Consider the following 55392-nt stretch of genomic DNA (forward strand, 5'->3'; position numbering starts at 1 on the left):
GCAACAGATGCCGCAATTGCCTCAACTGCCTGGACTGTTCCCCGGGATGCCTGGCGGACAAGAGCAGGGGGGCCAGACCCAGCAAGGCGGACATGGACAGCCAAGCCAGCAGGTATTCTATCCATATTACGGCTATCCAGGAATGTTTTGATTTATCTAACGACACAAAAACAAAGGATGGACGTCACCATAAAGTTAGGTGGCATCCATCCTTTTATGCTTATTTTTCAGTTTCAGCCTTGTTTTTGCGGTGATCCGGCCACTGTTGCACCCCGTCGTCCTCATCGAATTCAATCGTAACGTCCGCTACACCTTTTTCTGATAAGATTTTCTCTTCCAGACGGTCCTTGATGTCGTCTGCCTGGGCAACCGTGAGAGAAGGATCGACTTCCACTTCCAGCTCAACATGAAGATCTTCACCTTCTTTAATCACCGTTACGTCGACGACATCCTTAACATCAGGATCACTCAAAACCAAATCGCCTATTTTGTCTTCCATTTCCTCATCTGCTTCCCCAAGGGCTCCTGCTGCGTTATCAAGAAATACCTTTCCGACAACAAAGAACATCATGAGCCCAATGAGAATGGAGGCGATGCCTTCTGCCTGATGAAACGTGGTGTAATGGGAAATGATGATGGCGATGATGGCGAGCAGTCCGCCGGCGGTCGCGACCATGTCTTCCATAAAAACAAGCTTTGTAGCAGGTTTTGCTTTTGGCAAATACCCAAAACTTTTAACAAGTACAGCAGCACCGCTCGATGTATCCCCCGCTTCGTGCATGATTTCTTTCATGGCTTTAAATAGTACAAAACCTTCGAGGATCACGGCTGCGCCCAGTACGACCAGATTAATGACAAATCCCGTGGATTCGGCCGGATGAAGAATATGGGTGAAGCCTTCTTTAATCGTTTCAAACGACATGATTCCTACAATAAGTACGGCACCCAGCAGAACAAGGTTCACCAGCCTGCCAAATCCGTTTGGAAAACGTCCGGTTGCTCCTCTTTTGCTTAACGCTGATCCGATAAAAACGAAGAATTGGTTGGCTGCGTCACCAAGACTGTGCATGGTCTCTGCGAACATAGCGACGTTCCCCGTCATAAAATACGCGCCGCCTTTGATGATCGCAATGATCGTGTTTACGATCGCCGCTAAAAAAGCGGACTTGTTTCCGGTTTTTAATAGTTTAAATAACTGCCCCATTTCGTCCTCACTCTCAATCTTTTTTATCTGTTATGTATAAGTTCACCTTCATTCTTCCCGGTTAGAATGCTTGTTACACCTTATATTCCCCATCATACCAATGAAACCTGAAAATCCTCCTCCCTTACCATTTTATAGATGAACGAGCGGTAAGGAAAGAGGATTTATTAGTGTACGAATGGGTTATGCTCCTGTCCTGGTGTTTTTTAGAAGGATCCCCCTCATCAAGCATGCTGGGTGAAAGACAGCGAAGGTTCCATTAAGGACTGAATAAATTTAGTCATCTGATCAGGCGAGAGCATTTCCCTCCCTTTTTCATACGCTTTTTTAGCTGCGTGCCACTTTATCAGTTCAGGTTTATTGCCCAGCACTTTTTGCAGCTGCTCTTCAATCGATAGAGATCTTTCAAGCCGAAACACCAAATTCTTTTTTTCCAAATATTGAAGATTGATCTCTTCCTGTCCAGGAAGTACGGCATGAACGAAGATCGGCAGGTTTTTCTGAAGCGCTTCACTGACTGTGATCCCCCCTGGCTTCGTTACGACAGCATCCACACGGTCGTACCATTCGTTCATCTCTTTTCTGGAAGAGATATAGGGAAGAGGGAGAATATGATCCGAATCTAGCTGCTTGATTTTTTCATACAGCTTGCGGTTGTTCCCGCATAACACAAAATAATCAAAGGCACCGGCGAGTCTGGAAGCAGTTATGAATTCATAAATATCTCCTAATCCACTGCTCCCGCCAGATATCAAAATTTTCCTGCGGCCGTTGTCTTTTTTACGCTGGGTTGTTTTTATAAACTGCTCATGCACTGGTATGCCTGATACGATAATGCTTTCTTGGCTAATATGATGTTCTGTCATTAATTTTAATTTCATATCCCGGTTAGGAACGAAATGATAATCAATTTCTCCCTTGCCCCATACGTCGTTGATGAAAAAGTCCGTGTACACGTTCATGACTGGAACTACGCACTTGCCTTTCCGCTTCAGAGCACTCACAAGATACGATGGAATGCTGTGTGTACAAATGATCACGTCCGGCTGTTCATCCTCCAGAAGCTTTTCCATTTTTTTCAGAAACAAGATTTCATAGCCTTTGAAAGAATGAACCTTTCGCATCGTGGAATAGGTACAATTTTTATAAACGAGATCATAGGTTCCGGGCATCAGCTTAATCCACTTGAGATAAGTTCCTGTCACCATCTTTTCAAGTGAGACGTTCATATAGCTTAGTAAATCTACTTTCTTTAAAACCATATCTTTTTTTCTGATCTTCAACATATCGATCAAAGTCTCGGCAGCCTGATGATGTCCCGAAGGCATTTGCAAAAACGGTAAAAATAATATTTTCTTCATTCTTTATCACCTGTTTTTATAATAATGAATTAGGAATAAAAGTCCTTACATCAGTAAAAGACGAGAAAGATCTGAAAAAGTTCATTTAAAATAAAAAATCCTTAATCTTCATTAAGAGTTGAGTTCCCAATGAGGTTAAGGATTAAGTTCTTAACGTCAGTTAAAACCTCCCGTTATATTTTTTTCGCCGCAATCTGCTGAACAGCCATTGGATAGACATTCCTAGGGAAAAACAATAGAGAATAAAAAAGACGAGACCGCCGATGACAGGAAAATTGAAAACCGATACGATCAGAAAAGCACCGGTTAAATAGACGATCCATGAAGGTTTATGGTTCAGGCCGGCTATCCTGCTTGCCGTCTCTTTGCTTAACAATGCCATCCCGGCTATGAACGAGATCAGAGGAACCAAGAGAAGAATAATGGAAATGGGGATTCCGACGACGGTAATTCCCAGTAACAGGCTTAGAATAAGAATCGCCAAGGTTGTAATGGCCCCCGACAAAACAAAACGAGCCGCTTTTCCTTTCGTCATTTCTTCGTAGTTCTTAAACCTCTTATTTAAAGCAAGGCCCGCGAAAGTCGTTAACAGAACGAGAACGATGCTTCCCAGGAACCGCAAAAGCCAGCCGCTGATCAGTACCATTCCCCCAAGAAAAAGGCTGTTCTGAGATGGGCTGTTCAGATTAATGGACAGAATATTCTGCGTCACGCTGGAACCGGGCTCCTGTTTAACACGTCCGCCAACGACAAGAACGAGCTCTCTTACGTTGGCATTCGGTTTTATTTCTACATCGCCATTAATAACGATAACTGCAGTTTTTACTTTCCCTTTAATAATCGCATCATGTCCGAATACAATGACATTTTCGACACTTTGTTTAACGGGAACGACCACTTCTCTTGATTTCATAATGTTCCTTTGTGCAGCAAAAGCAGTTGGACTTGCCAATGACAAACTGGTGAAGAACAAGATGATCAGTGATAATACCAATGCGAGCTTTTTCATTTCCGATCTCCCTACCCTGAAGTTTTTGTGCTTAATAATCTCCGTACGGACCATCCTGAAGCGGCTAAAATAATCAGAGTAAGCACCAGGATCACTTCAAGCAGGTTAGGAAGCCCTCCTGCAACGGCAAACACAGAATGGACCAGACTATATGAAATGGAAGTTAAAGTCATTCCCACCTGAATGCTTTTTAACAGGACAGGTGTCAAGGTCCATAGGATATTGATGATCAATAAAGCACTCAATCCTGCAGCAGCAATCCATTTCCAGCAGAGAAGCCGTCCAGGTGAGCTTTCCCCTTGTATCTGCTCTAGAACCGCCTGTTCAATCTGCCATTCTTCCGGCACTGGAACCTCATACGCGGTGTATAATTGTTCTTTTAACTCGATCAGTTCTTGCACTTCATCCCTGCATTCATCGCAGATCCTGCAATGCACCTCAATCTTTAAGCGTTCGTCCCTGCTTAATTCATCATCCACATAGGCAGAAAGAAGCTCTTTTATTTCGTCATGCATCCCGATCCCCCCTCGTGAGTTCTCTCCTTAATTCTGTTCTTGCCACATTTATTCTGGATTTAACAGTTCCCTCCGGTATTTCCAAAATCTCTGCAATCTCCTGATACGAGAATCCTTGAATATCCCGTAAAACGACCACTGTCCGATGTTCTGGCGAAAGCTTTTTCATCGCATACTGAAGATTCATTCTCAGATGAGCGTTTTCAACCTCAGAACGATTGCTGGCCAGTTCCTCCGTTTTTGCCGGATCTGCATGAAGAACCGGCGTTTTTTCAGCCCTTTTTATCCGGTCATAACAAAGATTCGTTACGATCCTCGTTAACCAAGAGGCAAAGGCGTACTCCTGTTTTAATTGATCAAGCGAAAAATATGCTTTTACAAAAGCTTCCTGAGTTATATCTTCCGCTTCCATTTGATCATGGACCATCGCAAAGGCATGCCGGTAAACTTTCCTCTTATATTTCTGAACGATTTTTGTAAAGGAATCCTGATCTCCCTTTTTCGCGTCTGTGATTAGATGCTGTAGTTCGTGGTCCACACTTTATTCACCCGCTTCTAGACAAACTTCCCCAACGAATTGTCTTCAAATTAAATGACGTTAAAAAAGAAAATAAGTTCATTTTTAATTTTAAAATTTATGTACTGTATATTTTTTGTCTGCCAAAAACGATTCATCCTTATAAAATGAAAAGTGGAATCTAAAAAGCCCCACTAAGCTTTTACTTAGCAGAGGCTTACTTACGGTTTTTCACTCATCCACCCGTGGTTTAGTGGGGTCGCAAACTGGCTGGGGCATCTTTGCAGCTTGGGCAACCTTGGTCAGATAATAGCACTCCTCCCTTGCCATGTGATCTGCCATCAAAGCTGAAAAAGTACCGAGGACTTCGTTTGAAAGCTCCATTTCTTCTATTTCCTTAAGAAATCTCCGAAACAGTTCAATTTCTATCCTCACCTCTTGGTTCATACGATTTAAAGCCGGGAATTCTTTCAGGTTCGTACGCAGATAGCCAGCAAGTTCAACGGCTTTAATATAAAACTGTTCAAAGTGGACACTATATTCCCTGCTTCTTGCCTTTAATTCTTTTTCCACAGCATCAAGGGTGTCTGAAATTGCGCCTGCATGCCCTGAAGCATCCGGCAGCCAGACCATGTGGTAATGAAGTTCATGGTATAAGGGCGGCATTTGTTCGGATTTCAGGAAGTTAAGAATTCCAATATACTCTTCTACCTCATTTACCATATGATTAATAAAGGTTGGTGAGAGATGGATGGCAATCTTGCCATCCATCTGCCTCTTTAGAATATGGAGCTTGAATTCTCTAATAGATGACGCCATTTCCGCCGCATTGGCCGTAAGTATTTTGAGATCTGTGTTTCCTTTTGACTGCTCAAGCAGCTGGTCAAAAGCCTTCTTGTATTGTCTGGCCGTTTCCACTTCTTTACTTTCTTTTGGAGCTAAAGAATCCATTAAAAAGCGGGCATGATCACCCAGTATCTGAAGCCAAAATCCATGCTCAAACCTTGCGCTGTCTTCCCATGTCTGCCTGTCCATTTCATCCCCCCTTTATTCTCTACATTAAACATATCGAGAGAAAAGAAAGGTTATGACAAACTGTCCCAATAAAAAGTTCTTTACTGGTTATGCTTCAGCCTTTTCCACACTTTCCGCATGATTAAGGCTGCGGCACCAATGATGACTACGAGGAGCAGGCTCACATATAAACCGGGCCGGATGGTCTTTTCAGCCAGTGTTCCACTGATACTCACCAGGAGAAGCACGATTCCTAAATAGGAGAATACTTTGCCCCACACCTTTTGCTGAAGAACCTTTAAGGACGAAAAAATAATGAACAGCCAGTTATAAAGGAGCAATATCCCTGCAGCCGTTGTAATATATTCATAAATCTTTCCCGGCAGCAGCAAAGCAGTGATGATCGATGCAAGCAGACCAGCCGCTCCGAGCCCCAAGGATGCCAAGGGCAGGTCCTTCAGTTTTTTCACTTTTTTGCTGAATAAATGAGGCGCATCCCCATCTTCAGACATCGTGCATAAAAGATTTGTTACTCCAAACAGCGAAGCCGTCATCGTTGAAAATCCTGCAATGATAATGGCACCATTAAAAACATGGGGAAAAAAAGGAAGATGATAATCACTTAAGGCGGTAACAAAAGGACTTTCTTTATCATCAAATCCATGCTGAAAAACCATCGTTACGGCAAGACCCATGGATAACACATAGATCCCGGTCAGCAGAATCATCATCGCTTTCCCTGCTTTTGGGCCATCCTCTTTCTTTTTCAGCTGCATAGCCATTAAACCGATCACTTCGATTCCTCCAAATGCATAGAACGCGTATATGAGTGAGGACCAAAACCCTCTGAATCCATCGTGAAAGAGCGCCTGCGAACTGTCCGGAAGCCCCGGCTTCTTCACATCGCCGTCAATCCATCCAAACAGGGTTGCTGCCGCTATAATAATAAACATTAAGATTGCCGCTACCTTTACGATCGCGAGAATATCCTCCATTTTGTCGAATCCTTTTGTCCCTGTGAGCACAACAGCGATTGCCAATACGGCATAACCTGCAGCAAACACCCATAACGGCACATTGTGAAACCAAAAGCGGGAAAGGATGGAAAGTGCGGTCAACTGGCTCCCCATCACAAGAATATTGGATATCCAATAGTTCCATCCGCAGCTGAATCCAGCCCAGCGCCCAAACGCTTTTTTTGCATACGCGCAAAAAGACCCTTTTTGCGGATCTTCTGCTGTCATTTGTGCGAGAACATTAAAGACAATATAGGTACCGATTGCTGCAAGGATAAAAGAGATAACAATCGAAGGTCCCGTCATCATAATGCCAATGGAAGACCCTAAGAAATAACCTGTACCGATCGTGCAGCCCACTCCCATTAAAGAGAGCTGCCACCATTTTAAGTCACCGCTTTTGCTTTTTTTGCCGGCAGAAGAATTGCAGCTTGTTTCACTCATCACATCACCCCTGGTCTATTACTATTGTTTGTAGGACCAGGGTGTATCTATACTAAAATACATAAAAAGGAGAGGGTTATCCATCCCTGGCTTCTCCCGTCCAGGTTTGATGGTTTTCAGCTGATTTCCATCATTAACCATGTTGCAGCTGAAAACAAAGGCAGGCTGTATACTAGCCAAAATGGAGTCAGACATTTCCTGTGGCAGACTGGCAAACGGCAGATCAGGAACAATGGCATCAGCATATGGGATATCGTTTATCCTCATATAATGATTCAAATTCTCAGCCGAACCATTTATAGTATGGAGATTCTTCTCACCCTTGTATTTTTCTGCTAATCGCTTATAAAATTCCTGATTATATTCTATAATCAGAATTGTAGTTTTCGGCATCGCTTTTTCAAGTATTCTGTCCGTAAAAACCCCTGTTCCCGGTCAAGTTCAATAATATAGGTTGCCGAATACAAATCAATATCTTTGATTATTTTAGCTGCCAGGAATTTACAACTGGGCAAAATAGCCCCGGCTGTTCATGGCTTTCCGATGTAATGGAGAAATAAAAGATAGGTACACTTCTACACACTCCGCTAGTTTGACTTTTTACTATAACCATAGCGCTCAAACCTTAAGATGCGTATGCAAAAATGATTAAGATTTATTAAGATTAGGAGTTGATCGTATGAAAAGGTTTATTTGCAGCACATGCGGTGTTCAGTACCCGCAATCTGAGCAGCCTCCTTCCGAATGCATGATCTGCAGCGAAGAGAGACAATATGTGAACCCTGCCGGACAACATTGGACAACACTCGAAGATATGAGGGACGGGGACTATTTCAACAACATTAAGGAAGATGAGCCAAACCTGTACAGCATACATACAGAGCCGGACTTTGCCATCTCTCAGACCGCTTATCTCGTTAAAGGCAAAGGTTTTAACCTATTATGGGATTGCCTGACTTATTTGGACGACGAAACGATTGAAGCGGTTCAACGGCTTGGTGGTATCGATGCGATTGCCCTTTCCCATCCCCATTATTATTCTACTATGGTGGAATGGGCAGAAGCGTTCAATGCACCGATCTACATTCATGAAGACGATAAAAAATGGGTCACCCGTCCAAGCAATTGGATTCGATTTTGGACCGGAGAACGGATGGAGGTTAGCGAGGGATTGACTCTGCATCGATTGGGCGGTCATTTTAAAGGGGGTGCTGTCCTGCACTGGGCAGAAGGCAGTAATCGAAAAGGTGTCCTCTTAACTGGAGATGTCATTCAGGTGGCGGCTGACCGCAGCTGGGTCAGCTTTATGTACAGTTATCCTAACCTCATCCCTTTGCCGGCTTCCATTGTCAGCCGGATCGCCGAGGATGTTAAAGATCTTCCATTTCATCGTTTGTACAATGCGTTTCACAGAGTCGTACAGGAAAAAGCATCCGAGTCGGTCCAAAAATCAGCAGAACGTTATATTCAAGCTTTAAAAGGAGAACTTTTTAATACATAAGATAAGCAGGAAGAGGAAAGCTTTTTCCTCGTATAAAATTCTACACGCGAAGGCAGCATCTGTGCCTTCGCGTTTTTTTTACTAAAAACTAAGTGCAAGTTCTTTCGCTCTTGCAACGGCATTTTGTTTAATTTCTTCCGCGCGGTCAGGGAACTGGTTGTGGCCTTCAACAAAAAAACCTTCAAAAGATGGAATACCAAAGAAATTCATGATGACTCCGATATAACGATGCCCCATCTCCAAATCTTTTGCCGGACCCTCTGAGTAAATCCCTCCGCGAGCTTGGATATGCAGAGCTTTCTTGTTCGTCAGCAGTCCTACAGGGCCTTGTTCTGTGTATTTAAAGGTCTTCCCGGCAGTACAGATGGAATCAATATAAGCTTTCATGACGGGAGGAAATGAAAAGTTCCATAACGGCGTTACAAAAATATACTTGTCCGCAGCCACGAATTGGTCGGTCAGTTCGGAAAGCCTTCGAACTTTGGATTGCTCATTCTCAGACAGCTGATCAAACGTTGATCCCGTTCTTAACTTCCCCCATCCGCTGAAAACATCAGCGTCAATCTGAGGGATATTTTCCTTGTACAAATCCAAGTGAATGACTTCATCTGTTGGATTAGCATTTCTATAGGATTCAATAAACGCCTTTCCTGCAGTCATACTGTAGGATTGTGTTTCATCATGAGGGTGTGCAGTAATATAAAGGACTGTTGCCATAAGTAGTTATACCTTCCTTTGCAGAATGTTTTTTCTTAGTTAATATGATGCAAAGGAATGAAACCCATACGCCTTTCATGAAGTTTAGGACAATTTGGTATCCAAAGGTTGGAGTTTAGCTTCAATCTCGTGGCGCTTCGGTTCGAGAAAAGGAGGCAACGCCAGTGATTCACCAAGATGTTCAAGGTGTTCATCCGTGGCGAACCCCGGACCATCCGTGGCTAATTCAAACAAAATGCCATTGAGTTCCCGAAAGTACAACGACTTGAAGTAGTACCGGTCTACAAAGCCGGAATTCGGAATTCGTGCTCCCTGTATGTTATTAATCCATTGCCTTAGTTCCTCTTCATCATTCACTCGGAATGCCACATGGTGAACACCTCCTCTTCCCAGCCGTTCGGGAGGCAGGTCCTTTCGCTCTTCTATATGAAGTTCTGCCCCCGTTCCGCCCTCTCCCGTCTCATATACAAGGATGTCTGGCTGATCGGAAAAAGGAGAAGCATAAGCTCCTTTTTTTCTGAACCCTAAAACTTCGGTAATGACTTCCTCTGTTAATTCCTTTGTACGAACTGTAAGCATGACCGGTCCGAGTCCAATGATCCCGACGTCTTGTGGAACCACACTATTTATCCATGGTGTACCGCCAGCGACGCCATTATTTGTTTCGTCTGAAACAAGGCGCAATCTCTGCCCTTCATGATCTTTAAATGCTAATGACAGCCGGCCGAATCGTTCAGACACTTCCTCGTGTTCCACATTTTTCTCTTCGAACCGTGCTTTCCAGTATTGCAGTGCTTCATCGCTCCTGACACGAAGAGATATTTCTGAAATGCTGTTAACGCCATCGTGATTCCTTCCTGCTCTTGGAATTTCGAAAAACGTCAACTCAGTGCCTGCGTTCCCTTTTTCATCACCATAGAACAGATGATATACAGATGTGTCATCCTGATTGACCGTTTTCTTGATCAGACGCATTCCGAGGACTTTCGTATAAAAATCATAGTTTTTACCTGCTAATGCCGTAATGGCCGACACGTGGTGAATTCCTTTCAGATCCATAATTCCTCCTTGATATTCTTTGTTGTAACTCTTCCTTTTATTTAGTATCATACCCTTTTGTCCTGGAAACTCAAATAAAAAGGCAGCATTACAAATCGTAAGCTGCCTGCCAAACATTAGTTGTTATTTTGTTTCCGCGCGGTATTAAAGTCCATTGCCTGAGCTAATGTAGAAGTGATGGAAACCCTGTCAAAGGATAGGCCGAGCTGAACTGCGGTTGCAGCGATTTCCGGACGAATACCTGAAAGGGTAGTCTTCACCCCAACGAGATCAAGCGCATCGATCAGCTGGAAGATTTCATGAGCCACCATCGTATCAATCATCACCACACCCGATAAATCAATAAAAAGGCGGCCAATTCCTTTTTGTACGCACTGATTGAGCGTATTCTCCAGAATAAACTTAGCACGTGCCGTGTCAATATCACCCACAAGCGGCAGTAAAGCCATATCATTATTTAGTGAGATGACGGGTGAACTCAATTCATTCAACAGTTCTTGCTGGGCATTCAGCCGGTGGGTGGAATATTTATGGGTTTCCTCAATGAATTGCAGCATGACACTGTCAAAAGCCTTAACCATCAGCCGATTCCATTTTTCGATCTGTGACGGTTTGATCTCTTCTGGATTATTCGACACAAACTCACTGATGTAGTTAAGATACTGCTCCCGTACCCTCATGAATTCTTTAATAATGTAATGAATGGGTGTTTTCAAATGTTCACTGTCTTTTGCAATTTTAATAATCCACTTATCAAATTCGTTAAAGAAAGCTCCTTCGTCCTTTACAAGCACGTCGCATAAATGGATATGAAATTCATAATTTTGTTCTTTCAGCGTCTTTATTACTTCGGGATCGTTGGATCTGTATACACCAGTCGAGTTCGATTTATCAAGCGAATCATACCATTCCTCGGTCAAATTTCTGGCTTTATTCAGAAGAAATTGATGTAATTCTTGATTTTTGTCCATCTATAAACTCCTCGATTACATTAAGTACAGAGCCATTGCTGGCTTATATTTTTTGAAAGCCTTCTTCCACTAAATAGTCATGTGCTTCTTTATACGATTCAAACGCAGCTTCTAAATTTAAGCCTGCATAAATATTCCATAGTTCATCCTCATGAACGAGAAGAAGCTTTTCGTGGTCTGCTCCTCCAATCCAGTTTTCTTTTTCTGGTTCTGAAGGAAAGGACCCCGCTTCAGAATCACCTTTATCTTCCAATAAATAGTCCATCGCTTTCTGTATGATGTTAATCAGCTCATCGCCTGAATACTCCCGGATGTTGACCATGCCTTTTTCATTCTTCTCGCCTCTTGGCAGATAGCCCGCATAAACAAATCCATTACCGTTTGGATGCAGATGCTGGACCACGATCTTTTTGTCGCGGTTGCTCTCCTCAAGGTGGTAATTGATGCGGCCTAGTGAAATATCTTTCCTTGTTAATTGAGGGAAATTTTCTTCAATAATATTTATTTTTTCTGAAAATGTAAGCATTGTCAGCCTCTTTCTTTTCTACTAATTTTCCTGTGATTATACCATACCTTATAGTACAAAAGTAGAGATACCCTTTAACCATAGGAATGAGTAAACAAAAGAAAAACACCGCAATCGCGGTGTTCATTTATGTCTTTTCAACTCTGAGGTGATAGCGTCCATGGCCGACTCGATCTTAGCGTATAACTCTATCTCATGGTTGTCGGGATATTTTATTTTAAAAACATTGTCGGATTTACTGTAGCTTATGGAGATCAGCGGGACACTATTTTGGCTTAACGTATGGGTCACTTCTGATTCAACATATTGCTTTGTTTTTAGATCAAGCAGCATGTCCTGAATTTTTGATGGATTCATCAACATCAATCCCCTTTCCATTATGAGAGGGAGCTAGTAAAAGGTGAATAGCCTCAAATAATTTTTTATTAATTCTTAAAATTATAACATTTTTCAGGTTTACATCACACCCCAAACGGGAATTGTAATGGTTTTGAAATACAATTTTCTCGCTTTTTTATTTTTAGACACAAAATTATACTCCTTTTTTTCTGTCTTTACACTTGGGAAAACAAGTATAAACTTCAATCTGAAATTCACGGTAACCTGCTCTGTTTTTCCTGATATCAATGAACCCGTGCTGTGCTATCATAAAACCAAGGGCGAGCACTTACTCGCTATATGACCCCGACAACAAACTTCAGCGGAGCACGTGCTGCATTATTAAGCGCAACTGCAGACCTGTATGGCAGCACTGGCTCGGAATACACAGCAGTAAAAACAGCGTGGACGAATGTTGGAGTGAACTGATAAAACATAAAAAGCCCGGCGGTTTCTGTGATCCAGAAGCCGTCGAGGCTTTTTTACGTTTTCAGATGGATCAAAAGGGTACAGTTTCAAATAAGAATGCACAGAAGGAGAGTAGATCAAAACATGTCCATTCAAGCACTGATCATTAACTGTACACTCAACAAAAGCAATCGGACGTCTAATACGAGAGCGCTCATTGATGAATCGGTTAAAATTTTTGATAGAGAAGAAATTGTAACAGAGGTTGTTACCCTTGCAGACTATAAGATTGAATACGGAGTAACTGGAGATGCTATCAGCAATAAGGATGAATGGCCGATTATATTTGAAAAAATAAAGAAATCCGACATTTTAATCATTGGTTCCCCGATCTGGCTCGGTCAGCAGAGCAGCCTGACGACTGTTCTTATAGAGAGGCTTTATGGCGCGAGCATCGATACGAACGACAAAGGACAGTATATCTTCTACAACAAAGTCGGCGGTGTCGTTGTAACAGGGAACGAAGACGGTGCAAAGCAAGTAAGCCGGTCAGTGGTGTATGCATTATCTCATATCGGTTTTACTGTTCCTCCAAATGTCGATACGTATTGGGTAGGAGAAGCCGGACCAGGCCCATCTTATATCGATGCCAAAGGGTATGAAAACGAATTTACATTGCAGCACGCCCAAATGATGTCATACAACCTGATTCATTTTGCAAAAATGCTCAAGGAGCATCCAATCCCAGCAGAGGGAAACGTCATTAAGCAGTACCAGTAATTTTTTTATAGTGTGCAATAAAGCAGGCTTTCTGCCTGCTTTTAACTATTTTCCTGTTCAAATCGGATCAGAGCGGCTTTTGCCCGGTCCCTAAGATTCATCAAATCTTCCTCTACCTTTATAATGTTTTTCTTTTTTTGTTCTAACAGCTTTAACTGCTCCTCTACCGTCATATACACTTTCTCCAGCTTTTCTTTTTGCTGGTTCGTTCCTTTGAACTGTCTGTAATCGTGTCTTTGAGCTTCCAAGGTGTCACTGAGTGTAATAAATTCCTGGAGCTCTGATAGGGAAAAGCCCATCACTTCTTTTGCATTGGTGATCTTCTTTAAGAACTCCACATGTTCCTTTGAATAAAGCCTTATTCCACCCTCACTTCGAGGAGGCGAAGAAAGCAGGCCGATTTGTTCATAATAACGGATGGTGCGCTTCGTTAACCCGCTCTGTTTCGCTACTTCATCTATTTTAAGCCCATTCATTGTTCTTGCTCCTTTGCCATTTAAAGTACAAATACAGATAAATCACTCTTTATAAAAATACCACAAAAAGAAATAAAAAAGGAAATGTTTACGTTGACGTCAAGGTTAGCTTGTATTATAATTTTTTGGGTAGAACAGTGCGTTACTTTATTTTTTTATTCTATTTTCCAGAAAAAGGGGTTTTAGGTATGAAACAAGAAGCTTTGAGTATCCAGGAACAGCCAGGCAAACAGCCGCTTGTGATCTGGGTCATCTTCTTTGCCACCATTATTTCATTTATGGGATTAGGTCTTGTCGATCCTATCCTGCCTGCTATTGCTCATCAGCTTAACGCTACTCCGAGCCAGGTTTCATTATTATTTTCCAGCTACAATTTAATTACCGGTGTTGCAATGCTCATTTCCGGTGTGGTCTCCAGCCGTGTAGGCATCAAGTGGACCTTGTTGTCCGGTATCTTATTCATTATTGTTTTTTCTGCATTGGCAGGTTCTTCGAACGAAATTTCACAAATCGTTGGTTTCCGAGGCGGATGGGGTTTAGGAAATTCATTGTTCATCGCTACCGCATTATCTGCCATCGTTGGCTTGTCCATCGGAGGAACTGCAAAAGCTATTATCTTATATGAGGCAGCCATTGGATTAGGGATATCTGTTGGACCTTTACTTGGCGGTGAGCTTGGATCCATTTCATGGCGTGGCCCTTTTTATGGAGTCAGCGTATTGATGGTCATCGCATTCTTTGCCTTGTTGCTGAAAATGCCTCATGTTCCGAAACCGAAAGCTAAGAGTTCTGTACTCGATCCGATCAGAGCCTTGAAATATCCTGGGCTTCTTCGACTCGGTCTCACCGCTTTCCTTTACAATATTGGTTTCTTTACGCTTATGGCCTATTCGCCATTTGTGATGGATTTAGACGAACACGGCCTTGGCTACGTCTTTCTCGGATGGGGTCTTTGTTTAGCCATCACTTCCGTATTTGTTGCACCAAAAATTCAAGCAAGATTCGGCACAGTAAAATCGATGTGTGCAATGCTCATCTTTTTCGCACTGACCCTTCTCGCTATGGGAATTTGGACGGAATCAAGTACAGTAGTTATTGTTGCGGTTATCGTTGCCGGCCTTTTCCTTGGCACGAATAATACGTTGATCACAACTGCAGTCATGCAGGTAGCCCCTGTTGAGCGTGCGACCGCATCAGCCGCATACAGCTTTGTTCGTTTCATCGGTGGTGCTATTGGACCATGGCTTGCGAATAAGCTGGCTGAAACCTATTCTTCGCATGTTCCGTTTGTAACCGGGGCAATCTTTGTTTTATTCGCCATGCTTGTTGTTGCTTTGGGCCGTAAACACCTTATCCATGTCGACTCCATCTCTCATTAAAGGAAAGGAAGGTCACCACAATGTACAATAAAATCTTAATTGCATTTGATGGTTCCGCTCCTTCTGTTCACGCGCTTCAGCACGGTGTGGAACTTGCACAACATATGGACGCTGAAATTGTATCGATTCTGCATGTAAACAAAAACGTTCCATTACAGGAACCTCCCCTTAATATTGATGTGGATGAATTACTCGAAGAAGAGTACAAGGAACTGCTGCAGCCTGCCGTTCATTATCTCTCTGAATCAGGCATTCCTTTTGAAACTCATGCCGTTAGCGGGGAGCCTTCTCAAATCATCACTTCAACGCAAAAGAACACCATTACGATGCCATCGTTATGGGAAACACAGGGAAAGGCATTATAAAAGAAGCATTCCTAGGAAGTGTCAGTCATCAGGTTGCCCATACCGCAGAATGCCCAGTGATCATCATAAAATAAAAAAGACCGGTTCCCCAAAGAAGGGAACCGGTCTTTTTTTGTAAGAATCCAGAACTCTGAAGACCCAGCTCGCATCAATTACGCTGTCCAGCCCGGCTGATAAAGATATTTTACGTTTCCCCCGCCTCCCGGGACGATGAATCCGCGGAACGATTTCTTGTCCTCTTGCTTAACGAGGACTTCACGAAAAACAAAAAATTCTTCTTTTATAACGATGTATTCACTAAGATCTCCACTACGGAGATCAGAAAGAATTTGAGCAGCCATCTGTTTGTTCAATCTCATAATCCTCCATTACATAAGATTCCTATATTAGTACACCATATCCTCGCAGGTTGTGTCCAATGCTTTCTCACATGAAAAGCGCCTTTACATAAACTTCTGTTTCAAACAAAGACTATGCAAAAACGTTTGATTGCTATCATAAATTCATTGCTTAGAAAAGGATATATGGATGATGAAAAATATGTTTCAGGTATACCGTTTGGATTGGAAGGACATATTGACTATCCCCACTGCAGCCCTGCTGATCTTTGGGTTAATTGTGCTGCCTTCTGTTTATGCCTGGGTAAATATCAAGGCCATGTGGGATCCTTACGAAATACGTCAGGCATAAAAATTGCCATCGTAAATGAGGATACAGGTGCTATGCTGCAGGACCAGCCCATCAATTTAGGCAGGCAAGTCGTTAAAAATTTAAGGCACAACGATAAATTAGGCTGGACATTCGTAGATAATAAAACGGCCCGTGATGGGGTCCTCAACGGAAAATATTACGCCAGCCTTTACATACCTCCCGACTTTTCGCGTAAGATTTCAAGCATTGCGAGCGAAGACCCTGAGAAGCCTGAAATCATATATACAGTCAATGAAAAAATCAACGCGGTCTCCCCTAAAATTACACAGTCAGGAGTCTCAACCATCATCAATCAAGTTAGCGACAACTTTACGAAGAGCGTAGGAAACACCATATTTAAAAAATTTAACGAAGCTGGAATTACACTTGAAAAAGAATTGCCAAACATACTCAGCTTTGAACAAAAGATATTCTTTCTTGAAAAGGAGTTTTCCAAGTTCAATCAAATGGGAGAACAGCTTATCTTTCTTGACCAAAAGATGAATGAATTAGATAAACGAGCAAAAATGAAGAAAAAACTTCAAATGAGCATCCCGACAATCGAAAGGCTTGGTGATGTTATCCTGCAAACGGAAGAAAAACTTCCGCAAATGAAGCGCGTGTTAGATCAACTCGCTCTTCTTCAGGACAATTTGGCAAAATTGGAGTCTGCAGATGATATAGCAGCAAATCTCGAACAATCACTTATTGATCTTAAGTCTGCAATAGATGAAGCCATTGCAATGGGCAATGCTGCAAATAAAACCAATCCAGAGGTATCTTTTGAGCCTGCCGAACTGCAAGCGATGAAAAGGCACCTGCAGGATCTCGAGAATATGATTGCCAAAACAAAGGGATTCTTACAGAACGAACTGCATCCTATTTGAATCCCCTGCACAATCTGTTTTCAACTGCCCAGCCTGACTGGCCGGCACTCGTACAGAACATTAAACACGCAGCGGAGTTTATACGAAACGATTGGCCAGCAGCTAAGCATGACCTCCAAAAAACAGCTGTATTACTGGATACACAGCTGCCAAAGCTTGAACGATCGGTCCACCGGGCAGCACTGTTTGCAAAAAAAGATCTGCCTGCCATGGAGAGATCGATCACCCGTACCGCTGACAAAATCAGAGATTTTGAACGGAACAACAATCTTATAGATATCATTAAAGCCTTAAAAAACGATGCTCAAAAGGAAAGTGATTTTCTGGCATCTCCGATCACCTTGAAGGAGAAGAAGATTTTTCCGATTCCCAATTACGGCTCAGCGATGACACCTTTTTATACCTTGCTGGCACTGTGGGTAGGAGGCATGCTGCTCATCTCTTCCTCAGAGTAGGTGAAGTACCTAGTGAAGGCAAAGTTTCCCCGCTTTCTTTTTATTTTGGAAGGCTTCTTACCTTTGCCTCGATCGGCATGCTTCAGGGCCTTGTTGTATCCTGGGTGATCTGTATATTATACATGCTTACATTGTCGATAAGATTTGGTTTGTTTTGTTTACCATTTTATGAGCGTCGTCTTTGTCATTCTCACTTATACACTTGTATCCATCTTTGGAAATGTCGGAAAAGGCCTCTCGGTTATTTTTCTCGTTCTGCAGTTTTCAAGTTCAGGCGGGACATTTCCTGTGACAATGACCTCTTCCTTCTTTCAAAAACTTAATCCGTATATGCCCTTTACTTATGGAGTCAGTTTATTGCGTGAAGCAACCGGGGGGATTATTAAAGAGGTTGTACTTTCTCATCTATACCATCTGCTGCTTTTCCCCGTTATTTTTCTTTCAGCTGCCCTGCTGCTGCGAAGACCGATGCACAGATTTCAGAATAAAAGAGGAACAGGCTCGAATAAAGCAAGAATTCTCCAATAATATTATTTAACCCGTGGCAGGAAATTCTTCCCGCCCGCTGCCTTTTCATACTCCTCTTCCAGGTCGGTAAGTGTCAGCTGAAATAAGTGACGCTCATCTTTCTTATAAACGTCCATGGTGATCAGTTGATGAATCAGCTGATTCCTTTTCGTTTCCACAGCTTTCTTTAATTGATTTACCATAAAAATCCCTCCTCTTTGTTAAAGCATTGACTAACAAGAGCTGGTAACAAAAAAATAAACACCGCCATTTTCATGACGAAGTGCCATTGGTTGACCAATCAGCAAACCCTTATATTTCATAGTGAATTAGTCGGTTTTATAAACAAATAAAAACCTCTTCTTGCGGAAGCAAATACGCACAAGAAGAGGTTGAATCGCCATCATTAAATCACACTCTTCTTATCATTCAAGCCGATTGCTTGTGGAATTGGCACAGTGCTCATAAAGAGCCCGCTGCCGAGGCTTCAAAGGGCCAGATCCCTCCACCTCTCTAAATAAGAAATATAAGGTAATTTTTATTCTGTTGTTTATCATTATATGTGTTTCCATTCTAAAGTCAAGACTAAACATTCACTCTTTTGGCATAACTTCTCCAGGCTGCAGGACTGGTGGTTGAACAGTGACCGAATCCGGGTACTTGATCCCTTGTCCTGTATTTAGGCAAATCACCTTTTCATCTGCCTTGATCCAGCCTTTTTCCCTCAGTGTTTTTGCTGCTGCAAAAACTGCTGCCCCCTCTGGACAAATAAAACTTCCTTCGAGTTCTGCGATTTGGCGCTGTGCCTGACTGATCTCCTCTTCAGAAACAGCAACAGCACATCCCTCCGTTTCATAAATCGCTTCAAGGACGAGAAAATCTCCAATTGCTTTCGGGACATTGATTCCAAATGCAGCTGTCTTGGAATTTTCCCAGAACTCCGATTCATTCTTGTTTTCTTCCCAAGCTTTTACGATCGGCGCGCATCCCTCTGCCTGAACAGCGACTAGACGTGGCAATTGCGCTCCTTTAAAGAGGCCCAGTTCCCTGAACTCCTTTAATGCCTTATAGATCCCGATCAGCCCGACTCCTCCACCAGTCGGATACAAAATAACATCTGGTGGATGGCTTTCTGTCTGCTCAAGAATTTCATAGCCCATCGTTTTCTTACCCTCTACCCGGTAAGGCTCTTTTAACGTCGATGCATCATAGTAGTCTTCTTCTTTCACTAGTGAAGCAACAATCTTACCTGCATCACTGATCAGGCCATCTACAAGAATAAGCTCTGCACCGGAAATCGCAACTTCTTTTCTCGTGATTGCAGGAGCATCCAACGGCATGACTATGAACGGTTTAATGCCTGCTCTTGCTGAATAGAGCGACCAGGCTGCCCCTGCATTTCCATTGGTCGGCATGGCGAGCTGCGTGACACCAAGCTCCTTGGCTTTTGAAACGCCTACCGCTGATCCTCTTGCTTTAAAGGATCCGGTAGGTATCATTCCCTCATCCTTCATGAACAGGTTGGCAATCCCGAGCTTTTTACCAAGAACCGGCATTGGCAATAGAGGTGTCATTCCCTCTCCGAGTGTCACCACATGGTCAGGATCAGTAACCGGGAGAAGTTTATGGTACCTCCAAAGGTCATTCCTTTCTTTATCGATGATTTCATTATCCTTTTTCAGCTCATCTAAGCAATAGTTTACTAGAAGAGGTGAACCGCACTCGCACAATTGATTAAGCTCATGATGCGCATAAATATTTGCGCATTTTGGACATTCCAGATGGCTGATGTAGCTGAATGACATAACATACCTCCATTATTCCTTACCGGAAAAGAACCGCAAAAAGCACCGTGGTGCATAAGGAAGAACGTGCACCGCGGTGCCTTCAGTTTTCTGATCAGCAACCTTTTGATTGTGTATGAGTAAAATTCTAAGACAGCTATTCCGATAAGTCAACTCGGAAATCTACAGCGAGTTCAACTGACGCGAAAGAACCTTTTCCTTAATTTCCTCGATTTGAGCCAAATGTCTTTTTTCGTGGTAACCAACGAAAGGGATCCATTGCTTCAATGACATCGGGCCGAATACCGGGTGCGGAAAGGACTTTTGTTCTAAAGCGTCTGTATTGGCACTGTTCTCAACCTTTTTCAGCTCTTTACGGGATTCTTCCAGCTTTTCTTTTATTTTTTCAAGTGTCAGGTACCGTTTTGTAGGAACAACAAAAACAGGAGCACCCACTTTCCTGCTTCGGTCCACGGTCAAATCAATTGGTTTTTGTTCAGCAGGCATCGAGATTTTGCTTTTTAAGCGGTTTGAAATGATGATCGCTATGGACCTTTCCATGAGATATAAATGATGCATCGTCTGCATGATCGACCATCTGCCCTTTTCCTCCGGTTCATTTAACTGGTCATCGCTTAACCCGCAAACCGCTTCAAGCAGTTGTCTTCTAATCTCATCGTTTTCATTCATGGCTTATTCCTCCCATCGGTGTCAGGGCACCGTGCTAATAAAGGCGGTCTCTGTACCCTTCCTGCAAGCTCTCTTCTACCTGTTCTGCACTCATATTTGGAATGTTCATATGAGCGGCCATCATTGCAGCTGCAGAAGGCAGTGATTCTTGCGGCATCCATGATTCCGGACTCCAGAGCCCGGATCGGATAAACGCTTTGGCACAATGCAAGTAGCATTCCTCCGCCTTCACCAGAATCCCAAACAACGGCAGTTTTCCATTGACAGCATTTAACTCCAAGAGCACCTTGTCACGGCAGAGTATCGCGGTTCCGTTCACTCTCAGCGTTTCACCGAGGCCGGGAATCATAAATAACAGACCAACCCGTGGGTTTGTTAGAATATTTTGAGCAGAATCCATTCTTTTGTTGCCGGGACGTTCCGGGATAAATAAGTGGTGATCATCCAGCACTGTTACGAATCCTGGGGCGTCTCCCCTTGGTGAAACATCACATCTGCCTTCCGAATCAGATGTCGCCAAAGCTAAAAATGGGGACATTGAAATAAAATCCCGGCAATGCTTGTCAATCTGTGGGATGACTTTGTTCGCAGCCCGTATGCTGGGTTTACCACATAGAGAACGCAGTTTCTCGAACTCTTCTTGTGTGTCGATAATCTCTTCTATTTTCATGCCCTCGCCTCCAATATATGGAATATATATCCATCATACCTCGTGTTTCATTTGAGAACCAGAGCTTAAAGGATGAAAACAAATTAAATAGCCTGAACTCCATTCCTGTGAGTCCAGGCTTTTTAATTCACCATGTGCACAATCTCCTAGAAAATCAGTTTGGATTCAAAAACGTTAATTCATACTCAGGTTTTCGATCTTCATCTGGTTTTTTTAATGTTCCTGCTGCCTGCAATAGCGGCTGCTTCGGAACAGACTGGGTCATTGGCTTTGTAATAGGCTGCTCAATTTGATTCATATCCATTGTGCATCCCTCCTTACCAGTTTTCTAAATATATTCCCGGCATCAACAAGCCTGAAACCTATTTATATAAATTTTTTAATAGTTTATTTTATGAATGTTTAACGTATTTGTTCATTGTACTAAGATATTTTCATATAATGTTCAGTTTCAGCCTTTGTTTCACAGGGAAACTTCAGTTATAATTAGAAGTCGGACTACCAAAGCAATTTTGAAAGGAAGTTTTACATATGAAAACAAAATTTGTTTCAGGAGCTGCGATAGCCTTAAGCCTTGCTCTATTTGCCGGCTGCTCCAATAATGATAAAACCGCTAATGAAAAGCCGTCTCACAAAACGGAAAAACATGAGGCTGACAAAAAGAATAGTGAGACTCAAAAAAATAAGACAGATGAAAACAAAAAGAATGATGATACTAAGAAAAGCAACGGAAATGTAAGCCAGGATCCTGAACCGAAAAAAGATCAGGAGAAGAAAAAGAATGAACCAAGCGAGCCTTCAGCGGATGAAAACAAGAAGCCTGCTCAAAAGAATGACGACAGCGTTTCTGTTGCGGCCCATCCTGAAAGCATACCGGTACTTGTAAACAAACGTTCTAAACTTCCTGAGAACTATAAGCCGTCTGATCTAGTATATCCTGACGTGGCATTTATTTTCAGTGAAAAGATCGAAAAACGAATGATGCGCAAAGCTGCAGCAGACGCACTTGAAGACATGTTTGCTGCCGCTAAAAAAGAAGGGATTAACCTGACCGGAGTGTCCGCATACCGCTCTCATGAGACTCAAACCGCGCTGTTCAATAATTATGCCAAACGCGATGGCTATGAAAAAGCAAGAATGTACAGCGCGCTTCCAGGAACGAGTGAGCATGAAACTGGCCTTGCGATCGATGTTGCCGGAGATGGGGGCAAATGCCCTGCACAGGATTGTTTCGGAGACACACAAGAATCCAAATGGCTTGCTGAACATGTTTCTGATTTTGGGTTTATTATTCGCTATCCTGAAGGAAAAGAATCCATTACAGGATACAAATATGAACCTTGGCACATCCGTTATGTCGGAAAATCTGTCGCACACAAGATCGTGGGCAAGGGAGAAACGTTAGAAGAATACTTTAATGCTGTGCCTGTATCCAACGGAAAGTAACAAAAAGTACCGAGCCAGAAGGGCTTGGTACTTTTTTTATCGATATTTCTTTTTTGATCGTAAGGTTATACTGAAATAAGCGAGGTGAAGCAGCACAATGAATACGTTCAAACTATGTCCCCGATTTGAAAAAGCGATGAATCTCATGAGCCAGCGCTGGACGGGAATGATCATTTATTTGCTTCTTTCCGAACCCCACCGTTTTTGTGCGATTGAATCATCCATCGGTGTGAGCGGCAGAATTCTTGTCTGAGCGTTTAAAGGAACTTGAAAAGGATTGGCCATGGGGCCGATCATGAGAGAAGTGGAACAGTGGTCACAAAACTGGCTTTAAGCCTAAAAAAGCAGCTCTCACCTTGAGAGCTGCTTTTATTGCATGGCAAATGAGTTAAAATTTATTCCATACAATTGCTTCCTGAATGGGGAAGCGGGCAGTTTGATGAGCTGGTTTTGCGGCCTTTCCTACAGAGATCAGCATGACAGGATGATACTTTTCAGGAATGCCAAATTGGTTAACAAGCTCTTCAGCATTAAATCCGCCCATTGCACATGTATCCAAGCCTCTGGCCTTTGCCGCGAGCATAAGCTGCATGGAAGCAAGGGAAGCATTTCGGATGGCCTCATCACGGGCCATCTCCGGACGTGTGGCATATGCATCTTTAATCTGGCTTACTAACGTTGTTTTAATTTCTTCTGTCATAAAGCCGCTATCCACAGCCCCTTGATACACTCTGTCGGCGTTTTGATCAGCTTCCAGATCACCCAATACTGCAATAACTGCTGAAGCCTGTACAACCTGCTCCTGATTGTAGGCAATTGGAAGAAGCTGTTCTTTTGCTTGCTGATCATGAATCACGAGGAACTTCCAATGTTGAAGGTTCCAGGAAGACGGAGCCTTAGCCGCATCCTTAAGAAGTTCTGTAATCTCTTCTGCTGTAAGTTCTGCAGAAGGATCGTATTTTCTTACTGAAGCACGCTCATTTATCACTTCTGTAAAAACTTTCGCTGCCATTGTATACCCTCCATCAATCATCCATATATTGTATTACTTCAAATTAAATTGTGCACAAAACATAGAAACAATAAGTAATATACTTCTTTTTCCCAAGAGTGTCAACTCACTTGATTCTTTGGATAAGAAAGAGCCTCCCTTAGCGGGAGGCTCTTTTTTGCTTCATTCCTATCTTATGTTGAAGCTGGCTGCTCCATACTCTGTTCCTGTTTTTTTAGGTCTTCATCATCGTTATCGATAACCGCTTTTGGAAGACCTGAATGCTTAGCCCAGAAAAAGATCAGCAGAGATCCAATGGCGATGATGATAAGGTCCCATGGATTCTTCAATAGGCCTTGTCCTCCTCCAAAAGAACCGAAATAAGAAATGATCAGCATCATCACATAGTAGCCAACCAGCCACCAGGAGGACTTCAATTGCTGTGCAAGACTGACTTCTTTCTTCGGTACGTATTTCGAGAACACCAGATAGATGATGAACATCAAAAGCTGTGAACCGATTAGCCATGAGATCGTCTTCCAGCCGGACCAATATACAATATAGGTCGCGAATATAAATGACAGAGGAGCAATGATACTCATCCCTTTAAGGGTAAATGGCTTATGGAGATCCTTTGCGTTTAAGCGGAAAGCAGCCGAAGAAATCGGAGCAATCGCATAGGAAAGAATCAATGCCACCGAACATACATTGACGAGCGCGTTCCAAGAAGGAAACGGCAGCGTCCAGAACACGGACAGCACGAAGGACAGCCATAATGAAGGCCGTGGTATACCTGTCTTTTCATGCACTCTTGAAAAAACATTAAACAGCGTGCCGGTCCGGCTCCAAGCATATACTAAACGGGCTGTTGTGTTCATAAAGATATTTCCATTCCCGCCAGGTGAAATGATGGCATCGAGAACAACGATCGTTGCGAGCCAACCTAATCCAAGCGCAACAGCAATATCTTTAAACGGCAGAGCAAACTCCTGCTGAATTTTCCCCCAGCCTTCTCCAAGCATGTCTGTCGGAATAGCTCCGATAAAGAGAATTTGCAGAAGGGAATAGATCAAAGCGGCAAGAACGATGCACACAATGAGGGCGATTGGAATGTTGCGTTGTGGATTTTTCACCTCTCCCGCAACAGAGACAATGGGATGCAGCCCTAGGTAGGCAAACATGACACCACCTGTCGATATAGCGGCTTGAACACCTTGGAAACCGAATGGAGCAAATCCTTCAACCGAGAAGTTTCCGGATTTAAAATGGAAGGCTAACACGGCGATGATGGTGAGCGGGACAAAATACTTAAAAATCGAAATGATAATGTTCGACTTTGTAAATGTTTTAACACTCCAGTAGTTCAATAGGAAAAACAGGCAAAGCAATCCGAATTGTACAAGCCAGCCGGCTATGGTTGGTGAATCGGATCCTGCTTTTGTTAGTCCCGGGAACCAATAAGCAATATACTGTCTGACCGCAGTTACTTCTATTGAAATTAAGCTTGTGTAAGCGACAATAGTGATAAAGGAAATAAGATATCCTACAAGCGGTCCATGAGAATATACCGGATACCTTAAAATTCCGCCTGTACGGGGCAATGCGGCACCAAGTTCAGCATAAACCAGCCCGATAAGCAAGATGATGACTCCTCCAATAATCCAGGAAAAACTTCCAACAGGCCCTGCTTTCGATGCAACGTTGCTTACTGCGAACAGCCACGCTGATCCAAAAATGGCTCCTAGTCCGATGAGTATAAGATCTAATAATGATATCGTTTTTTTAAATGGTCCTTGATCTGACATGAACTTCCTCCTTTAAAACTTCAAAATTCCTTTGTTTCTGCACTCCTTATCCCAATTATTTTTCGACGCGTTTTGACAAAACATACATATAAATATCCGTATTTGCGGTTTACGAAACTTATTTTTAATTTATATGCGTTGCTAACTCATCAATCTTCGAGATGCTTCACAGCCCTGCTGAAAGAATTGTCACCTGTTTAGCATTGCCAAAAATTAAAAACCATCCCTTAAATCGCTGCCCATTAGTTACTTTCGTGCTTTTTCTTTGTTAGTTGAACGTCCGACTTTTTTATTTGTAATAAACTTTTATTTATGTTAACTTGGAAGCTTTGCGTAAATCTGGATTTATTGCTCGAATGATTTCATTACGAAGGGAAGATTTTCACTCACATCACTGGCCAGCATCCCTCTCTCGGCATTTTTCTGAGCCCATGAATCTGCACTGGCCCCATGAAAATAAACAGCGTTGGCAATCGCCGATTTTACGTCCTTTTCCGAGCACAGAAAAGCTAGCAGCATTCCTGTAAGCGTATCACCCGTGCCTCCTTTGGCAAGACCTGCATTGCCAGTCGGATTTACAAGGAGGCAGCCATCAGGAAAGGCCAATACTGTATACCTCCCTTTTAAAATAACGATGACCCCTTGTTCTTCAGCATAGGATAACGCATAATGAAAACGGTTCTTTTGGATCTGACTTGCCGATACATCGATCATCCTGCTAAATTCGCCCGGGTGCGGGGTTAAAATGACAGAGCCTTTCCTCTTCGGGTACGTTCGTCTTTTCAAAGCCCCTGCATCAATGACCAGCTGAAGTTCAGCAGCGAATAGGTGTTCTAATGCCCGGTCGGTTTTTTTTTGATCAGTTAGCCCGGGGCCGATCGCACAGGCTTTTATGCCATTGGGCACATCGCCTTCTCCGACTGCCTCAAGACCATCATGCTTGTACATCGCTTCTGGCAGCTGGCCCGCCAGGATTCCTGATACAAACCGGGTCGTTCCGATCGTTAGTTTTCCAATTCCGCTTTTTATTGCCCCTTTAGCCGCCAGAAGCGAACTTCCCGGCATCTCATCCGTACCTGCAAGCAGAAGCCCGGTACCAAACGTCCCTTTATGAGCACCGGCAAATCTTTTATGAAATGTCGATCTCACATGTTCTTCTGTCCAAACGTGCCAATTGGATTGCTGAGGCAAACCAATAGAAAGGACGATGGCTTTTCCGTAGAAATCTGTACTGCCTTCTAAAAAAGCAGACGGTTTATAGCCATGCAGGCAGAATGTAACATCGGCTTGAAATGCGATTTCGGTTTCACCATCATCTGCCGAGACCCCTGTGGGCAGATCCACTGCAATCTTTAGAGCCTGCTGAGAATTTGCCCATTGTACCGCTTGACCGATCTCTCCTCTCAAAGGAGGAGATGATCCAACACCAAGCATGGCATCAATGATCACATCATAGTTCCCACCACGTGCTGAGACCTTTAGACCGCAAGCCGTATAGTATGCAAAATGCTTAAATGCCGGTTCCGTACTTGGCTTACCTGATGGAAGGACGAGCTCACACTGATATCCGTTCTGCTGAAGATATCTTGACAACACGACCCCATCGCCTCCATTATTTCCTTTCCCCGCCATGACGAGGATCCGGCGTTCCTTCGTTACCCGATCCGAAATGGCCTCATATAATGCTCTTCCCGCATTTTCCATCAGGGTATAAACATCCATTCCGCTATTCTGTGCGGTTTGATCTATGTTTTTAATCTCACTCGCTGTAAAAATATACATCGAATTCGGCCTCCTCTATGCCAGATAAAGTAGCTTCCATAGTATCCTACCCTAATCAGAGAGTTGATGAACAAAAGGAGGATTTAAATTCGATTCAATTAATCAGAGCGCTCCATTATGATGAATCCGGCTCAATTAATAGGTGTTTGCGCCACCCTCACAACAAAAAAGGCCATCTCCACAGGAATGGCCTCCTTTTTATTCAGTTGTGCTCCCGTTTTCTTGGGTTAAGCTCTGTATTTGAGCACTGTCTTCCTGCTGTTGTGGCTCGGTGTCACTCTGACCGTCGCCTATACCGTCATCCGTATCTGAATCCTCTTCCGCAGGTTTCTGGGGTTTTTCAGGCTTTGGTTTTGATTCCGGTTTCTTTTTCTGATCTTCTGGCTTCTCAGCTGGTTCTGTCACTTTAACAGGCTTTTCTTCCTCTTTTGCCGGCTTTTCAGGTTTCGCAGGTTTTTCTTTCTGTGCTGTATCGTTTTTCATGCGTTTTTCTTTTTTGGCTGGTTTCTTTTCCTTTTTTTCTTTATGCGGTTTTGTTTTTTCAGAATTTGCTTCTGTTAATGGTTTTTCTTTCTCATTTACGTATGTTTTGCCTCCGCCGTCAGCCGTTACACCGGAATGCTGCGGATCAGGAAAAAGTTTATCAGTCGAGATCACTTGTTCGAGCATAATATTTTTCTCTTGCTGCGAAAGATCTTCCGTTGAAACAACTACATCAGATAATGTATTTAAAGGATGCGATCCTGAGCTTAGTTTCGCTTTTGGCATGTTTTCTTCAGTTTTTGCTTTCTCTCCGTTCGAAAAACCAAGCCAGACGCCCAGCAGCACGACTGCAATGGCAAGCGAGATGAATTTATACATAATCTCCACCTTCCCTTTTGGCTAGATACCACAATGGCTACTATTATAAACCTAAAACATATAAAGATAAAAAATCAAAATTTTATAATAACTTGGGAAAATGAGACAGATTACTGCTTAATTATTACTATATAACAGGCTGTACTTTCCCAATTTTCCTTTTTCCATTATATGCTACTATTTTTATATAACCTTCTTAAGGGGAGTTATCATGATATTACAAACGGAAAAGGCGTCTGAAGTCATTGAATTGCTCAGTCGATGGAATGTGAGTATGAGGGATCGTAATATAGCAGTGGTCGAAGAATTAAATATGGAAGTGCAGGAACAAATCGATCCTGCCGGAATGGATCAGCATGAGATTTTATGGTATTCGCTGCTGGAAATCCGGTATTCACTCATTCAGAAGAATTTTGATGACACCGCAGTTCTCTTGCAGCAGCTTGAACTGCTTCAAGGACAGTTATCCCCTGAAATGGCCTTCTATTATCATTTTTTCAAAGGTATATTCGCCTACAGTATGAACCAGTACGTGGAGGCTGTCGCCTGCTATTACGAAGCAGAAAGATTTATGGGCAGTATTGAAGATAAAATTGAAGTTGCCGAGTTCTATTATAAAGCGGCTACTGCCTATTATCACACCAGAAAGTTTTTGCTTTCTCTCAGCTATGCGAAACTGGCAAAAACCACGTTTGAGGAAGTTTCAAAAAACGACCTAAGAAGTGCAGACTGCGAAAACATTCTGGGCTTGTGCTGCCTTAGTTTAAAGCAGTACGAGCAGGCAGAAGAGCATTTTTTGGATTCACTGGATATCGCTGAGAAGTTTAAAGATGAAGAGCTTCTCAACTTTATACGCTATAACCTTGGATTCCTTTATTCTGAACAAAACCTGTCCGATATTGCCATTCGCCACCTTAGCGAACTGTACAGCAAGGAGTTTATCCCCCATAAACTGTCCTTTCTGCTCGCAAGGGAATATTTCAAAATGGAAGATCAAGAGAACGGTTTTTATTATCTCCAGCAGGGCATGGACGTTTGCAGTGCCATTCAGAATGAAGAATATATTCACCATCTGCAAATTTTAAATGCCCAGTACTCTACTCTTCCCTCCGAGGAAATCGAGCGAATTGTTACTGAGCATTTGAAATACTTTGAAGAAAGGCAGTTATGGGGTTTTGTGCAGGATTATGCCGAAGCTCTTGCTACTATTCTTCATCATGAAAAAAGGTTTGAAAAAGCCAGTACTTATTTTTACCAGGCGTTCCGCGCTAAAAGCAAAATTGAAGAAATGGGGTATTTACGATGAAAAAAGCAAAAATTTTATTAGGAACTTTTTTGGTTTTAACAGCTTTGATGGGTGTTGCAGCTGCTAATGGCGGCCTTCAAGCCGAGCACGGTGTCATTCGTGATACTACTACTAACCTATAAGATGAGCATTCCATCTTATCATAAAAAAAGAGCCTGATCGGCTCTTTTTTTATGGTTCATTCATTCTAAAGGAGATCTCTATGAAACCAGCACTCCCATACGACGTAATTGTGGTTAACAACATGAAAGCCAGGGTTATTGCAAGCTTTGCAGATACTGTAGTCGCAGATTTCAAAGAATTTCAAGAGGTTGGTCCCCAGCACGAAAGACAAGTCATCAAACATGGTGCTTACACTATCGTTAAAGGGGATCACAATAAAAACAAATAGGAAGATCCCCTTGCTTTTCGCAGGGGAGTCTTTTTCATTAATTGGCAGACAGGCCTCTCGCGTTAAAAATAGCGCCGATCGTCTTTGCGTTTCTGCCTCCGTACAGCTGCTGGTCCGCTTGTTTGATCGCATGTGCTCCATCAATAAACGTTGCATTTGGCGTGAGCGACCAATGGGATTGAAGGATGATTTTAGTTGCTGCGTCCCTTCCGAGGGCACTCGCCAGTTCATAAAGAGGCTGAGACCAAATCTCTCCATCCGCATGGACTTCACCCACAGCATCTCTCGGGTACACTTTGTTTTCATCCAGTCTTCTTAAACAAGGCGGATTTGATGATGAGTAGGAAGTTGAATCCCATTCTGCCACACAGGCATGTCCAAATCCACCCGCTGTAAAGGAATCTTCATACGTTGCTCCCAGGAAGTCTCCAAATCCCTCACCCATAGCTCCTCCTTCAGGCGAGTTCCCAAACCCGGGAACCTGGTTGTCCTGAATGGAATGACCATATTCGTGAGCAATGACACCTGCATCCTCTGCATCATCCACCCCGCCAGAACCGAAGGTAAGATCCATTTTCGTTGGGCTGTAGAAGGAATTATCCTGTTTATATGTGTTCACATTCGCTGTGATCGAACGATTGTTAATGTTGGTAAAACCAAGGGATTGAATGTAGCGCTGAAGTGTATCAATATGGTAGTATGCCATGACATCTTCAAATTGATTATCGGAGCGAGTGTAATGGAATATAAGGCTGGAACTTTTCGTCCTTGTTTTTGAGTTAATAGCAACAAATTGGCCTGCCAGTTTTCCAGTTCCATCAAGACCCAATAATTGAACATTTTTTAGCTGGGCGTTCAATGCTGGTGAATCGGCATCATTATTGTCTGTGAACCCTGCTGCAGTTCCGCTGGACTCCACCGGATTGGGGAGAAAAACCTGCCCTGAACCCGTTGCTTTTTGGTTTAGATCCTTTTTGTCGATTAATCTTCCATTGCCTGCATGAACAATCGCTTCCCAAGCCCCAAATGGTTCATTCGCATGAATGACGACTTTATACACAGGAATGGCTTTGCCGTTTAGGATTACATAGCCAAACGTGTTTTGGGTCGTTCCCCACTTGCCTTTTCCTTTATCCTTTATATAGTCACCTGCCTTAGACTCAGCCTGATCCTTTGTAAGCCTGTCCGATGGACGTTCAACAGAAGTATAGGCCATATAATCTGAAACTACTAATCCAACATGTCCTTTAAGGTCGACAGTCGCCGTTAGCTGCTTGGAGAAAACCGGTGAACCGTTGACCGTCTGCTGATAACGTACATAGCTTCCCGCATCTGTTGTGACTGTCGTCACGTATTCAAGTCCTGAGAGATCATTGGCGAGGTGATATTTCGCAGCATTCTTTTTCAAATAATCATCCGCCGCTGACTTCGCGCTAAATGACTGAGCGTGTACGGTATTTCCGGCCATAACATGATTGTGCCCAAGCTGCATAGAAGGGATACTGATGGATAGAACGATAGCGGCTGCTGCCGCCCATGCCATATTCTTCTTTTTCATTCACCTGTCTCCTCACTATCATAATTTTCAGACTATTTAATTGTACTCTGCCAGGATGCCACGAGCAATAGACTTATTTATCTATTTTGGAATGTTTTTACAAGATTTAATGTCCATCATGATCTGTTTTAACTGCAGTTGTCATAACCGTTCCTTCTTTCTAAATTAATATGGTAAATCTTTGTCTAGATGTGATTCATACCTCATCTTCACTTGTATTATGTTAGTAGCCCCAAAATGAAATCACTAGATTTATGAACTAATTTAAGCATTATGTAATTAAAAAAAGTAAGCAGCCAAACCGCTGCTTACAAATAGTGTTCAATAAGATGAACATGATCCTGTTTTAATTTATGCTGAGAGACAGGTCTTCCAACCGTACCATAATGAATCTGAGCGTCCAGCACCCCTATATCCTTCATAAATTTTTTTAAATACTTTCGAACAGAAAATCTTTAAAATCCCCAACTTTAAAACAAGATCATCTGTAGTAAATGGAATACTTTTCATTTCTGCGATAACCTTCCAAACCAGCCTTAAAGTCTCTTGGAATAATCCTTTCGGCAATTCCTCTGTAATCTGTTTTTTTTCAACCTTATGCAAGACCACGAAACCTAAAATCGGTGTCGCCCTTGTTCAATGTTATACCGCTTTTTCATGCCGTTTGCGGAGCGATTCATCATCAGCGGGACGTTTCCACAGTATGAATCCTCCAATTAAATACAATAATGACGTAAGATAAAACAAGGCTCCAATCGTTAGAAAGTCAACCATGTATCCTGTGAGGATGATGGCGAGCGCTGCCCAAATCGACGTCCATAGATGATAATGTCCAACCTTTTTTCCCGTATCATTTTTTTCCGTATGACGGGATATCGCTGTTTTTTCTGTCGTTTTCTGAACCGCTCCCAACAGCCCCATCAATATCTGAATCACGTAAACATGCCAGGTTTCCGACAACACAGGAACCAGCAGCATAAGCACTGCCATTCCCCAGGCATAGATCAGCAGGAGGGCCCGGTCACCGAACCGGTCACTCCAACTGCCGATCAACGGATGAAATATGGCGGAAGTTAAAGCAAACAAACCGTAAGCCCATCCAAATTGTGAATAGCTGTCACCCAGATTGCGAAGAAGCAGCAGATAAAAAGGAAAAGCGATGCTGCTAGCCGTGATCATGATGCTTTGTGAACGAATGAGCTGTTTATACGTCATCTCCATACTCCTTATACAAATAATTCATGAACATTTCTGACGGGTCATATTTTCTTTTTAACTCAAAAAATTGCTGCGCATTCGGATATGCACGTTCCAGCTGGCTTTGAGTGGCGAAGGGATAATAAGGCAGATAGTAGCTTCCTCCATGATCAAGAGTAATATCAATAAGCTTTCGAACTACCTTTTTCGTATCGGCAGTGCCTATCTTGCTTTTTTCCTGATTGATCAGCCAAACGAGGGCAAACATATCCTGTTTTGCATACGACATGACCGCCTGTTGATCCTGATCGACGTAGCGGATCGTAATATTCAGCACGTTCAGATTTTCTTTTGTGAGAATATCTCTTAAGTCCTCCACATAAGACGAAAATTCATCCACCGGCACAAAATATTCCTGAAGGAGCTCCGTCCGGTTCTGGCTGTCATACTCCATAAATTCGCTGTCTGAGCGCATCACATTATTTCGTGTTTCCACTTTTCCATTTTGCTTCAGAAAGTAGCTTTTCTGTGTTTTCCATAATAATTTCTTGCCCCATTCACTGTAACGTGAAGTTCCAAGGAGAGCTTTCGGGAGCACCGCATTGCCATCCTTTCTTAACGGCTCGTTTTTCGTTGGCTTTTGATTTTTCACAAGGCGGTAATTGGTAGCATACATCTCTTTGAAAAATGAAGAATCAGGTGCGATGGACAGGCGTGCCATATGCATGCGGATGTTTGGATCTTCCTTGACCCTCTGTTTAAAATAATCCGTATACTCCCTGTAATCCATTGCCAACACTTCGTTCTCATACCATTCATCCTGTGCCAATTTAAGCGTTACATCAAGTATGACGCCGAACAAACCATAGCCCCCGTTGACAAGTTTAAACAGTTCAGGATTCTCTTTTCTGCTGACGTTCACAATCTTACCATCCGCCTTAAGAAGACGCAGGGATTCCACCGTATCAATCAACGATCCGTAGCGTATATCTCTCCCATGGACATTAACACTAATCGAGCCGCCGACGGTGAAGATGTTTTGGGACTGCATCACTTGGATCGCAAATCCGTCTTTATGTATATACCTTTGCACATCATCCCAGGTGGCTCCGCTCTGAACCGTAATTCTCTTTTGGCGAGGCTTATAATCGAGTACTTTGTTGAAGGATTTCATGTCAAGCAAAATGGAGTTCGGATAATAAGTCTGTCCGCCTTGACTATGCTGCATGCCGGCGATTGAAATTTTTTCCTCCGATTTTGCTGCATCCTTGATCCAAGCTTGAAGGTCTTTCTGTGTAGAGCTGCGACGGATCTCTTTTACCTTAGTTGGCAGTAACCCTGAGATATCTTCCACTGTTTCAGCATCCTGCTTGTGTTTGTACACGGCAACAGATGCTGTCCATCCGCCAATGAAAAACAGCAGGAAAACAACCAATAACACGTTTCGTTTCATAAAATTTGTCCTTCCTGTTAACAATCCCTGTCCGCGTCCATGTTACCAAATACATCCATAACTGTATATAGTTTGTTTCTAGCGATAATACTGCAGGTCCACGTCAGCCAAAAAGAAAAAAACCCCGTCGGAACTCCGAACAAGGCTTTAGTCTCCTTCCTGTATGCTGTTTAGTACTTTGCCGAGTGTTTTTTTCAATTGATCTAATTCAGGCCCGTAGATGTTCATATTTTCAAGAAGGGCTCCAGGTATGCACGCTGCTTTTCCACGAAGGCTTTCACCTTTTTCAGTTAGAGATACTATTACACTTCGCTCATCCTGCTTGGAACGCTGCCTTATGATCAGCTTGTGGGCTTCCATGCGTTTCAGCATGGGGGTCAAAGTGCCTGAATCCAGATACAGCTTCTCACCGAGTTCCTTTACAGAGAGTTCGTTCTTTTCCCAAAGTACGAGTAACGCGAGATACTGGGGGTAAGTTACATCCAATTCCTCAAGCAACGGACGGTACTGTTTTGTGATTTCCCGGGCTGCCGCATACACCATAAAACAAATCTGATTCTCAAGCTTTAGCATGTCATTGTCCACTTTAACTCACCTCATCTCCATCCTTGTTCCTACCCTCACTATATTTCAAGTAATGTTTATCGTCAAATTAAATTGTACAAAATTTAATTGTTGACAAAAAAATAGGCGAGTGTTAAATTAACATCAAGCAATTAAGTTGTGCACAATACAACTGGGATAAGGGGAGAGATAATCATGTTAGATTCTTTATACACAGCTAAAGCGACCGCTGACGGCGGAAGACAGGGTAAAGTGAAATCAAGTGACAGCACTCTTGATTTTGCATTGTCCATGCCAAAATCACTTGGAGGAAAAGGAGAAGCAGGTGCGACAAATCCAGAACAGCTTTTTGCTGCGGGGTATGCTGCATGCTTCGATAGTGCACTTCAGCTCGTTGCACGCCAAGCCAGAAAACGAATGGAATCAAGCGTAACGGCAGAAGTAAGTATCGGCAAAGACACAGATGGAGGGTTCGGTCTTTCAGTTGCCCTGTACGCCGCAATTAAAGGGGCCAGCCAGGAAGAAGCAGAGCAGCTGGTCGAACAGGCACACCAAGTATGCCCTTACTCTAAGGCAACCCGAGGAAATATCGAAGTAAACCTTCACGTTACAGTCCAATAAGAAAAGAAGCCAGCCCTACATATTTAGGGGCTGGCTTTTTCTTATGGGCAAATGCAGTGACTTTTAACAAGCACTCCGTTATAGTAAGCTCACCATTGAAACAACTTGCATCACGTATAGAATATTCATTCTCCTATATATGTACGAGCTTTGGGAGAATTCAGGAATCGATGGGATTGGCATATTGATTTGGTTCACTGCAAAACCTACTGAACGAACATCAAGCCGCTGATCGATTCTCGCCTGGTGCCAGGCACCAAGAATGAATAGAAAGGGTGCATTCCATGATATCCTTAAGTATTTTAGACCAAGTTCCGGTACCAAAAGGCCGGGATGCGGCAGAGGCGATATACCAAAGTGTTCAGCTGGCCAAACTTGCAGAAGAACTGGGATATAAACGGTATTGGTTCGCCGAACATCACAGTACAAAAGGTTTAGCGAGCTCCGCCCCAGAGATATTGATGGCTCATGCGGCGGCTCGGACCCATTCCATCCGGCTCGGTTCCGGCGCCGTCCTTCTTCCGCAATACAGCCCTTTTAAGGTGGCTGAAACTTTTCATCAGCTTGAGGCTTTGTATCCCGGAAGAATAGACCTCGGAGTTGGCCGTTCCCCCGGTGGAACGAAGAAAACAAGACTTGCCTTAACGGACAGCATCCCAAAAAGCTTAACAGAATTTCCCCGGCAGCTTCAGGATTTGTTCTTTTACTTAACAGGCACTCTTCCATCTGATCATCCTTCTTATGGTATAACCGCATCTCCTGTTGTTCCGTCGTCCCCGGCCTTGTGGGAGCTTGGGCTTGGAGAAAACAGCGCCAGGCAGGCAGCGGATCTTGGGATCGGCTACGTATTTGGCCATTTTATTCATCCCGGGCGGGGACAGGAGGCTTTCCAAGCCTACTATGAAGGCTTCAAGCCGTCTACGCTCTTGGAAGAGCCTTCAGGTATAACCGCTATCTTTGTAATCTGCGGCGAAACCGATGAGCATGCAGAAGAGCTGGCCTTTAGCCAGGACTTATGGCTGCTTCGCGTTGAAAAAGGACTCGACAGCAGAATTCCGACCATTGAAGAAGCCAAATCCTATACACTCTTACCGGACGATATTGAAAAGATGAAAGCTAACAGAAATCGAATGGTGATCGGTTCTCCAGAAACGGTCAGAAAAAAACTGATGTTGCTGTCAGAACAGTATCAGACTCGCGAATTTATGGTTCTCACGAATGTTTATTCGTTTGAAGAACGAAAAAAGTCTTATGAAAGATTGGCTCGTTTACAATTTTGATTGTGGACAATAAGCGAAAAAAAGAGACCCGGTAAAGGTCTCTTTTTTATTTATAGATTTTCACACGGTCTGCAAGCGGCTGAAATTCCTTTTCACCCGGAGTTGCCACAGGTTTTCCGAATGGCATTTGTGCGATAAGCTTCCAGTTTTCTGGAACTTTCCACTCTTGTTTTACTTCCTCATCGATGATTGGGTTGTAATGCTGAAGAGACGCGCCGAAGCCTTCATTCTCAAGTGCTGTCCAAACGACAAATTGCAGCATTCCGGAGGAGTGGTTGGACCAGATTGGGAAATTGTCTGCATAAGCAGCAAATGCCTCTTGAAGACCTCCTACTACTTTTTGGTCTTCAAAGAATAAGATCGTACCATATCCGCTTCCGAATGCATTCATTTTTTCTTCAGTCGGGGCAAATTGATCGGCTGGAACGATGCCACGAAGGGTTTCTTTTGTAATATTCCACAGCGTATCGTGGTGATCGCCAAGCAATACGACAACACGTGCGCTTTGTGAATTAAAAGAAGATGGTGTGTATTTTACCGCATGATCGATGATTTCCTTAATTCTTTCATCAGAAACTACGGCATCCTTACTAATTCCATAATAGGAGCGCCTTTCTTGGACTGCAGTTAAAAAATCTTTGGCCATATGTTTTTACCTCCACTAGATGAACAAGTATTCATTTTATATTACTTTATGTAAGTAAGTATAAATATTATATTTTATTACGTCAAGTACTAAGTTTAAATAAAATAAGCATCTCTTCATGGTTAACCATCTCTCATACCGGGAATTCTTTTTAAAACGAAATTAAGGAGGGCATTGGCATGAGTAATTATGAGGTAAAAACCTTTTATTTTGAGGACGATGGATTCATTCCCAACCATCCAGAGTGGCCGGTAGTGTTCTATGAGGGGGTATTAACTGAAAACGCTCACGAGGCTGAATTCATTTTTAATGAGAATAACTGGCTCAACAGCTGGCGCAACGGCATTTTTGATTATCATCACTATCACAGCAATTCCCATGAAGTACTTGGAGTCATTTCTGGTTTTGCTACTGTAAAAATTGGAGGAAAGTCCGGATGTGAGCTGCAGATTCACACTGGAGATGTAATGGTTCTGCCAGCTGGAACGGGACATATGAAAATTGAATCCAGTGCGGATTTCCAAGTCGCCGGTGCTTATCCAAACGGAAATGATTATAATCTGATGCGAGGAGTGGACGGTGAGCGCCCTGATGTAATAGATGAGATACGAACGGTTGCCATCCCGGAAACAGATCCTGTGTTTGGCGTGAAAGGCCCATTGTTCCACCATTGGCAAAAGGAAAATAAAAAAAGCCCGAATCATCGTTGATTCGGGCTATTTTCACGCCAGGGATTCAGGAGGCAGGCTCGGTTCCTTAATTCCCAATTCTCCACTGTATTTATTTTTTGTCCTAACTAGTGAAATAAAAGCGATAACTACGCCGCCTACGGTATCCGCAACAAGATCAACCATTGTGTCACTGTTTCCTCCGCCCTGAAGCGTCATATTGAAGAACTGATCCATACTGAACTCATACATCTCCCATATCACTCCGCCAAGAACGGCAAATGAAAGCACGAACCAAAAGACCAGCCATGGTGAAATGTGAGTCCCTCCCTCCCGATGAACGAGCCGCTCGTAAAGCGCGACGGCAACGAAAGCAAGCAGAGCCCCGCTCAGCAGATGCAGAAATGTATCCCACCAGCCCAGTCCATAAAAATGAAGGATGGATCCTAAATATTGGGATGCAAAAAGAAAAGCTAGATAGGACAGCAATATGGGCAAATTAAACTTTAATTTGGTAAATCGGGCAAGACCAAGCGGTATTGCTCCGCACAAAACTCCCCCCAATGCTACTTGATAGCTGTGGACCTCCCCTTTTGGGAAGTAATAAAAAAACAAGATGGCCATAAAGACGGTATAAGCCAAACTGATCAAAAGAACCCATTTTCGTTTCATTCATTCACCTCCTGCTCTTATAAATTATTGCCTCCCATGGCAGAAATATGAATAATCCGGATGAAAACATTAAAACAGGCCTGAAATCTATGAAAGATCTCAGACCTGTTTCACTATTGTTTTGTCGTATGGATTTGTTCACGAAGCGGCTGGATGACATTCATATCCACATCATAGGTTTTCCCTTTGTAAACGACTTTAGCGTCCTTGTCCCCGTCCTTGCCTGTAATCTTTACACTCTTACTTTGAATAACGAAGCTACCGTCTTTCTTTTCCACATGTTTGGCATCATCCATCTCTTTTTTGAAAACGGGTTCTATGGTTTTTTCGTACGCTGTCGATGCAGAATTTACTCCTTGCTTTCCGAGGTCCATCATTTGGTTTGGACTTACTCCAAAAATGAAGATTGCGATAATGGCGATCACTCCAAAGATAAGGGCCGCACGCAAAGCAAGCTTAAACAAAAATACAAATATGATAATCGCCAGCACTGCCAGTATGACAAGCATTAAATGATCTTCAATCCAAGCCATGGTTTTGTCTTCCCTTCTTCTTTTACCAATGTAATACCCGGTTGTCTAAAAAAGTAGACAAGGAAAGAAATTCCTTTTTATGAAACGTTGGCTTTTTGCAGGCTTGAGTGCTTTTTTGCTTTTGAAACATAGCTATGAAGCATCATCCCCATCATGATTAATGCCATGCCAATCCAGGAAAGCGCGGAGGGGAGCGGCAAAGATAACAGCCACATTTCACCGATAGCCGCAAATAGAACTTCGACCGATTGAGTCGCTTCCACTGCAGCCAGCTGCTGAACGTTCCCCCTGACGAGATCTGTGGCATAAAAGAACAGTACGGTTGCGATGACTCCAGAAGAAAGAGCAACCAAGGCAGACTGAAAGGTTTGGGCCCTTGTTGGCAAACCATCTGCCCACAAGCCGTAAACAGCGAGGATGATCCATAAAGGCAGGCTTGCAAGAGTCATGCCAAGCACCCGCTGATAAGCATCCAATCGTCCACCGCATATCTCCATCATTTTTCTGTTGCCGAGCGGATATGCAAAAGAAGCTGCCAGGACAGGAAGCACACCAAGCAACACATCGTTAAAAGACAGTGTTCTTGCTTGTTCGATCTGCATCAATACTATACCGAGCAGTATAATTAATGACATGGACAGTCCCTTAAAGGGAATCTTGCCTCTTACGGTTTGAAGCCCATTGGATGTCTGAACCTGTTCTTTGAAAAAAGGAACGAGAAGTGAACCTGAGATGATCGTGATCTGCCATGTACCCGCGATCAGCCAGCCTGGTTCATAGGCTGCCGCAAAACAAATGGGACCATAAAACAGGCCGAATCCCACCATGCTCCATAACAGCCAGCTTTTCGGATGTTCTTTCATGATGTGCATGAGCTGGGTAAGGTTTCCCCTCCACGCTACAATAAGCACCAGAAGAGGGACCATAAAGAAATAACGAAGGGAAGCGCTCCATATCCAGCTTCCGCCAGATAACTCCATTAACCGGTTGAGCACAAACGTAAAAGCAAAAAAGAAAGCGGAACAAACACCGATGATGACTGGCCGCATCGAAGACACCTCACTTTTTATTGTTGAATCAGCAATTCTCCGAGACTCAGCCAGTTTTTTTCCGTAAGGAAGGCCGCCTTCTCACTATCTTTATCTATGCACGCCTGAATGATCTGTTCATGCTGCAGGACTGAATTTATCCCTTTTAATGAACCGAACTGAGCCATTTCCAATCGACGGATCTTAGATGTGCTTCTCTCGAGCGCCTTTAACAGCTCTTGATTACCGGCAACCGTCAGAAATACTAGGTGAAATCCTTCGTCCGCTTCGATAGCAGCGATGATGTTCTTTTCCACCATAGACGACTTCAGCCTTTGATTTTGGATCTTTAATTCCTTGATGTCGTTTTCCCTTAAGAGCGGAACGGCGAGTCTGGCAGCCAGGGCATGCAATGCCGCTACTACGGTGAAAGCCTGATTTGCCTCCTCTACTTTTAGTGGTGCCACCCTGGTTGAAGATCCTGGCATTGCTTCAATAAGCCCTTCATCCTCGAGCCTTTTCAGGGCCTCCCTTACCGGGGTCCGGCTAATGCCGAATTTCTCCGCAAGATCTTTGTCATGCAGCCGTTCCTCCGGCTTGAGTTCCAGTGAAAGGATCGCATTCTTTAAATGAACGTATACTTCTTCTCTTAATGATAATCGTTTAATCGGTTGGATGTTTTTCATAAAACCAATATATCGCATATCAATTGATTAGACAATAAGAAAACCAGTGCTCAATCCACTGGTCTCCTGAAAACTATTCTTTCCCGTCTGTATACGACTTCACCATTATCTACATCTCCTGTCGGAAGATATCCCAGTCCTTCGTATAATGCAGCAGCCTTCACATTGTCATGATGGACGGTAAGCCGTGTTTCGCGACAATGAGGAAATCTCTCCTCAATCCAGGAGATCATTTCTATGCACTGCCTTTTTTCCGTAGCCTTTCCCTTGATGCTGCTCATCAATGAGAAAACCATTGATCCAATACATGTTATCACTGTGTTCTTCATAGGCATGAATAATGAACCCTGCCATTATTCCTTCTGCATAGATGGCAAACGGAAGATACACCACACCGTTTCCGTCTGGCTTAATATAGACTTTGGCCAGCGATACGGCGACAGCAGGCACTAAATGCTCCTGCTCTTTTTTCACTTTTAACCGGACCGCCTCTTCCCAGTTGCCCCGATTTACAGGCTTTAACTCGATCATGAGGTTTTCCCCCCGCTAGTTTACTGTAATGGTGCCAGGCACCCTTAAAAAAACGGCTCTGCCAATGAGGCAGAGCCGATATCGAATTTATGCTGTTTTTCGGAACTTCCCTGAAATTCCGATCGCAAATGAAATAATCGTTGTGATCAATAAAGCTTCTGTAATGGAGCTTAATACTGTATTAAATGACATAACGCTGTATATTTGAATCGATACTCCGATCGGAACGCCGAAAAGAAGAACGACAGAACCAAATATCGCATTCTTAAACGTAAACAGTGATGTGCGGTGTGCCCAGTCCAATACACGCAAGCTTAATACCCAGAACATGCTGATCAATGACCAGAAAAACAGGATAGAAGCTACGAATGAATGAGAAGTCAATCCGAACAGCACGTGTTCAGAGTAAAGGCTGATATTTAAAAAGACTTCGATCGTCTGATAAGCACCAACACCGATCAAAAGAATGAGGTGGATTAAAGCAAACTCCATACCTTTTTGCCCGCGGATTCTCCGTTTCAATGAATTCATCATCTTTCCCCCAAAAAATGACTTAATGGTTATCGTCTTATCATACAAAAAAAGATTTAGATTTTAAACCTGTTTTTTAAAATTTTTTGCAAAATAACGTTAATTAGTAATATTGTACTATTTTTTAACCAGTGCCGTCAAGAAGTCCTCTACACCAAACATGGCACTTCCAGCTTCCATAACGTTCATTCTTCGGCACTCGACCGCCGTAAAGGTGCTGAAAATGGTTTTCAGCTTATCCTCCGTGTACCCAAGCCCCCCTTGTAATGAACGTTCTTGGTACACTCCCCAGTCTGAAATCTCCGCACCTCCTAAACGGCCACCCGGTATAAAACACGTCAAGGCGAAATGGCCGCCTGTTTTAAAGATCTGCCTGCAGCTCCACATAGCTCAGCCGTCGATGGGGAGCGAGGTGATGAAAACATCCTGAATCATAGATAATGTCATAGGAGCCCTTTTCGATATCCAAGTCAAAGATATTCTTATGAATAAAACGTATTGGAAGCTTTAGTTGATCGTCGGAACCTGCTTTTTGTTATGAACGAAGTAGATTTTCAAGAGCTCTTGCATTTTCTTTTGCCGTAGTGGCAAGATCTTTTTCAAAATGCTCCTGTTCCACAATGAACCATAATACACTGAATTGATTGCCCTTTTTAACGATAGACTCTAAATCCAATTCTCCTTTTCCCAAAATCGTGCTTTGTTTCTCGGTTCCTTTTACAGCCATGTCCTTCATATGCAAAGTAACAAGCCGTTCACCAAGCCGGTCCATAAACTGAACTGGATCGTATCCTGAATAGGCCGCCCAATAGCAGTCCAATTCAAAAGAAACAAGGGATGGGTCCGTTTCATTCAATAAAATATCGTAGCCTGTTTCCCCCCCATGATCTGCAAACTCGAAATCATGGTTATGATAACCTAAGTTCAATCCTTCACGATTTAATAAATACCCGGCGTGATTTAACGTTTCAGCCACTCGTTTATAATCGTCAATGTTTTTCCGATGTTCTTCTATTAAATAAGCCAGGACCAATAAGTCATTTCCGAGTATCTGATTGTATTCAATCTGCCGCTTAAGTTCATCTTCCTTAAGCTGATCAAGCCCGATGTGGCTTCCCGCCGGTTTCAGATCATAATCATCCAGCGTCTGCTTTAATGCCTTTGCAGAAGTGTCATGATACCCGGCGAACTGAGCCCCTTTATAACCCCATGATGAAACTTGCTTTAATGTACCAATAAAATCTTTTTCACAAAGCTCTCTTATCGTGTAAAGCTGCAACCCTCTGTTCTGCATCTCTTCATTCCTCCTTTATCACCAGTGAAACTATACGAGATAATCTTATGAAATAGTATGGGACGACACAATGTATTTTTGAAATATTCTTAAAAATATATCAGGCATCATCATACAAAAAAACCGCCTGCCCTGCGGCAGACGGTTTTTCCAATTAATTATGATATTGTTTGATGTCCAATGGAACCGTCAGACTATCTTTGGCTTTGGCGTCATAGGAACGGAAATGGGAAATGACTCGATTTTTTTCGCTCACGCGGCATTCCAGAACCTTTTGATCCAGTCCCTCCTTTGTCTCAAGAAGAAGATCTACATCGCCAAGATTTAATGAATACGTGCAATACGTGATTCCGAGCAGTTCGCTCCGCTTTTTATGTGTTTCAGGATGAAGCATAATAAATGTCGCCAGGTCTGTCACCAACATCGCTGGCTGGTTCTTAAGCTTTCCGAGTATCTCCCTGAACCCATCAGAAGCCTGCCCTACTCTTTGCTCTGTCCAGTTCAATGCGGTCTGCAGCCAATTCGTACCCATTACCTATTCCTCCCTCATTCTTCCTTTGCCATTATCATTGCCCAAGAGAAGTTCTTTTATTTGAGTGCCTGGCCCCGCGTCCTTTTTCTTCTGGGAACCGGTACACAATTTTTTCGGTATAGCTGCATCTCATACAGATCCGTTCATCGGAGTGAGAGGTTTCCAGAAACACATGAGGGCATCTTTTTTGAATCTCCTGCAGCTGCTTTTCCAGCAGTGCAATCTTTTCAAGAAGTGCTGCTATTGTGCTCATGAATAAAGGTTCGAGCCTTTGTTCTGAAATTCCTTCGCCTTTTCCCGCATCCCTTCCTTCATTTCTTTTTCAGTGCCGGTAAGTTCCTGTGCAGACATATTTCTCAGATCATGCGAAATTCTCATGGAACAGAATTTTGGTCCGCACATGGAGCAGAAATGAGCGGTTTTTGCTCCTTCCGCAGGAAGAGTCTCATCATGATATCCTCTTGCTTTTTCAGGATCCAGGGAAAGATTGAACTGGTCCTCCCATCTGAATTCGAATCTGGCTTTTGAAAGGGCATTATCTCTCTTCAATGCTCTTGGATGCCCTTTGGCCAAGTCTGCTGCGTGGGCAGCGATCTTATACGCGATGACCCCTTCCCTTACATCATCTTTATTCGGCAGTCCCAAATGTTCCTTTGGTGTCACATAGCAAAGCATCGCCGTTCCGAACCATCCGATCATCGCTGCCCCGATCGCCGAGGTGATGTGATCATATCCAGGGGCGATATCTGTCGTCAACGGCCCTAACGTATAGAAGGGCGCTTCCTGGCAAATCTCCATTTGCTTATCTACATTTTCCTTGATTTGATGCATCGGTACATGTCCTGGCCCTTCGATCATGACCTGTACGTCATATTTCCAGGCAATCTTTGTAAGTTCCCCTAAAGTTTCCAGCTCCGCAAACTGCGCTTCGTCATTGGCATCTGCAATCGAGCCAGGCCGTAGACCATCACCCAGAGAGATGGAGATATCATATGCTTTACAGATCTCACAAATCTCCTCGAAATGAGTATATAAAAAGTTTTCCTGATGATATGCAAGGCACCATTGTGCCATAATGGAACCGCCCCGTGAAACGATACCTGTAATGCGATTGATCGTCAGCGGCACATACCGAAGCAAAACGCCGGCATGGATCGTAAAATAGTCCACACCCTGCTCCGCCTGTTCAATAAGGGTATCCCGATAGACCTCCCAAGTTAGATCCTCCGCGATCCCATTCACCTTTTCGAGCGCCTGATAGATTGGAACAGTGCCTACAGGAACCGGAGAATTCCTGATGATCCACTCTCTTGTTGTATGAATGTCCTTGCCTGTGGACAGGTCCATAATCGTGTCCGCTCCCCAATAAGTAGCCCATGTCATTTTTTCGACCTCCTCCTCGATGGAAGAAGTAACAGCTGAGTTTCCAATGTTAGCGTTGATCTTCACATGAAAGTTTCGCCCGATGATCATCGGTTCCAGCTCGAGATGATTGATGTTGGCGGGAATAATGGCCCTGCCGCTAGCCACTTCACTTCTGACAAAATCAGAATCAAGCCCTTCCCTAATCGCAATGAATTCCATTTCAGGCGTAATTATCCCTTTTTTCGCATAATGCATCTGTGTCACGTTTCCTCCCTCTTTAGCCCGCATCGGCTTAAAAGGACGAATCGGAAACACATTGGCGGCCTGAGCCTGTTTCCTGTAGCCATTGTCCTCCGGTTTAACGGAACGGCCTTCATATTGCTCTGTATCGTTCCGGTCATCCACCCACTTTTTTCTAATTAAGGGCAGACCCTTTTCTACATCTGCCTCATATTCGGGGTCGGTGTAAGGACCGCTTGTATCATACAGAATGACTGGCGGATTCTCTTCGGCTCCTCCAGTCTTCTTTGTATCCGCCAGGCTGACGCTTCTCATCGGCACCCTGATGTCCGGACTTGATCCTGTTTCATAAATTTTCGTGCTGTTTGGAAACTGTGATTTCAATAAAACATCGTTTTCTTTTTGTACGTTCATGCAACTTCCTCCTCGATTTTTTTAAAATTGAGTCCAAAGTTACACACAGCATAAAAAAAACGGGTTCTAGTAAGAAGAACCCGATAGGATAGGCAAAGAAAAATATACAAAAATATACTTGACTTCGGCACCTACTTCCCTACGCTGGTATAACCCAGATCAGGTTCAAAGGGTCAAAGAGCTGTTCCTCTCTTCTCTCAGCCCGTCTGACGGGCTCCCCTAGCAGAAAACATATTTTGTTTTCAGAGTAAATGTTAACTTCTCTTTGCTTGTTCCACAATCGGACTTTTGGCATGGGTTGTTTATCACCGTAAGCGGATGGCCGAAAATTTATGTATAGGCTTTCAATTCACTGAAAAGTAAGACTTATTGCTCATCCGTTGAAAAGGAGAAATTGCCATGAAATACTTTATACTAATATAACAATTTGAACAAAAGGAGGTTTACTACAGTGAAATATGCAGTATTATTTTTCTTCTGTCTTTCAATCGCTTTTCCAATCCTTCACTCCTTCAACTGCCTTCCCTTTTTTCATAAAAGAAAAAGACGGTATCGGCCAAAACCGATATTTGAAAAAAGTGTCAGTGTTCTTATCCCTTGCTTCAATGAGGAGAAAATCATTACGACATCCGTTGAAAACATGAAAACATTAACTTACACTTCACTTGAAATTATTTATATCAATGACGGATCCACGGATGACACCCTCGGAAAACTGGATGAACACCTGCAGCTGAAGAAAAGTACAAGGATTCCTCTGAGCCAGTTAAAACATAAACGAGCGATCCAGTTTTATCAGTCTGAGCTCTATCCAAATATTTATGTGCTGGATAAAATGAACGGCGGAAAAGCGGACGCACTCAATGCAGGCATTGAATATTCAAGCAATGAGCTTGTTGTCACTTTGGATGCGGATACCATCATGACTGACCATTCACTGCCTGCCATCAATGAAACATTCGAAGAACAAAATGTCGTGGCTGCCGGCGGCATGGTACATGTTCTCCAGACCAAAACGAAGAATCCTTTCTCAGGGCTGACATTGCGTGGAACGAACCTGCTCATTCGCGCTCAGGCTCTAGATTTCCTGCGTGCTTTTTATATTACAAAAGTGTCACATGCCAGGTTAGGAGCCCTTTCCATTATTTCTGGTGCATTCGGTATTTTCAGGAAAAAGGTCCTTCTCAGTGTCGGAGGCTACCGCGCAACAATTGGAGAAGACATTGACATTACATTAAAAATTCAGCGCCATATCGCTGGTCAAAAAGATAAAAAGGTGACCTTTATTCCCGACGCTGTTTGCTATACCGAACTCCCCGAAAACATTTGGGATCTGTTCAAACAGCGGATCCGCTGGCAGAAAGCATTTATCGACTGCGTCATCCATTTCAGGTCTTTTCTTGGAAAAAACCTGTTTAGAAGCCCTGTTTCCTTTTTTTATATCTTTGAAGCTTTTATATCCGGCACACTTGCCGTTTATTTTATGACCAGTATCTTTGTGGTCGATGGATTCGCTCTCCATTCTTCCATTCTTGAATATGTTCTTATCTATGTGTTGTATATTTTTATTTTCGGCCTTGTGTACGACATGGTAGCGATCGGCATGGGAGAATATTATGGCTACGCCTTTCAGGAAAAGGATACCTATCCCCTTCTTGTCACCATCCTTTTTGACATCTTTATTTTCAGGATGGTCACCATGGCCTGTGTGGCCTATGGAAGCATTGCCTATTTCTTCAACAGGGACTGGAATAAGGTTTCAAGAACCGGCAGGGAATACCAGGCGGATTCCCGCCCTGCCGCATGAAGAGCACAAGCAAAAAGCCCCCCGGCCAGGGAGGCTTTTTGCTATAGTGAGTTTTGTTTTTTCATATCCTTGATAATCTGTTGAAAGGGGGTATCCTGTACACCGCCGTACCGTTTGACGATCACTCCTTTTTTATTCACGAGAAAAAGGCTTGCGCCGTGTATAAACTGATTGGAGGACGGATCGCTCGACACGGCCATCTTAAACGAGTTTTTTGCTAGCTGTTCAATGTTTTCCTTTTTATACCCGGTCAAAAACGTCCAATTGGAAAAATCCGCATGATACATTTTCGCGAATTTAATTAAAGCCGCTGGAGTGTCCCGTTCTGGATCAACCGAAAATGAAACGAACTGAACCGGCAGATGTTCCTTCTTCGCCATGTCCTGAAGTTTGGACATGTGAGCAGTCATAGGAGGGCAGACCGTCTCACAGTTGGTAAAAATAAAGTTGGCGAGCCATACTTTCCCTCTCAGATCTTCATTTCCGTACGGCTGCTTATTCTGATTGGTGTAAGCAAATGAATCTACCTTCCAGTTTAATTCATCATTCTTTTGTGATGCACCTGAAGCCTGCATATGATCTTTATGATTTTCTTTTTTCTCGGCAGAACAGCCTGCAGCAAATACACACAGCAGCGCAAAAATCATTATCCCGTACTTTTTCATCGTATTCCTCCTATTTTACGGCTGAATCCAGCCTTTGTTGTAGGCATAACTTGTCAACTGCACACGGTTCTCGAGATGCAGCTTGCTCAATATATTCTTTAAATGAGTTTTTACAGTATGCTCAGAGATATAGAGCTTTTCTGAAATCTCCCGGTTAGAGTCCCCTCTTGCCACAAACTGGAGCACATCCTGCTCTCTGCTCGAGAGAGGAGAAACTACCTTCCCCTGTTTTGTCCTCGTAAACTCATGCAGGATTCTGAACGCCATCTCTTTGGACATCGGTGCTTCATCCAGAGCGAATGCCCTTAAATAGCTGTACCATTCACTCGAATGAAGGTTTTTCAGCAAATAGCCTTGCGCTCCCCTCTTCACCGCTTCAAATAAATCGGTAATCTCATCTGAAACGGTCATCATTACAACCTTCACTGCCGGATAATGCAGCTTGATAAACTTGGTCGCTTCCAGCCCGTTCATTTGCGGCATGGAGATATCCATCAATACTAGATCCGGGTTCAGTTTGCCTGTCATCTCAATGGCTTCCTTGCCATTCCTTGCTTCACCGACAATTTGAAATTCGCTGTAATCCTCCAGAAGATCTGAAATCCCTTCTCTCGCATGAAGGTGATCATCAACTACCAGAATTCGAATAGGAGTATTCATGGCTGATGCCCCCTTTCCTCAGAACGGCAATAAACATTTCATATTCTGTCAGAGTATAAAATGTCCAGTCCATTTCCTTTGCTCTATCCTGAATGATTTGCAGTCCGAATCCCTTGCCTGATTCAGCCAGAGTGAACGGGCTGCATTTGTTTTTCACCACACATGACCAGCCTTCTCCCTCTGGGAGGGCCTGGATCCAGAGCTCATTCGTTTTTCCATGTTTTACGGCATTGAGCACCGCTTCTTTCACGCACGAATAGAGTTCAATCTTTTCTTTTGCATTCATTTTTGACTCATCGATTTCCCATACCATATGTACTTCAAGCTGGTAATCCTGCTTAAGCTCTTCGAGATAGCCGCGAATGGTGTCCGTCCAAGCAACGGCTGAAGATACAGGATGAGACCGAAGCGAGTTGATCGCATGCCTTGTATCATCATGTACGTGCTGGAGCGTCTTTTTAATCTTTTGAAACTGAGGATGAGAGCTCAAAGAAGCTTGCTTTTCCAGTTTCGACATCTTGACAGAGAGTAGAAACAGAGATTGAGCAATCCCATCATGAAGTTCCCGGGCAACTTTTTCCCTTTCCTCAAGTGCGGCTTTCTTTGTTTTTTCCTCATTCAGTTCTCCTTGTACCGTTTCAAGTAATGAAAATAATCGAGAAAGGAATACAACGCTGACACAAAATACAATAAAAGGAGACAGATAGTTTCCTAGTTCCATGGAGATATAGGGCAGAAGCATCGTATGCCTCACGTACTCCCAGGCTCCAATCGTTAAAGTGGGCAGCAATAGAATCATCCATTTTATCTGTTGATAGCTCATATTTCCCCCGCCTTGCTGTTTTAAATGCTTCTCCAACTCCATTCTTTCATAACCAATGACAAAAATAATACCTAAAAAGAGTGATTTTCTTGAAAAAATTGTGAAGCGAACAAAAAATTTAGCAAAAATTAGTTTATTTTGACCCAAAATGAGGAATAAGGTGGAAAGAAGTATTCAAATATTCTAACGCAGGGCAGGGTTACATTATGTTGAAAAAAACAGAAGTTATACTGTTCATGAAGGAAATCGCCATGCTTACGGATGAATATTTACGCTGCAGAGATCGGTTTCTGAAAGAACAGATAAAAAATGATATCGATTTTCTGCATTCAGTGATTCATGCATGATTACATTTTGCCTTGCTGATCACTTTTTTGCGCTGTTTACTTTTGCACTCAACTCATAAAAAACCCAGAGAGCCTTCTTGGCTCTCTGGGTTTCATTAGTTTTTCACGACCGTTCGCTCAACAAGGAGTTTGATCGTATGCAGCTGTCCTAGATGATTGGTTTCATGAAAAACAGCGAAGTTTGCAAGCTCACGGAATGTTTCCAATCCGAGAAACGGCTTTTTCAATTTTTCATCGAGCGCTTCCTCCGGGATATCTTTTATTCGTACGAGCTGTTCCTGGAGCTGATTGACCAGTTCTTCAACGGATGGAACAGCCCCCTTCCAATCAGCCGGCTTTGTTCCGTTGCCAAACCATTCTACGTAGTCTTCAGGCAGGTAAGCTGATTTTTTGGGAAAACCGAAAAGAAATTGCTCCGTAACCGTCAATACGTGTCCGATATGCCAGTGTATTGTATTGTTGAATCCTTCTGGCTGTATATCAACGATTTCAGCTGGTACATTGCTTACATTTCTCAAAAATAATCCTCTTGTCATTTCAAACTGCTTATACAGGTGTTGATTCATTTTCATCATCTCCCTTTCAATTGCCTTAATTAGACTGTACCAAAAAAACCTCTAGAAAAGCAGTGCAAAAAGTCTGGCTCCATTATGCTTTTTTTCAAGGGCCTTTGCTGTCTTGCTCTGTATTCAGTTTTCATCATAAATTTTTAACAACAAAAAAGCCGGATATGACAGCCGGCTTTCGCTCGTTGATCGTGAGTTTACAGTGATTTTAACGCATCAGCTACCTGCTGATCACCTTCAAGAATTTCAAAGATTTTATGATTGGCATTCTCAAGATCCAGGGATGCTGCAATCACTTTGGCCACATCGGCTCGTGCAATACTCCCGCTTCCCAAATTCTCACCGGCCCTGATATGCCCGTTGCCTTCGCTATTGGTAAGGGCACCCGGCCTGACGATCGTGTAATGAAGTCTGCTGGATTCAAGCCGGTCTTCGGCTTCCCCTTTCATCACTAAATAGTGCTGAAGCTCTTCCGGTCCTTTCTCAGGGGTTCCCGCTCCCATATTGCTCAGCAAGATAAACCTTCGCACGTTTTGTTTTTCCGCTTCTTCCATAAGATTGATCGCTCCATCCCGATCCACAGCTGCCGTTTTATCCGAACCTGTTTTGGACCCGGAACCCGCAGCGAAAATTACCGCATCACAGCCTTTTAGGGCTTTTGAAACATCGCCTTCCAAGTCAGCAAGCACGGTTTCTGCCCCGAGCTTTTCCAGTTCAGAAGCTTGTTCTTTCTCTCTGATCATCGCTCTTGTTTCATGACCTGCTTTATTTAGTTCCTGAAGGATTAATCTCCCTGTTGTTCCGTTTGCTCCTACAACTAATACTTTCATTTTTACAGCTCCCTTCCCGTTTACTACTAACGATACTTACCCTCTTCAAACCGAACTTAGGCTGTATTTTTCTCATTCTTAAACGGGAAGTTAAAAACGTTGAGGATTTACAGAATTTTCGCTATAAACAGATAAAATGTTACAAATAAATTTCTTTTTGCCACTGCAGGAGTATAATGCTAAAATTGTGGTATAAAACTTATAAACCCATACGGAGGTGGTCCCGTCATGGTTTCGTTAGTCAATCACGTTAGCCGGCAGCGTTCCTGGTCAGTTGGACAAAAAGAGATAAAAGGAATAGAGTTTGATTCTGTTGTAGGAGCTTTGCAGAACTGCCATGAAAATGAAGCAGTTGTTTGCAGAGTGAATGACGATTCCGTCTGCGTTACAAATATCGACAATATCCACGAACTTGAGGAGATTGGCTATAAAGTCGTAGCTACAAACTAACACACCCAAACAGGGTGTGTTTTTTTTTCATTAATTTTCTCTTATAAATGTATCCTCGGGAACTTCTGTGATGAATGCAGAGACCTCTCCGTACGAAAACAAATAAAGCTCATGCATGGCACGGGTACACACCGTATAAAAAAGCCTGCGCTCACTTTCTTTGCTGTACTGTGAATTTGAGGCATCGAACACCAAAACCGCATCAAATTCAATCCCTTTAGCCAGATAGGATGGAATAATCAGTGCACCTTGCTTGAAAGACGAAGAATCTTTCTTCATGAGTTCGATATCAACCTGATCCTTCAGGCTTTCGTAAGCTTCCTCACATTCTTTCGCTGTCTTGCAGATCACAGCGATCGTCTTCACCTGTCTATCCTGGAGGTTTCGAATCGTATCAGCAAGGGCACGTGCGTGGTCTCCTTTCTTTTCAAACTGTTTCAGCACAGGTTTTTCCCCATCCCGGTTAAAAGGAATAATGGAATCTTTCTCGTGAAGCATTTCCCGTGTAAATTCAACAATCGGTCTTGTCGAACGATAGCTTCTCATTAATACGATGCGTTCAGTATGATCTTTTCCATAATGGTCATACAGCATCTGAAACGCATCCCCCGTGGAATGGACATAAATGGACTGGTTAAGGTCACCTAAAACGGTCATTTTGCTGCGCGGAAACAGGCGCTGAATGAAAGCGAACTGAAAGGGGGAGTAATCTTGGGCTTCATCGATGAAAACATGGCGAACCGCCGTATTGGTCTGAAATCCTTCCAGCCGCTCTTTCAAATATAGGTAAGGAGTAGCATCTTCATATAACAGCTCTCCATTACCAAGGGTTCTGGCAGTCAGCCTGGAGATTTCTTTCCAGCTGTCGGGAAGCAGATAGCTATCCTCCCTTTCCCAGGACAGCCCTTCCCCAGTGAACAGCCTCATGTACATTGCCTTAAGATTAATGAATGTCAAAGCCTTGATCCGCTTTTTCAGCGGCTTGAACGCTTTCGAGACCACATAAGCGGACAACAGTCTCTGCTCCCGTTCAAAATCATTAAACGAATCTTCCGTGTATTGCTTTTTCTTCCTTAGTTTCTGATAGAGCCTGACATAGACCTCTTTATCCAGAAGCTGTATTTTTTCTTCGACCCATGGTTCCTTCCGCTCCGTCTTTTCAAGTTTTCTGACCTCACTCACAAGCCATTCTGATACAAGTTTCATCCGGTCCGGGATAGAAACAGCAGAGGGGTAAGAATAGAACTTTTCTTTGATCTGATCAGCTGTGATTAAGACTCTCCCTCGAAATACTACAGATTTAAAGAGCATATCCTCCTTGTGCAGATGAGATATATACCCCTCGATCAAATTCATAAAATCCAGCGAAGCCTTAAAACGGATACTGTCCAGTCTGACTTTGTGGCTCGGTTGGCCATCCCCGGTAAGCACGGCCTCCATCTGTTCCAATGGATCCTCAAGATCGTAGGAATCGCCAAGATGGTGATACACATACTGCTGGAACGTCGTCTGCAGCATGTTCTCTTCCCCCAGTTCTGGCAAAACGTTCGAGACATAGCTGTTAAACACATTGTTCGGGGAAAAAAGCACGATCTGATTGGCTGTCAATGTTTCTCTGTAGCGATATAAGAGGTAAGCGACTCGCTGCAGTGCCGCTGAAGTTTTCCCGCATCCGGCAGCTCCCTGAACAATAAGCAGAGTACCCTTCGTATTGCGGATAATCTGGTTCTGCTCTTTTTGGATCGTCGCCACGATGCTTTTCATCTGGGGGTTCGCCTGCCTGCTCAGCACCTCCTGCAGCAGTTCATCTCCAATGGTCACTCCTGTATCAAACATGCTTTTGATTTCTGCATTTCGGATGATATATTGCCTTTTCAGCTGCATCTCTCCTGAAACGATACCCTCTGGCGCCTCATATTCCGCTCTGCCAAGCGAATGGTCGTAGTAAAGACTAGAGATCGGCGCCCTCCAGTCATACACCAGAAATTCATCTGCTTTTTCATCATAAAACGAAGCGACGCCCAGATAAATCCGATCTGCCTTGGCATCCTTGTTTTCTTTGAAATCTATTCTTCCGAAGTAAGGGGAGTCACTCAGTTTTACAAGGCTTTTCCTCTGATCTTCAGCGTTTTTATGGCTCCGTTCCAATTCAGACAGCAATTCCGCCTGCTGCTTAATGCTCGCTGCTGTTTCTGCTGCTTCATGCGCATCGTCAAAGTTGACGGTCACATCTTCCCAGAAGTTTTTTCTGATCTCGACTACATCTTCTTTTTTACCGCCAAGATGCGCCTCGAGAACGTTCATTTTCTTTTTTACTTGATCAACAACCGTATTGACTCGTTCCTGCTCTCTTTTCCATTCTGTTTCCCACTGGTTCATAACCCCTCTCCTTTATCTATAAATTTGCGGTTCCAAAATGCTTGACAAAACAACCACTTACCTAGTATAATAAATTTGGGTAAATTTAATATCGCCTTTAAAAAAATGGTAAGTCGCAAACTACATTTTAGCACACCGATCATGCGGCAATCAATTCTTTTTCTTTAAAAGTAAAACGGTTAAAAGAGTCAAGGAACCTTTCCTCTGGCTCTTATTTGTGTTTCTCTCTTTTTTCCACTCCACCACCTCTTATAATCTAGTACCAATTAGGCAATACCTATGGTCCATTGAGAGTCTCAAAGTTTATGAATATACTGAAATTGACAAATAAATATAAAAAATTACAGGAGGTACGAGATGAAAAGGGATGGTTTAAAACGCTGGCTGCCGCTGGCCTTGGTGAGTGCTGTCGGGCTTGGAGGCCTTTCAATGCAAATGCATGGAGATGCTAAGAATCTTAATACAGCCAAGGAACCGCAAATTAAGAATGTTATCTTTTTGATCGGTGATGGGATGGGTCCTGCCGCAACAACAGCATTGCGTTATTGGAATGATGATCTGGATACTGTTGAAATGGAGAAGACCGCATTTGACCGCTATTTTGTAGGTAAACAAATGACCTATGCTGATGATCCAGATGAAAATATAACCGATTCAGCATCAGCTGCCACTGCCATGTCCACTGGAGAAAAAACCTATAATGCGGCCATCGCAGTAGATAATGATAAAACTGAGTTAAAGACTGTCCTTGAAGCCGCAAAAGCTCGCGGTAAATCTACAGGACTCGTTGCGACATCCGAACTTGCCCATGCCACCCCCGCTTCTTTCGGTGCTCATGACCCTAGCCGAAAAAACATGAATGAAATTGCCAGTGACTATTTTGATGAGAAAATCAACCGAAAGCATAAAGTGGATGTACTCCTTGGAGGCGGTTCAACCAACTTTATCCGTGATGACAGGAATTTGGTGAACGAATTTAAGAATGCGGGCTACAGCTACGTCACAACGAAGGAACAGCTTCTGCACAACAAGAACGAACAGGTCCTCGGTCTTTTTGCTAAAGGCGGCATGCCTAAAATGATTGACCGTAATCACGATCTGCCTTCTCTTAAAGAAATGACCAGCTCGGCGATCCAGAGGCTCGACC

At 43.2% G+C, this 55392-nt stretch carries 63 protein-coding genes, 5 pseudogenes and 2 riboswitches (1 of these 70 only partly in view); of the genes and pseudogenes, 20 read left to right on the top strand and 48 right to left on the bottom strand.

All coding sequences use genetic code 11. The annotated features are described in order from the left end of the window. Positions 1 to 220 precede the first annotated feature (220 nt). The 8 genes from QYF49_RS14750 to QYF49_RS14785 form a co-directional block, all read right to left on the bottom strand. The gene (locus tag QYF49_RS14750) at positions 221 to 1204 is read right to left on the bottom strand and encodes a cation diffusion facilitator family transporter (protein ID WP_290400317.1); all 984 of its coding nucleotides are present in this window, start codon (positions 1202 to 1204) and stop codon (positions 221 to 223) included. A gap of 224 nt (positions 1205 to 1428) precedes the next feature. Next, complete coding sequence (locus tag QYF49_RS14755) at positions 1429 to 2565, bottom strand: MGDG synthase family glycosyltransferase (protein WP_290400318.1); 1137 nt, start codon at positions 2563 to 2565, stop codon at positions 1429 to 1431. A gap of 160 nt (positions 2566 to 2725) precedes the next feature. Then, positions 2726 to 3574 (bottom strand): hypothetical protein, encoded by an 849-nt coding sequence (locus QYF49_RS14760; protein WP_290400319.1) that lies wholly within the window; start codon positions 3572 to 3574, stop codon positions 2726 to 2728. A gap of 11 nt (positions 3575 to 3585) precedes the next feature. Further along, entirely contained in the window at positions 3586 to 4089 is a 504-nt protein-coding gene (locus QYF49_RS14765; protein WP_290400320.1) for an anti-sigma factor family protein, read from the bottom strand. Beyond that, positions 4082 to 4627, bottom strand: a complete 546-nt coding sequence (locus QYF49_RS14770; RefSeq protein WP_290400321.1) for an RNA polymerase sigma factor — start codon at positions 4625 to 4627, stop codon at positions 4082 to 4084. The genes QYF49_RS14765 and QYF49_RS14770 overlap by 8 nt, the downstream gene beginning before the upstream one ends. A 210-nt stretch (positions 4628 to 4837) precedes the next feature. Beyond that, positions 4838 to 5641: a DUF2935 domain-containing protein gene (locus QYF49_RS14775; protein WP_290400322.1), complete on the bottom strand. Its 804-nt coding sequence runs from the start codon at positions 5639 to 5641 to the stop codon at positions 4838 to 4840. Positions 5642 to 5721: 80 nt separating this feature from the next. Beyond that, positions 5722 to 7080 (bottom strand): amino acid permease, encoded by a 1359-nt coding sequence (locus QYF49_RS14780; protein WP_290400323.1) that lies wholly within the window; start codon positions 7078 to 7080, stop codon positions 5722 to 5724. 21 nt (positions 7081 to 7101) lie between these two features. Continuing rightward, the gene (locus tag QYF49_RS14785) at positions 7102 to 7473 is read right to left on the bottom strand and encodes a hypothetical protein (protein WP_290400324.1); all 372 of its coding nucleotides are present in this window, start codon (positions 7471 to 7473) and stop codon (positions 7102 to 7104) included. Between the two features lie 286 nt (positions 7474 to 7759). Here QYF49_RS14785 and QYF49_RS14790 point away from each other — a divergent pair, with 286 nt between their 5' ends. Next, positions 7760 to 8581, top strand: coding sequence for an MBL fold metallo-hydrolase (locus QYF49_RS14790; protein ID WP_290400325.1), 822 nt, complete (start codon positions 7760 to 7762; stop codon positions 8579 to 8581). Between the two features lie 81 nt (positions 8582 to 8662). On the opposite strand, the gene QYF49_RS14795 is transcribed toward QYF49_RS14790, so the two are convergent. The 5 genes from QYF49_RS14795 to QYF49_RS14815 form a co-directional block, all read right to left on the bottom strand. Beyond that, positions 8663 to 9298, bottom strand: coding sequence for an FMN-dependent NADH-azoreductase (locus tag QYF49_RS14795; RefSeq protein ID WP_290400326.1), 636 nt, complete (start codon positions 9296 to 9298; stop codon positions 8663 to 8665). 84 nt (positions 9299 to 9382) lie between these two features. Next, positions 9383 to 10357, bottom strand: coding sequence for a ring-cleaving dioxygenase (locus tag QYF49_RS14800; RefSeq protein WP_290400327.1), 975 nt, complete (start codon positions 10355 to 10357; stop codon positions 9383 to 9385). Positions 10358 to 10473: 116 nt separating this feature from the next. Further along, complete coding sequence (locus tag QYF49_RS14805; protein WP_290400328.1) at positions 10474 to 11328, bottom strand: STAS domain-containing protein; 855 nt, start codon at positions 11326 to 11328, stop codon at positions 10474 to 10476. Positions 11329 to 11371: 43 nt separating this feature from the next. Then, a complete protein-coding gene (locus QYF49_RS14810; protein WP_290400329.1) occupies positions 11372 to 11854 on the bottom strand; it encodes a hypothetical protein in 483 nt (160 codons plus the stop codon). A gap of 123 nt (positions 11855 to 11977) precedes the next feature. Continuing rightward, positions 11978 to 12211, bottom strand: a complete 234-nt coding sequence (locus tag QYF49_RS14815; protein WP_290400330.1) for a hypothetical protein — start codon at positions 12209 to 12211, stop codon at positions 11978 to 11980. 315 nt (positions 12212 to 12526) lie between these two features. Here QYF49_RS14815 and QYF49_RS14820 point away from each other — a divergent pair. Continuing rightward, positions 12527 to 12661 (top strand): annotated as a pseudogene (locus QYF49_RS14820) (M4 family metallopeptidase); the annotation flags it as partial. A 123-nt stretch (positions 12662 to 12784) separates the two neighbouring features. Then, a complete protein-coding gene (locus QYF49_RS14825) occupies positions 12785 to 13420 on the top strand; it encodes a flavodoxin family protein (RefSeq protein ID WP_290400331.1) in 636 nt (211 codons plus the stop codon). Positions 13421 to 13461: 41 nt separating this feature from the next. Here the strand turns inward: QYF49_RS14825 and QYF49_RS14830 are convergent, their stop codons facing one another. After that, a complete protein-coding gene (locus QYF49_RS14830) occupies positions 13462 to 13896 on the bottom strand; it encodes a MerR family transcriptional regulator (RefSeq protein ID WP_290400332.1) in 435 nt (144 codons plus the stop codon). A 188-nt stretch (positions 13897 to 14084) separates the two neighbouring features. Here QYF49_RS14830 and QYF49_RS14835 point away from each other — a divergent pair, with 188 nt between their 5' ends. Together QYF49_RS14835 and QYF49_RS14840 are read left to right on the top strand one after the other, a co-directional pair. Beyond that, positions 14085 to 15275, top strand: a complete 1191-nt coding sequence (locus tag QYF49_RS14835) for an MFS transporter (protein WP_290400333.1) — start codon at positions 14085 to 14087, stop codon at positions 15273 to 15275. Positions 15276 to 15295: 20 nt separating this feature from the next. Continuing rightward, a pseudogene (locus QYF49_RS14840) lies at positions 15296 to 15714 on the top strand (universal stress protein). A gap of 78 nt (positions 15715 to 15792) precedes the next feature. Here the strand turns inward: QYF49_RS14840 and QYF49_RS14845 are convergent. Then, positions 15793 to 15993, bottom strand: a complete 201-nt coding sequence (locus QYF49_RS14845; RefSeq protein WP_290400334.1) for a hypothetical protein — start codon at positions 15991 to 15993, stop codon at positions 15793 to 15795. A 171-nt stretch (positions 15994 to 16164) separates the two neighbouring features. Here QYF49_RS14845 and QYF49_RS14850 point away from each other — a divergent pair, with 171 nt between their 5' ends. From QYF49_RS14850 to QYF49_RS14860, 3 genes are all read left to right on the top strand, one after another. Then, entirely contained in the window at positions 16165 to 17217 is a 1053-nt protein-coding gene (locus tag QYF49_RS14850) for a YhgE/Pip domain-containing protein (RefSeq protein ID WP_290400335.1), read from the top strand. After that, positions 17214 to 17672, top strand: a complete 459-nt coding sequence (locus QYF49_RS14855) for a hypothetical protein (RefSeq protein WP_290400336.1) — start codon at positions 17214 to 17216, stop codon at positions 17670 to 17672. Before QYF49_RS14850 ends, QYF49_RS14855 begins: the two co-directional genes overlap by 4 nt. 168 nt (positions 17673 to 17840) lie before the next feature. Next, on the top strand, positions 17841 to 18200 hold the full coding sequence (locus tag QYF49_RS14860; RefSeq protein WP_290400337.1) for an ABC-2 transporter permease: 360 nt from the start codon (positions 17841 to 17843) through the stop codon (positions 18198 to 18200). Between the two features lie 2 nt (positions 18201 to 18202). Here QYF49_RS14860 and QYF49_RS14865 read toward each other — a convergent pair whose 3' ends face one another. The 5 genes from QYF49_RS14865 to QYF49_RS14885 all read right to left on the bottom strand — a co-directional run bounded on the left by QYF49_RS14865 (position 18203) and on the right by QYF49_RS14885 (position 21627). Then, positions 18203 to 18382, bottom strand: a complete 180-nt coding sequence (locus tag QYF49_RS14865; RefSeq protein ID WP_290400338.1) for a Fur-regulated basic protein FbpA — start codon at positions 18380 to 18382, stop codon at positions 18203 to 18205. A 216-nt stretch (positions 18383 to 18598) separates the two neighbouring features. After that, positions 18599 to 18703: riboswitch (SAM riboswitch) on the bottom strand. Between the two features lie 69 nt (positions 18704 to 18772). After that, positions 18773 to 19984, bottom strand: coding sequence for a threonine synthase (locus tag QYF49_RS14870; protein ID WP_290400339.1), 1212 nt, complete (start codon positions 19982 to 19984; stop codon positions 18773 to 18775). A 162-nt stretch (positions 19985 to 20146) separates the two neighbouring features. Then, entirely contained in the window at positions 20147 to 20653 is a 507-nt protein-coding gene (locus tag QYF49_RS14875) for a DinB family protein (protein ID WP_290400340.1), read from the bottom strand. 34 nt (positions 20654 to 20687) lie between these two features. Further along, complete coding sequence (locus QYF49_RS14880; RefSeq protein WP_290400341.1) at positions 20688 to 21323, bottom strand: pyridoxamine 5'-phosphate oxidase family protein; 636 nt, start codon at positions 21321 to 21323, stop codon at positions 20688 to 20690. Between the two features lie 154 nt (positions 21324 to 21477). Further along, positions 21478 to 21627, bottom strand: coding sequence for a hypothetical protein (locus QYF49_RS14885; RefSeq protein ID WP_290400342.1), 150 nt, complete (start codon positions 21625 to 21627; stop codon positions 21478 to 21480). A 227-nt stretch (positions 21628 to 21854) separates the two neighbouring features. Here QYF49_RS14885 and QYF49_RS14890 point away from each other — a divergent pair, with 227 nt between their 5' ends. Both QYF49_RS14890 and QYF49_RS14895 read left to right on the top strand, forming a co-directional pair. Next, entirely contained in the window at positions 21855 to 22769 is a 915-nt protein-coding gene (locus tag QYF49_RS14890) for a D-alanyl-D-alanine carboxypeptidase family protein (RefSeq protein WP_290400343.1), read from the top strand. 97 nt (positions 22770 to 22866) lie between these two features. Next, positions 22867 to 23103, top strand: a pseudogene (locus tag QYF49_RS14895) (winged helix-turn-helix transcriptional regulator). 54 nt (positions 23104 to 23157) lie between these two features. Here QYF49_RS14895 and QYF49_RS14900 read toward each other — a convergent pair. From QYF49_RS14900 to QYF49_RS14915, 4 genes are all read right to left on the bottom strand, one after another. Continuing rightward, entirely contained in the window at positions 23158 to 23781 is a 624-nt protein-coding gene (locus QYF49_RS14900; RefSeq protein ID WP_290400344.1) for a nitroreductase family protein, read from the bottom strand. Between the two features lie 173 nt (positions 23782 to 23954). Next, positions 23955 to 25565: an APC family permease gene (locus QYF49_RS14905; protein ID WP_290400345.1), complete on the bottom strand. Its 1611-nt coding sequence runs from the start codon at positions 25563 to 25565 to the stop codon at positions 23955 to 23957. Positions 25566 to 25910: 345 nt separating this feature from the next. Continuing rightward, positions 25911 to 27347 (bottom strand): NAD(P)H-hydrate dehydratase, encoded by a 1437-nt coding sequence (locus QYF49_RS14910; protein ID WP_290400346.1) that lies wholly within the window; start codon positions 27345 to 27347, stop codon positions 25911 to 25913. 198 nt (positions 27348 to 27545) lie between these two features. Then, complete coding sequence (locus QYF49_RS14915) at positions 27546 to 28208, bottom strand: hypothetical protein (protein WP_290400347.1); 663 nt, start codon at positions 28206 to 28208, stop codon at positions 27546 to 27548. A 211-nt stretch (positions 28209 to 28419) separates the two neighbouring features. Between QYF49_RS14915 and QYF49_RS14920 the strand changes: the two genes are divergently transcribed. From QYF49_RS14920 to QYF49_RS14930, 3 genes are all read left to right on the top strand, one after another. After that, positions 28420 to 29514, top strand: coding sequence for a tetratricopeptide repeat protein (locus QYF49_RS14920; RefSeq protein ID WP_290400348.1), 1095 nt, complete (start codon positions 28420 to 28422; stop codon positions 29512 to 29514). Next, positions 29511 to 29636: a hypothetical protein gene (locus tag QYF49_RS14925; RefSeq protein ID WP_290400349.1), complete on the top strand. Its 126-nt coding sequence runs from the start codon at positions 29511 to 29513 to the stop codon at positions 29634 to 29636. Before QYF49_RS14920 ends, QYF49_RS14925 begins: the two co-directional genes overlap by 4 nt. 80 nt (positions 29637 to 29716) lie before the next feature. Next, a complete protein-coding gene (locus tag QYF49_RS14930) occupies positions 29717 to 29905 on the top strand; it encodes a hypothetical protein (RefSeq protein WP_290400350.1) in 189 nt (62 codons plus the stop codon). A 37-nt stretch (positions 29906 to 29942) separates the two neighbouring features. On the opposite strand, the gene QYF49_RS14935 is transcribed toward QYF49_RS14930, so the two are convergent. The 5 genes from QYF49_RS14935 to QYF49_RS14955 all read right to left on the bottom strand — a co-directional run bounded on the left by QYF49_RS14935 (position 29943) and on the right by QYF49_RS14955 (position 34686). Continuing rightward, positions 29943 to 31397 (bottom strand): M36 family metallopeptidase, encoded by a 1455-nt coding sequence (locus QYF49_RS14935; protein WP_290400463.1) that lies wholly within the window; start codon positions 31395 to 31397, stop codon positions 29943 to 29945. Between the two features lie 417 nt (positions 31398 to 31814). Further along, positions 31815 to 32066 carry a hypothetical protein gene (locus tag QYF49_RS14940; RefSeq protein ID WP_290400351.1) on the bottom strand — a complete coding sequence of 84 codons (252 nt, stop codon included), beginning with the start codon at positions 32064 to 32066 and terminating at the stop codon, positions 31815 to 31817. A 39-nt stretch (positions 32067 to 32105) separates the two neighbouring features. Then, the gene (locus QYF49_RS14945) at positions 32106 to 32678 is read right to left on the bottom strand and encodes an MFS transporter (protein ID WP_290400352.1); all 573 of its coding nucleotides are present in this window, start codon (positions 32676 to 32678) and stop codon (positions 32106 to 32108) included. Beyond that, positions 32668 to 34113 (bottom strand): FAD-binding oxidoreductase, encoded by a 1446-nt coding sequence (locus QYF49_RS14950; protein WP_290400353.1) that lies wholly within the window; start codon positions 34111 to 34113, stop codon positions 32668 to 32670. Before QYF49_RS14950 ends, QYF49_RS14945 begins: the two co-directional genes overlap by 11 nt. Before the next feature lie 147 nt (positions 34114 to 34260). Then, complete coding sequence (locus QYF49_RS14955; RefSeq protein WP_290400464.1) at positions 34261 to 34686, bottom strand: MarR family winged helix-turn-helix transcriptional regulator; 426 nt, start codon at positions 34684 to 34686, stop codon at positions 34261 to 34263. A 186-nt stretch (positions 34687 to 34872) separates the two neighbouring features. On the opposite strand from QYF49_RS14955, the gene QYF49_RS14960 reads away from it, so the two are divergent. Then, positions 34873 to 35298, top strand: a complete 426-nt coding sequence (locus QYF49_RS14960; RefSeq protein ID WP_290400354.1) for an organic hydroperoxide resistance protein — start codon at positions 34873 to 34875, stop codon at positions 35296 to 35298. Positions 35299 to 35582: 284 nt separating this feature from the next. Continuing rightward, the gene (locus tag QYF49_RS14965; RefSeq protein WP_290400355.1) at positions 35583 to 36578 is read left to right on the top strand and encodes an LLM class flavin-dependent oxidoreductase; all 996 of its coding nucleotides are present in this window, start codon (positions 35583 to 35585) and stop codon (positions 36576 to 36578) included. Positions 36579 to 36624: 46 nt separating this feature from the next. Here the strand turns inward: QYF49_RS14965 and QYF49_RS14970 are convergent, their stop codons facing one another. Continuing rightward, positions 36625 to 37224, bottom strand: a complete 600-nt coding sequence (locus tag QYF49_RS14970) for a nitroreductase family protein (protein ID WP_290400356.1) — start codon at positions 37222 to 37224, stop codon at positions 36625 to 36627. 179 nt (positions 37225 to 37403) lie between these two features. Between QYF49_RS14970 and QYF49_RS14975 the strand changes: the two genes are divergently transcribed. Beyond that, positions 37404 to 37934 (top strand): cupin domain-containing protein, encoded by a 531-nt coding sequence (locus QYF49_RS14975; protein WP_290400357.1) that lies wholly within the window; start codon positions 37404 to 37406, stop codon positions 37932 to 37934. Positions 37935 to 37946: 12 nt separating this feature from the next. On the opposite strand, the gene QYF49_RS14980 is transcribed toward QYF49_RS14975, so the two are convergent. The 12 genes and pseudogenes from QYF49_RS14980 to thiC all read right to left on the bottom strand — a co-directional run bounded on the left by QYF49_RS14980 (position 37947) and on the right by thiC (position 45718). Then, positions 37947 to 38564 carry a DUF2238 domain-containing protein gene (locus QYF49_RS14980; protein WP_290400358.1) on the bottom strand — a complete coding sequence of 206 codons (618 nt, stop codon included), beginning with the start codon at positions 38562 to 38564 and terminating at the stop codon, positions 37947 to 37949. Between the two features lie 113 nt (positions 38565 to 38677). Beyond that, on the bottom strand, positions 38678 to 39097 hold the full coding sequence (locus tag QYF49_RS14985; protein ID WP_290400359.1) for a hypothetical protein: 420 nt from the start codon (positions 39095 to 39097) through the stop codon (positions 38678 to 38680). Positions 39098 to 39174: 77 nt separating this feature from the next. After that, positions 39175 to 40146 (bottom strand): DMT family transporter, encoded by a 972-nt coding sequence (locus tag QYF49_RS14990; protein WP_290400360.1) that lies wholly within the window; start codon positions 40144 to 40146, stop codon positions 39175 to 39177. Between the two features lie 17 nt (positions 40147 to 40163). Then, on the bottom strand, positions 40164 to 40829 hold the full coding sequence (locus QYF49_RS14995) for a GntR family transcriptional regulator (RefSeq protein ID WP_290400361.1): 666 nt from the start codon (positions 40827 to 40829) through the stop codon (positions 40164 to 40166). Between the two features lie 32 nt (positions 40830 to 40861). Continuing rightward, positions 40862 to 41342, bottom strand: a pseudogene (locus QYF49_RS15000) (GNAT family N-acetyltransferase). Positions 41343 to 41429: 87 nt separating this feature from the next. After that, complete coding sequence (locus QYF49_RS15005; RefSeq protein ID WP_290400362.1) at positions 41430 to 41876, bottom strand: hypothetical protein; 447 nt, start codon at positions 41874 to 41876, stop codon at positions 41430 to 41432. A 114-nt stretch (positions 41877 to 41990) separates the two neighbouring features. After that, positions 41991 to 42215, bottom strand: coding sequence for a hypothetical protein (locus tag QYF49_RS15010; protein ID WP_290400363.1), 225 nt, complete (start codon positions 42213 to 42215; stop codon positions 41991 to 41993). Between the two features lie 19 nt (positions 42216 to 42234). Continuing rightward, a pseudogene (locus QYF49_RS25800) lies at positions 42235 to 42381 on the bottom strand (class I SAM-dependent methyltransferase); the annotation flags it as partial. A gap of 27 nt (positions 42382 to 42408) precedes the next feature. Continuing rightward, positions 42409 to 43167 (bottom strand): sugar phosphate isomerase/epimerase family protein, encoded by a 759-nt coding sequence (locus QYF49_RS15015; protein ID WP_290400364.1) that lies wholly within the window; start codon positions 43165 to 43167, stop codon positions 42409 to 42411. Between the two features lie 154 nt (positions 43168 to 43321). Next, entirely contained in the window at positions 43322 to 43699 is a 378-nt protein-coding gene (locus QYF49_RS15020) for a hypothetical protein (protein ID WP_290400365.1), read from the bottom strand. Between the two features lie 34 nt (positions 43700 to 43733). After that, positions 43734 to 43952 (bottom strand): hypothetical protein, encoded by a 219-nt coding sequence (locus QYF49_RS15025; protein ID WP_290400366.1) that lies wholly within the window; start codon positions 43950 to 43952, stop codon positions 43734 to 43736. Further along, the gene (gene thiC / locus QYF49_RS15030; RefSeq protein WP_290400367.1) at positions 43949 to 45718 is read right to left on the bottom strand and encodes a phosphomethylpyrimidine synthase ThiC; all 1770 of its coding nucleotides are present in this window, start codon (positions 45716 to 45718) and stop codon (positions 43949 to 43951) included. Before thiC ends, QYF49_RS15025 begins: the two co-directional genes overlap by 4 nt. A gap of 119 nt (positions 45719 to 45837) precedes the next feature. Beyond that, positions 45838 to 45949, bottom strand: a riboswitch (TPP riboswitch). Positions 45950 to 46169: 220 nt separating this feature from the next. Between thiC and QYF49_RS15035 the strand changes: the two genes are divergently transcribed. After that, entirely contained in the window at positions 46170 to 47525 is a 1356-nt protein-coding gene (locus QYF49_RS15035; protein WP_290400368.1) for a glycosyltransferase family 2 protein, read from the top strand. 41 nt (positions 47526 to 47566) lie between these two features. Here QYF49_RS15035 and QYF49_RS15040 read toward each other — a convergent pair whose 3' ends face one another. The 3 genes from QYF49_RS15040 to QYF49_RS15050 are packed head-to-tail and all read right to left on the bottom strand — an operon-like array spanning position 47567 to position 49673. Then, positions 47567 to 48190, bottom strand: a complete 624-nt coding sequence (locus tag QYF49_RS15040; protein ID WP_290400369.1) for an SCO family protein — start codon at positions 48188 to 48190, stop codon at positions 47567 to 47569. 15 nt (positions 48191 to 48205) lie between these two features. Next, on the bottom strand, positions 48206 to 48850 hold the full coding sequence (locus QYF49_RS15045) for a response regulator (protein ID WP_290400370.1): 645 nt from the start codon (positions 48848 to 48850) through the stop codon (positions 48206 to 48208). Continuing rightward, complete coding sequence (locus QYF49_RS15050) at positions 48819 to 49673, bottom strand: sensor histidine kinase (protein WP_290400371.1); 855 nt, start codon at positions 49671 to 49673, stop codon at positions 48819 to 48821. The genes QYF49_RS15045 and QYF49_RS15050 overlap by 32 nt, the downstream gene beginning before the upstream one ends. Before the next feature lie 206 nt (positions 49674 to 49879). Between QYF49_RS15050 and QYF49_RS15055 the strand changes: the two genes are divergently transcribed. Beyond that, positions 49880 to 50020, top strand: coding sequence for a hypothetical protein (locus QYF49_RS15055; RefSeq protein WP_290400372.1), 141 nt, complete (start codon positions 49880 to 49882; stop codon positions 50018 to 50020). A gap of 95 nt (positions 50021 to 50115) precedes the next feature. Here the strand turns inward: QYF49_RS15055 and QYF49_RS15060 are convergent, their stop codons facing one another. Continuing rightward, positions 50116 to 50586 (bottom strand): DinB family protein, encoded by a 471-nt coding sequence (locus QYF49_RS15060; RefSeq protein ID WP_290400373.1) that lies wholly within the window; start codon positions 50584 to 50586, stop codon positions 50116 to 50118. 197 nt (positions 50587 to 50783) lie between these two features. After that, the gene (locus QYF49_RS15065; RefSeq protein ID WP_290400374.1) at positions 50784 to 51416 is read right to left on the bottom strand and encodes an SDR family oxidoreductase; all 633 of its coding nucleotides are present in this window, start codon (positions 51414 to 51416) and stop codon (positions 50784 to 50786) included. A gap of 228 nt (positions 51417 to 51644) precedes the next feature. Here QYF49_RS15065 and QYF49_RS15070 point away from each other — a divergent pair, with 228 nt between their 5' ends. Further along, positions 51645 to 51866, top strand: coding sequence for a hypothetical protein (locus QYF49_RS15070; RefSeq protein ID WP_290400375.1), 222 nt, complete (start codon positions 51645 to 51647; stop codon positions 51864 to 51866). Positions 51867 to 51896: 30 nt separating this feature from the next. On the opposite strand, the gene helD is transcribed toward QYF49_RS15070, so the two are convergent. Further along, positions 51897 to 54245, bottom strand: coding sequence for an RNA polymerase recycling motor HelD (gene helD, locus QYF49_RS15075; protein ID WP_290400376.1), 2349 nt, complete (start codon positions 54243 to 54245; stop codon positions 51897 to 51899). 357 nt (positions 54246 to 54602) lie between these two features. Here helD and QYF49_RS15080 point away from each other — a divergent pair, with 357 nt between their 5' ends. Continuing rightward, positions 54603 to 55392: the 5' portion of an alkaline phosphatase gene (locus QYF49_RS15080; protein ID WP_290400377.1), read on the top strand. It continues 572 nt past the right edge of the window; only the first 790 of its 1362 coding nucleotides appear in the window; it begins with the start codon at positions 54603 to 54605; the stop codon falls past the right edge of the window.

It is taken from the genome of Fictibacillus terranigra (genome assembly GCF_030412265.1).
Taxonomy (GTDB): Bacteria; Bacillota; Bacilli; order Bacillales; family Fictibacillaceae; genus Fictibacillus_C; species Fictibacillus_C terrinigri.

Bases quoted from the DNA above. Each gene is read 5' to 3' on its own strand.
- QYF49_RS14750 (WP_290400317.1), bottom strand. From the start codon at position 1,204: ATGGGGCAGTTATTTAAACTATTAAAAACCGGAAACAAGTCCGCTTTT.
- QYF49_RS14755 (WP_290400318.1), bottom strand. From the start codon at position 2,565: ATGAAGAAAATATTATTTTTACCGTTTTTGCAAATGCCTTCGGGACAT.
- QYF49_RS14760 (WP_290400319.1), bottom strand. From the start codon at position 3,574: ATGAAAAAGCTCGCATTGGTATTATCACTGATCATCTTGTTCTTCACC.
- QYF49_RS14765 (WP_290400320.1), bottom strand. From the start codon at position 4,089: ATGCATGACGAAATAAAAGAGCTTCTTTCTGCCTATGTGGATGATGAA.
- QYF49_RS14775 (WP_290400322.1), bottom strand. From the start codon at position 5,641: ATGGACAGGCAGACATGGGAAGACAGCGCAAGGTTTGAGCATGGATTT.
- QYF49_RS14780 (WP_290400323.1), bottom strand. From the start codon at position 7,080: ATGAGTGAAACAAGCTGCAATTCTTCTGCCGGCAAAAAAAGCAAAAGC.
- QYF49_RS14785 (WP_290400324.1), bottom strand. From the start codon at position 7,473: ATGCCGAAAACTACAATTCTGATTATAGAATATAATCAGGAATTTTAT.
- QYF49_RS14790 (WP_290400325.1), top strand. From the start codon at position 7,760: ATGAAAAGGTTTATTTGCAGCACATGCGGTGTTCAGTACCCGCAATCT.
- QYF49_RS14795 (WP_290400326.1), bottom strand. From the start codon at position 9,298: ATGGCAACAGTCCTTTATATTACTGCACACCCTCATGATGAAACACAA.
- QYF49_RS14800 (WP_290400327.1), bottom strand. From the start codon at position 10,357: ATGGATCTGAAAGGAATTCACCACGTGTCGGCCATTACGGCATTAGCA.
- QYF49_RS14805 (WP_290400328.1), bottom strand. From the start codon at position 11,328: ATGGACAAAAATCAAGAATTACATCAATTTCTTCTGAATAAAGCCAGA.
- QYF49_RS14810 (WP_290400329.1), bottom strand. From the start codon at position 11,854: ATGCTTACATTTTCAGAAAAAATAAATATTATTGAAGAAAATTTCCCT.
- QYF49_RS14815 (WP_290400330.1), bottom strand. From the start codon at position 12,211: ATGAATCCATCAAAAATTCAGGACATGCTGCTTGATCTAAAAACAAAG.
- QYF49_RS14825 (WP_290400331.1), top strand. From the start codon at position 12,785: ATGTCCATTCAAGCACTGATCATTAACTGTACACTCAACAAAAGCAAT.
- QYF49_RS14830 (WP_290400332.1), bottom strand. From the start codon at position 13,896: ATGAATGGGCTTAAAATAGATGAAGTAGCGAAACAGAGCGGGTTAACG.
- QYF49_RS14835 (WP_290400333.1), top strand. From the start codon at position 14,085: ATGAAACAAGAAGCTTTGAGTATCCAGGAACAGCCAGGCAAACAGCCG.
- QYF49_RS14850 (WP_290400335.1), top strand. From the start codon at position 16,165: ATGGATGATGAAAAATATGTTTCAGGTATACCGTTTGGATTGGAAGGA.
- QYF49_RS14860 (WP_290400337.1), top strand. From the start codon at position 17,841: ATGAGCGTCGTCTTTGTCATTCTCACTTATACACTTGTATCCATCTTT.
- QYF49_RS14865 (WP_290400338.1), bottom strand. From the start codon at position 18,382: ATGGTAAATCAATTAAAGAAAGCTGTGGAAACGAAAAGGAATCAGCTG.
- QYF49_RS14870 (WP_290400339.1), bottom strand. From the start codon at position 19,984: ATGTCATTCAGCTACATCAGCCATCTGGAATGTCCAAAATGCGCAAAT.
- QYF49_RS14875 (WP_290400340.1), bottom strand. From the start codon at position 20,653: ATGAATGAAAACGATGAGATTAGAAGACAACTGCTTGAAGCGGTTTGC.
- QYF49_RS14880 (WP_290400341.1), bottom strand. From the start codon at position 21,323: ATGAAAATAGAAGAGATTATCGACACACAAGAAGAGTTCGAGAAACTG.
- QYF49_RS14885 (WP_290400342.1), bottom strand. From the start codon at position 21,627: ATGGATATGAATCAAATTGAGCAGCCTATTACAAAGCCAATGACCCAG.
- QYF49_RS14890 (WP_290400343.1), top strand. From the start codon at position 21,855: ATGAAAACAAAATTTGTTTCAGGAGCTGCGATAGCCTTAAGCCTTGCT.
- QYF49_RS14900 (WP_290400344.1), bottom strand. From the start codon at position 23,781: ATGGCAGCGAAAGTTTTTACAGAAGTGATAAATGAGCGTGCTTCAGTA.
- QYF49_RS14905 (WP_290400345.1), bottom strand. From the start codon at position 25,565: ATGTCAGATCAAGGACCATTTAAAAAAACGATATCATTATTAGATCTT.
- QYF49_RS14910 (WP_290400346.1), bottom strand. From the start codon at position 27,347: ATGTATATTTTTACAGCGAGTGAGATTAAAAACATAGATCAAACCGCA.
- QYF49_RS14915 (WP_290400347.1), bottom strand. From the start codon at position 28,208: ATGTATAAATTCATCTCGCTTGCCATTGCAGTCGTGCTGCTGGGCGTC.
- QYF49_RS14920 (WP_290400348.1), top strand. From the start codon at position 28,420: ATGATATTACAAACGGAAAAGGCGTCTGAAGTCATTGAATTGCTCAGT.
- QYF49_RS14925 (WP_290400349.1), top strand. From the start codon at position 29,511: ATGAAAAAAGCAAAAATTTTATTAGGAACTTTTTTGGTTTTAACAGCT.
- QYF49_RS14930 (WP_290400350.1), top strand. From the start codon at position 29,717: ATGAAACCAGCACTCCCATACGACGTAATTGTGGTTAACAACATGAAA.
- QYF49_RS14935 (WP_290400463.1), bottom strand. From the start codon at position 31,397: ATGCAGCTTGGGCACAATCATGTTATGGCCGGAAATACCGTACACGCT.
- QYF49_RS14945 (WP_290400352.1), bottom strand. From the start codon at position 32,678: ATGACGTATAAACAGCTCATTCGTTCACAAAGCATCATGATCACGGCT.
- QYF49_RS14950 (WP_290400353.1), bottom strand. From the start codon at position 34,113: ATGAAACGAAACGTGTTATTGGTTGTTTTCCTGCTGTTTTTCATTGGC.
- QYF49_RS14955 (WP_290400464.1), bottom strand. From the start codon at position 34,686: ATGCTAAAGCTTGAGAATCAGATTTGTTTTATGGTGTATGCGGCAGCC.
- QYF49_RS14960 (WP_290400354.1), top strand. From the start codon at position 34,873: ATGTTAGATTCTTTATACACAGCTAAAGCGACCGCTGACGGCGGAAGA.
- QYF49_RS14965 (WP_290400355.1), top strand. From the start codon at position 35,583: ATGATATCCTTAAGTATTTTAGACCAAGTTCCGGTACCAAAAGGCCGG.
- QYF49_RS14970 (WP_290400356.1), bottom strand. From the start codon at position 37,224: ATGGCCAAAGATTTTTTAACTGCAGTCCAAGAAAGGCGCTCCTATTAT.
- QYF49_RS14975 (WP_290400357.1), top strand. From the start codon at position 37,404: ATGAGTAATTATGAGGTAAAAACCTTTTATTTTGAGGACGATGGATTC.
- QYF49_RS14980 (WP_290400358.1), bottom strand. From the start codon at position 38,564: ATGAAACGAAAATGGGTTCTTTTGATCAGTTTGGCTTATACCGTCTTT.
- QYF49_RS14985 (WP_290400359.1), bottom strand. From the start codon at position 39,097: ATGGCTTGGATTGAAGATCATTTAATGCTTGTCATACTGGCAGTGCTG.
- QYF49_RS14990 (WP_290400360.1), bottom strand. From the start codon at position 40,146: ATGCGGCCAGTCATCATCGGTGTTTGTTCCGCTTTCTTTTTTGCTTTT.
- QYF49_RS14995 (WP_290400361.1), bottom strand. From the start codon at position 40,829: ATGCGATATATTGGTTTTATGAAAAACATCCAACCGATTAAACGATTA.
- QYF49_RS15005 (WP_290400362.1), bottom strand. From the start codon at position 41,876: ATGATGAATTCATTGAAACGGAGAATCCGCGGGCAAAAAGGTATGGAG.
- QYF49_RS15015 (WP_290400364.1), bottom strand. From the start codon at position 43,167: ATGCAGAACAGAGGGTTGCAGCTTTACACGATAAGAGAGCTTTGTGAA.
- QYF49_RS15020 (WP_290400365.1), bottom strand. From the start codon at position 43,699: ATGGGTACGAATTGGCTGCAGACCGCATTGAACTGGACAGAGCAAAGA.
- QYF49_RS15025 (WP_290400366.1), bottom strand. From the start codon at position 43,952: ATGAGCACAATAGCAGCACTTCTTGAAAAGATTGCACTGCTGGAAAAG.
- thiC (WP_290400367.1), bottom strand. From the start codon at position 45,718: ATGAACGTACAAAAAGAAAACGATGTTTTATTGAAATCACAGTTTCCA.
- QYF49_RS15040 (WP_290400369.1), bottom strand. From the start codon at position 48,190: ATGAAAAAGTACGGGATAATGATTTTTGCGCTGCTGTGTGTATTTGCT.
- QYF49_RS15045 (WP_290400370.1), bottom strand. From the start codon at position 48,850: ATGAATACTCCTATTCGAATTCTGGTAGTTGATGATCACCTTCATGCG.
- QYF49_RS15050 (WP_290400371.1), bottom strand. From the start codon at position 49,673: ATGAGCTATCAACAGATAAAATGGATGATTCTATTGCTGCCCACTTTA.
- QYF49_RS15055 (WP_290400372.1), top strand. From the start codon at position 49,880: ATGTTGAAAAAAACAGAAGTTATACTGTTCATGAAGGAAATCGCCATG.
- QYF49_RS15060 (WP_290400373.1), bottom strand. From the start codon at position 50,586: ATGAATCAACACCTGTATAAGCAGTTTGAAATGACAAGAGGATTATTT.
- QYF49_RS15065 (WP_290400374.1), bottom strand. From the start codon at position 51,416: ATGAAAGTATTAGTTGTAGGAGCAAACGGAACAACAGGGAGATTAATC.
- QYF49_RS15070 (WP_290400375.1), top strand. From the start codon at position 51,645: ATGGTTTCGTTAGTCAATCACGTTAGCCGGCAGCGTTCCTGGTCAGTT.
- helD (WP_290400376.1), bottom strand. From the start codon at position 54,245: ATGAACCAGTGGGAAACAGAATGGAAAAGAGAGCAGGAACGAGTCAAT.